At 71.0% G+C, this 57671-nt stretch carries 43 protein-coding genes and 3 pseudogenes (1 of these 46 only partly in view); 22 read left to right on the top strand and 24 right to left on the bottom strand.

The features are described 5' to 3' along the window. The 5 genes from CG747_RS13700 to CG747_RS13680 all read right to left on the bottom strand — a co-directional run. A protein-coding gene (locus CG747_RS13700) for a non-ribosomal peptide synthetase (RefSeq protein ID WP_100601992.1) crosses the window boundary here: on the bottom strand, positions 1-5431 show its 5' portion. Its footprint begins 2837 nt before the window's first position; 5431 of the gene's 8268 nt are visible here — the first part of the coding sequence; it begins with the start codon at positions 5429-5431; the stop codon falls past the left edge of the window. Positions 5432-5473: 42 nt separating this feature from the next. Then, positions 5474-6487 carry a phenylpyruvate C(3)-methyltransferase gene (gene mppJ, locus CG747_RS13695; protein WP_100601991.1) on the bottom strand — a complete coding sequence of 338 codons (1014 nt, stop codon included), beginning with the start codon at positions 6485-6487 and terminating at the stop codon, positions 5474-5476. 199 nt (positions 6488-6686) lie between these two features. Next, positions 6687-8225 (bottom strand): glycosyltransferase family 39 protein, encoded by a 1539-nt coding sequence (locus CG747_RS13690; protein WP_257980399.1) that lies wholly within the window; start codon positions 8223-8225, stop codon positions 6687-6689. A gap of 53 nt (positions 8226-8278) precedes the next feature. After that, positions 8279-9814: a glycosyltransferase family 39 protein gene (locus tag CG747_RS13685; RefSeq protein WP_100601989.1), complete on the bottom strand. Its 1536-nt coding sequence runs from the start codon at positions 9812-9814 to the stop codon at positions 8279-8281. Between the two features lie 169 nt (positions 9815-9983). Next, on the bottom strand, positions 9984-11159 hold the full coding sequence (locus CG747_RS13680; RefSeq protein ID WP_100601988.1) for a glycosyltransferase family 2 protein: 1176 nt from the start codon (positions 11157-11159) through the stop codon (positions 9984-9986). 538 nt (positions 11160-11697) lie between these two features. Here CG747_RS13680 and CG747_RS13675 point away from each other — a divergent pair. The 3 genes from CG747_RS13675 to xdhC are packed head-to-tail and all read left to right on the top strand — an operon-like array spanning position 11698 to position 16446. Continuing rightward, positions 11698-13197, top strand: coding sequence for a xanthine dehydrogenase small subunit (locus tag CG747_RS13675; RefSeq protein ID WP_100601987.1), 1500 nt, complete (start codon positions 11698-11700; stop codon positions 13195-13197). Further along, positions 13194-15635, top strand: a complete 2442-nt coding sequence (gene xdhB, locus CG747_RS13670) for a xanthine dehydrogenase molybdopterin binding subunit (protein ID WP_100601986.1) — start codon at positions 13194-13196, stop codon at positions 15633-15635. The genes CG747_RS13675 and xdhB overlap by 4 nt, the downstream gene beginning before the upstream one ends. Before the next feature lies 1 nt (position 15636). Beyond that, the gene (gene xdhC, locus CG747_RS13665; RefSeq protein ID WP_100601985.1) at positions 15637-16446 is read left to right on the top strand and encodes a xanthine dehydrogenase accessory protein XdhC; all 810 of its coding nucleotides are present in this window, start codon (positions 15637-15639) and stop codon (positions 16444-16446) included. Between the two features lie 167 nt (positions 16447-16613). Here the strand turns inward: xdhC and CG747_RS13660 are convergent, their stop codons facing one another. The 3 genes from CG747_RS13660 to CG747_RS13650 all read right to left on the bottom strand — a co-directional run bounded on the left by CG747_RS13660 (position 16614) and on the right by CG747_RS13650 (position 19659). Further along, positions 16614-17390, bottom strand: coding sequence for a MerR family transcriptional regulator (locus CG747_RS13660; protein WP_100601984.1), 777 nt, complete (start codon positions 17388-17390; stop codon positions 16614-16616). A 172-nt stretch (positions 17391-17562) separates the two neighbouring features. Further along, the gene (locus tag CG747_RS13655; protein ID WP_100601983.1) at positions 17563-18684 is read right to left on the bottom strand and encodes a serine hydrolase; all 1122 of its coding nucleotides are present in this window, start codon (positions 18682-18684) and stop codon (positions 17563-17565) included. Between the two features lie 153 nt (positions 18685-18837). Further along, positions 18838-19659, bottom strand: coding sequence for an SDR family NAD(P)-dependent oxidoreductase (locus tag CG747_RS13650; protein WP_100601982.1), 822 nt, complete (start codon positions 19657-19659; stop codon positions 18838-18840). A gap of 99 nt (positions 19660-19758) precedes the next feature. Between CG747_RS13650 and CG747_RS13645 the strand changes: the two genes are divergently transcribed. Beyond that, positions 19759-20178, top strand: a complete 420-nt coding sequence (locus tag CG747_RS13645) for a MarR family winged helix-turn-helix transcriptional regulator (RefSeq protein ID WP_100601981.1) — start codon at positions 19759-19761, stop codon at positions 20176-20178. A 231-nt stretch (positions 20179-20409) separates the two neighbouring features. Next, positions 20410-21090 (top strand): ATP-binding protein, encoded by a 681-nt coding sequence (locus CG747_RS13640; protein ID WP_257980398.1) that lies wholly within the window; start codon positions 20410-20412, stop codon positions 21088-21090. Positions 21091-21170: 80 nt separating this feature from the next. Here CG747_RS13640 and CG747_RS13635 read toward each other — a convergent pair whose 3' ends face one another. Beyond that, positions 21171-22391, bottom strand: a complete 1221-nt coding sequence (locus tag CG747_RS13635) for an FG-GAP-like repeat-containing protein (protein WP_100601979.1) — start codon at positions 22389-22391, stop codon at positions 21171-21173. Between the two features lie 278 nt (positions 22392-22669). After that, positions 22670-23428, bottom strand: coding sequence for a DeoR/GlpR family DNA-binding transcription regulator (locus tag CG747_RS13630; RefSeq protein ID WP_100601978.1), 759 nt, complete (start codon positions 23426-23428; stop codon positions 22670-22672). Between the two features lie 49 nt (positions 23429-23477). Here CG747_RS13630 and CG747_RS13625 point away from each other — a divergent pair, with 49 nt between their 5' ends. Next, complete coding sequence (locus CG747_RS13625; protein WP_180985520.1) at positions 23478-23861, top strand: DUF4406 domain-containing protein; 384 nt, start codon at positions 23478-23480, stop codon at positions 23859-23861. Beyond that, positions 23858-24535, top strand: a complete 678-nt coding sequence (locus CG747_RS13620) for an NUDIX domain-containing protein (RefSeq protein ID WP_100601977.1) — start codon at positions 23858-23860, stop codon at positions 24533-24535. The genes CG747_RS13625 and CG747_RS13620 overlap by 4 nt, the downstream gene beginning before the upstream one ends. Positions 24536-24862: 327 nt before the next feature. On the opposite strand, the gene CG747_RS13615 is transcribed toward CG747_RS13620, so the two are convergent. Further along, entirely contained in the window at positions 24863-26128 is a 1266-nt protein-coding gene (locus CG747_RS13615) for an MFS transporter (protein ID WP_180985519.1), read from the bottom strand. 101 nt (positions 26129-26229) lie between these two features. On the opposite strand from CG747_RS13615, the gene CG747_RS13610 reads away from it, so the two are divergent. Continuing rightward, positions 26230-26682 (top strand): helix-turn-helix domain-containing protein, encoded by a 453-nt coding sequence (locus tag CG747_RS13610; protein WP_100601976.1) that lies wholly within the window; start codon positions 26230-26232, stop codon positions 26680-26682. A gap of 4 nt (positions 26683-26686) precedes the next feature. Here CG747_RS13610 and CG747_RS47175 read toward each other — a convergent pair whose 3' ends face one another. Continuing rightward, positions 26687-27046, bottom strand: coding sequence for a hypothetical protein (locus CG747_RS47175; protein WP_146022080.1), 360 nt, complete (start codon positions 27044-27046; stop codon positions 26687-26689). On the opposite strand from CG747_RS47175, the pseudogene CG747_RS13605 reads away from it, so the two are divergent. Continuing rightward, positions 27033-27218, top strand: a pseudogene (locus tag CG747_RS13605) (aspartate-semialdehyde dehydrogenase); the annotation flags it as partial. The gene CG747_RS47175 and the pseudogene CG747_RS13605 sit on opposite strands and share 14 nt — an antisense overlap. A 42-nt stretch (positions 27219-27260) precedes the next feature. Here CG747_RS13605 and CG747_RS13600 read toward each other — a convergent pair. Together CG747_RS13600 and CG747_RS13595 are read right to left on the bottom strand one after the other, a co-directional pair. Further along, complete coding sequence (locus tag CG747_RS13600; protein WP_100601975.1) at positions 27261-28751, bottom strand: alpha/beta hydrolase; 1491 nt, start codon at positions 28749-28751, stop codon at positions 27261-27263. Between the two features lie 50 nt (positions 28752-28801). Then, on the bottom strand, positions 28802-29179 hold the full coding sequence (locus CG747_RS13595; protein WP_257980397.1) for a DUF4190 domain-containing protein: 378 nt from the start codon (positions 29177-29179) through the stop codon (positions 28802-28804). Positions 29180-29327: 148 nt separating this feature from the next. On the opposite strand from CG747_RS13595, the gene CG747_RS13590 reads away from it, so the two are divergent. Then, positions 29328-29990, top strand: coding sequence for a tetratricopeptide repeat protein (locus tag CG747_RS13590; protein ID WP_219621443.1), 663 nt, complete (start codon positions 29328-29330; stop codon positions 29988-29990). A gap of 353 nt (positions 29991-30343) precedes the next feature. On the opposite strand, the gene CG747_RS13585 is transcribed toward CG747_RS13590, so the two are convergent. Continuing rightward, a complete protein-coding gene (locus CG747_RS13585; protein ID WP_100601973.1) occupies positions 30344-31246 on the bottom strand; it encodes a serine hydrolase in 903 nt (300 codons plus the stop codon). Between the two features lie 352 nt (positions 31247-31598). Further along, positions 31599-31976, bottom strand: coding sequence for a hypothetical protein (locus CG747_RS48795; RefSeq protein ID WP_219621441.1), 378 nt, complete (start codon positions 31974-31976; stop codon positions 31599-31601). A gap of 223 nt (positions 31977-32199) precedes the next feature. Between CG747_RS48795 and CG747_RS13575 the strand changes: the two genes are divergently transcribed. After that, on the top strand, positions 32200-33000 hold the full coding sequence (locus CG747_RS13575; RefSeq protein ID WP_100601972.1) for an ABC transporter ATP-binding protein: 801 nt from the start codon (positions 32200-32202) through the stop codon (positions 32998-33000). Further along, positions 32997-35534, top strand: coding sequence for an FtsX-like permease family protein (locus CG747_RS13570; RefSeq protein ID WP_100601971.1), 2538 nt, complete (start codon positions 32997-32999; stop codon positions 35532-35534). The genes CG747_RS13575 and CG747_RS13570 overlap by 4 nt, the downstream gene beginning before the upstream one ends. A 183-nt stretch (positions 35535-35717) precedes the next feature. On the opposite strand, the gene CG747_RS13565 is transcribed toward CG747_RS13570, so the two are convergent. Next, a complete protein-coding gene (locus CG747_RS13565) occupies positions 35718-36404 on the bottom strand; it encodes an alpha/beta hydrolase (RefSeq protein ID WP_257980396.1) in 687 nt (228 codons plus the stop codon). 723 nt (positions 36405-37127) lie between these two features. Beyond that, positions 37128-38672: a rifampin monooxygenase gene (gene rox / locus CG747_RS13555; protein WP_100601968.1), complete on the bottom strand. Its 1545-nt coding sequence runs from the start codon at positions 38670-38672 to the stop codon at positions 37128-37130. A 472-nt stretch (positions 38673-39144) separates the two neighbouring features. On the opposite strand from rox, the gene CG747_RS13550 reads away from it, so the two are divergent. Next, positions 39145-39882: a helix-turn-helix domain-containing protein gene (locus CG747_RS13550; RefSeq protein WP_100601967.1), complete on the top strand. Its 738-nt coding sequence runs from the start codon at positions 39145-39147 to the stop codon at positions 39880-39882. A gap of 69 nt (positions 39883-39951) precedes the next feature. Continuing rightward, positions 39952-41397, top strand: coding sequence for a CoA transferase (locus CG747_RS13545; protein WP_100601966.1), 1446 nt, complete (start codon positions 39952-39954; stop codon positions 41395-41397). Positions 41398-41661: 264 nt separating this feature from the next. On the opposite strand, the pseudogene CG747_RS13540 reads toward CG747_RS13545, so the two are convergent. Continuing rightward, positions 41662-41913: pseudogene (locus CG747_RS13540) on the bottom strand (hypothetical protein); the annotation flags it as partial. Positions 41914-41921: 8 nt separating this feature from the next. On the opposite strand from CG747_RS13540, the gene CG747_RS13535 reads away from it, so the two are divergent. Both CG747_RS13535 and CG747_RS47955 read left to right on the top strand, forming a co-directional pair. Continuing rightward, complete coding sequence (locus tag CG747_RS13535) at positions 41922-42695, top strand: DUF899 family protein (protein ID WP_100601965.1); 774 nt, start codon at positions 41922-41924, stop codon at positions 42693-42695. Positions 42696-42987: 292 nt separating this feature from the next. After that, complete coding sequence (locus tag CG747_RS47955; RefSeq protein ID WP_180985518.1) at positions 42988-43314, top strand: hypothetical protein; 327 nt, start codon at positions 42988-42990, stop codon at positions 43312-43314. Positions 43315-43539: 225 nt separating this feature from the next. Here CG747_RS47955 and CG747_RS13525 read toward each other — a convergent pair whose 3' ends face one another. Continuing rightward, positions 43540-44040 (bottom strand): hypothetical protein, encoded by a 501-nt coding sequence (locus CG747_RS13525; protein ID WP_257980395.1) that lies wholly within the window; start codon positions 44038-44040, stop codon positions 43540-43542. A gap of 276 nt (positions 44041-44316) precedes the next feature. On the opposite strand from CG747_RS13525, the gene CG747_RS13520 reads away from it, so the two are divergent. After that, positions 44317-44637, top strand: a complete 321-nt coding sequence (locus CG747_RS13520) for a hypothetical protein (RefSeq protein WP_257980394.1) — start codon at positions 44317-44319, stop codon at positions 44635-44637. A 170-nt stretch (positions 44638-44807) separates the two neighbouring features. Here the strand turns inward: CG747_RS13520 and CG747_RS13515 are convergent. Then, positions 44808-45131, bottom strand: a pseudogene (locus CG747_RS13515) (FAD-dependent oxidoreductase); the annotation flags it as partial. 497 nt (positions 45132-45628) lie between these two features. Between CG747_RS13515 and CG747_RS13510 the strand changes: the two are divergent. Then, entirely contained in the window at positions 45629-45982 is a 354-nt protein-coding gene (locus CG747_RS13510; RefSeq protein ID WP_100601962.1) for a hypothetical protein, read from the top strand. A 147-nt stretch (positions 45983-46129) separates the two neighbouring features. Here CG747_RS13510 and CG747_RS13505 read toward each other — a convergent pair whose 3' ends face one another. After that, positions 46130-47227, bottom strand: coding sequence for a PleD family two-component system response regulator (locus tag CG747_RS13505; protein ID WP_100601961.1), 1098 nt, complete (start codon positions 47225-47227; stop codon positions 46130-46132). A gap of 499 nt (positions 47228-47726) precedes the next feature. Between CG747_RS13505 and CG747_RS13500 the strand changes: the two genes are divergently transcribed. Further along, positions 47727-48095 (top strand): DUF1330 domain-containing protein, encoded by a 369-nt coding sequence (locus CG747_RS13500; RefSeq protein ID WP_100602159.1) that lies wholly within the window; start codon positions 47727-47729, stop codon positions 48093-48095. A 229-nt stretch (positions 48096-48324) separates the two neighbouring features. Next, a complete protein-coding gene (locus tag CG747_RS13495) occupies positions 48325-52476 on the top strand; it encodes a trypsin-like peptidase domain-containing protein (RefSeq protein WP_180985517.1) in 4152 nt (1383 codons plus the stop codon). 33 nt (positions 52477-52509) lie between these two features. On the opposite strand, the gene CG747_RS13490 is transcribed toward CG747_RS13495, so the two are convergent. Next, the gene (locus CG747_RS13490; protein ID WP_100602158.1) at positions 52510-53703 is read right to left on the bottom strand and encodes a hypothetical protein; all 1194 of its coding nucleotides are present in this window, start codon (positions 53701-53703) and stop codon (positions 52510-52512) included. A gap of 749 nt (positions 53704-54452) precedes the next feature. Between CG747_RS13490 and CG747_RS13485 the strand changes: the two genes are divergently transcribed. Together CG747_RS13485 and CG747_RS13480 are read left to right on the top strand one after the other, a co-directional pair. Further along, positions 54453-55127 carry an HdeD family acid-resistance protein gene (locus CG747_RS13485; RefSeq protein ID WP_100601959.1) on the top strand — a complete coding sequence of 225 codons (675 nt, stop codon included), beginning with the start codon at positions 54453-54455 and terminating at the stop codon, positions 55125-55127. Between the two features lie 278 nt (positions 55128-55405). Then, entirely contained in the window at positions 55406-55948 is a 543-nt protein-coding gene (locus tag CG747_RS13480; RefSeq protein WP_100601958.1) for an adenine phosphoribosyltransferase, read from the top strand. Positions 55949-56023: 75 nt separating this feature from the next. Here CG747_RS13480 and CG747_RS13475 read toward each other — a convergent pair whose 3' ends face one another. Continuing rightward, the gene (locus CG747_RS13475) at positions 56024-57481 is read right to left on the bottom strand and encodes a hypothetical protein (RefSeq protein WP_100601957.1); all 1458 of its coding nucleotides are present in this window, start codon (positions 57479-57481) and stop codon (positions 56024-56026) included. Positions 57482-57671 lie beyond the last annotated feature (190 nt).

Here is a 57671-nt window from a genome sequence, read left to right as displayed (position 1 = left end):
GCGCCCGGTCCTCGGCCAGGTAGCGGGTGAGCGCCGCCCGCCGCCCGGTCTCGTCCAGCGCCGTCCAGTCCAGGTGCGCCACGGGTATCCGCGCGGCGGACCGGACGACCTGGAGGGGTTCGTCGAGCCCGGTCCAGAACAGGTCGGTGCGCAGCATCGGGGTGCGGTCCACCACCCGCTGCCAGGCGTCGGCGAGCAGCTCCGGCGCGCGGATGTCGTCCAGTACGAAGCGGAACTGCTCGACGTACAGGCCGCGTTCGGTGTCCATCAGGTTGTGGAAGAGCAGCCCGCTCTGCATGGGGGTGAGCGGATAGGCGTCCTCGGCCGGGGCTCCGGCGGCGCTCAGTCGCGCGATGCCCGCCGCGTCGAGGCCGCTCAGCGCGAAGGCCCGGCCGGTCGTCTGCCGGTCCGGTTCGGCGGGCTGCCGGTCGACCGTCACGACCGGGCTGAGCGCGGCGATGGTCTGTAGCCGGAACAGGTCCTTGGACGCCAGCCGCAGACCGGCCTTCCGGGCCCGGACCGCGGCCTGCAGTCCGGCGATCGAGTCGCCGCCCAGGGTGAAGAAGTTGTCGTGCACGCCGACCCGTTCGACGTCGAGGACCTCGGCCCAGACGGCGGCCAGGGTCTCCTCGACCGCGTTGCGGGGCGCGGCGTAGGCGCTGCCGCCCGCGGGCGGCTCCGGGTCGGGCAGCGCCCGCCGGTCGATCTTGCCGTTGGCGGTCAGCGGCAGCGCGTCGAGCGCCACGAAGCGGGACGGGACCATGTACTCCGGCAGCACGGCGGCGAGGTGCCCGGCCAGTTCGTCCGGGTCGGGTGCCGCGCCCCGGTCGGGCACCAGGTAGGCCACCAGCGCCCGGCGGCCCGGTGCGGGCTCCCGCACCGTGACGAAGACCTGGGCGATCCCGGGGCGGCGGGCCAGCACGCTCTCGATCTCGCCCAACTCGATCCGGTATCCGCGCAGTTTGACCTGGTTGTCGGCGCGGCCGAGGAAGTCCAGCGTGCCGTCCGGCAGCCAGCGGACGATGTCGCCCGTGCGGTACATCCGCGTTCCGGGCGGCCCGAACGGGCAGCCCACGAACCGCTCGGCGGTCAGGTCGGGGCGGTCGGCGTAGCCGCGGGCAAGCCCCGCGCCGGCCAGGTACAGCTCGCCGGGCACCCCGACGGGGACCGGGTGGAGCCGGTCGTCGAGGACGTAGGCGGCGGTGTTGTGCAGGGGTGCGCCGATGGACGGCAGGCCGGCGGGCGCGTCGGCGCCGAGCGGCTCGACCGCGGCCTGTGTCGCGGCCACCGTCGCCTCCGCCGGGCCATAGGCGTTGACCAGCGTGAACGGCAGGCCCGGCGGGGGCCTGCGGCGCAGCGTGTCGCCGATGACCAGGACGGTGCGCAGTCGGGTCCCGGTGATCGCCGGGACGTCCAGCAGCGACTCGATGCGCGGTGTCGGCAGGTAGGCGACGGTGGTGCCGCGCTCGGTGAACCACTCGACCAGCGCCGTCGGGTCGTCCAGCGTCTCCTGGTCGGGCTGGTCCACCCGGGCACCCGCGCACAGATACGGCCACACCTCGCCGACCGCGACGTCGAAGGCGAGCCCGACCACCGAGGAGGCGCGGTCGCGCGGGCGGATGTCCCACGCGTCGTTGTGCCAGGCGCAGTAGTCGGTCAGCGCGCCGTGCGGCACCGCCACGCCCTTGGGGCGGCCGGTGGAGCCGGAGGTGTGGACGATGTACGCGAGGTCGTCGGGGCCGGTCGCGACGCCGGGGTCGTCCGTGGGGCGGCCGGCGATCTCCGGCGCCGCCGCGTCGAGGTCGACGACGGCCGTCCGGGTGTCCGGGAGCCCCGCGGCCCGCTCGCCGGTGGTCAGCAGCACCGGCGTGCCGGTCTCCGTGAGGAGCCGGCCGAGCCGCGCCGCGGGGGTGTCCGGCGCGGTCGGTACGTAGGCGCCGCCGGCCTTGAGCACCGCGAGCATCGCCACGATCAGCTGTGGCCGGCGGTCCAGGTTCAGCACCACCGGGGTGCCCCGGCCCACCCCGAGGCCGATCAGGTGGTGCGCCAACTGGTTTGCGCGGGACTCCAGTTGGGCGTAGCTCAGGGACTCGGTGCGGTGCGTCACGGCTAGCGCGTCCGGGGTGCGGCGCGCCTGTGCGGCGAACTGCCGGTGCACGCCCAGCATCGTGGGCAGTGGGGTGGCGGTGTCGTTCCAGCCGTGCAGCAGGGTCCGGCGCTCCTCCGCGGTCAGCAGCGGAAGGTCGTGCAGGGGGGTCCGCGGGGCGGTGCGGACGGCGTCCAGCAGCACCCGCAGGTGGCCGGCCAGCCGCTCGGCGGTCGCCGCGTCGAACAGGTCGGTGTTGTACTCGACCGCGACCTCCAGCGCGCCGGCCCGCTCGGTGACGTCCACCGTGAGGTCGAAGATCGCGGCCGGTCTCGGCAGCGCGAGGGGCTCGGTGCGCAGCCCGGCGAACTCCTCCGCGGCGGCCGGGGCGTTCTGCAGCAGCAGCATCGCCTGCACCACCGGAGTGCGGCTCGGGTCGCGCTCGACCCCCAGCGCGTCCACGACCTGGTCGAACGGCACGTCCTGGTGGGCGAAGGCGCCGAGCACGGTCTGCCGCACCTCGCCGAGGAAGGTGTCGAACGGCAGCTCGCCGCGGACGTCGGAGCGCAGCACCACGGTGTTGATGAACGCGCCGACCAGGTGCTCGACCTGGGGGTGGTCACGGCCCGAGACGGCGGTGCCCAGGGCGATGTCCCGCTGCCCTGACCAGCGCGCGAGCAGGATCTGCAGCGCGGCGGTCAGCGTCATGAAGAGCGTGGCGCCGTGGGCGGCGCCGAGCTCCTTGAGTCCGGTGACCAGTCGGCGGTCGAGGGTGCAGCGGTACACGGCGCCGGCCGAGGTCCGCACCGCGGGCCGGGGCCGGTCGGTGGGCAGTTGCAGCGGCGTGATGTCCTTCAACTGGCCACGCCAGTAGTCGAGTTGAGGTTCCAGTCGGCCGTCGGCGGCGAGCGTGCGCTGCCAGGCCGCGTAGTCGCCGTAGCCGACCGGCAGCGCCGGCAGCTCAACGGGGGCGTCGTGGAGCGCGGCGTGGTAGCGGGTGCTCAGCTCGTCGGTGATCAGCCCCATCGACCAGCCGTCGGTGGCGAGGTGGTGCGCCCCGACCACCAGGACGTGATCGCGGTCGTCGCGGTTGATCAGCAGCACCCGCAGCACCGGCCCGGCGGTCAGGTCGAACGGCCGGGCCACCTCCTCGGCCAGCAGCCTCCGTTGCGCGGCGTCCCGTTCCTCGCCGGGGAGCGCGGTGAGGTCGTGGACGTACAGCGGCACCGGGCCGCGCTCGGCCGGGGCGATCACCGCGGCGGGTCGACCATCGCGGGACACCACGGTCGTCCGCAGCGGCTCGTGGCGGGCGATCAGCCCGGCCAGGGCGGTGCGCAGCGCCGCGGTGTCGAGGGGGCCGCGCAGCCGCAGGGCGGCGTGCACGTTGTACTCGACCTCGTCCGGGTCGAGTTCGTGGAACAGCCAGAACCGCTGCTGGGTGAAGGACAGCGGCAGCGCGCCGGTGCGGGGCGCGGCGGGTATCCGCGTCGCCTCCGGTGCGGCGGCCGCCGGGCGGCGCCGGGCCAGTGCGCGGACGGTGGGGGCGGCGAAGAACTCCGCGGCGGTCAGCCGCAGCCCGAGGGCGGTGCGCATCCGCGACAGCACCCGCACCACGGACAGCGAGTCGCCGCCCAGCTCGAAGAAGTCGTCCTCGGCGCCTACCTGTTCGGCGCCGAGCACCTCCCGCCAGATGCCGGCCAGCGCCTCCTCGGTGGCGCCCTCGGGTGCCGTGTACGCGGCGTCGACGCGGTCCTCGCGGGTCGGCGCGGGCAGCGCCCGGCGGTCCAGCTTGCCGTTGGCGGTCAGCGGGAAGGCCGCCATGGTGTGGAAGGCGGTGGGGATCATGTAGCCGGGCAGCCGGGTGGCCAGCGCGGCGCGCAGCCGGGACGGGGTGGGCCGTCCGTCGCCGGACGGCACCAGGTACGCCACCAGCCGGCGCTCCCCCGACTCGTCGTCGTGCACCACCACGGCGGCCTGATCGACCGAGGGGTGCTGGGTCAGCGCGTGGGAGATCTCGCCCAGCTCGATCCGGAAGCCGCGGATCTTGACCTGGTCGTCGCTGCGCCGCAGGTACGCCAGGCCGCCGTCGGGCAGTCTGCGCACCAGGTCGCCGGAGCGGTACATCCGGGCGCCGGGCGGGCCGAACGGGCAGGCCACGAAGCGCTCCGCGGTCAGCCCCGGCCGGCCCGCGTAGTTGCGGGCGAGACCGGGCCCGGCCACGTACAGCTCGCCCCCGGCCCCCACGGGCACCGGCCGCAGCTCCTCGTCCAGCACGTGGAAGGCCAGGTCGGGGAGGGCGACGCCGACGGCGCTGCCCTCGGCGCGGGCCGCCCGCTCGCGGTCCAGCGCCAGGAAGGACGCATGCACCGTGGTCTCGGTGATGCCGTACATGTTGACCAGCGTCGGACCGTCGGCGGTGCCGTCGTCGTGCCGCTCGTACCAGTCGGCGAGCTTGCCGAGGTCCAGCGCCTCGCCGGCGAAGACGACGTAGCGCAGGGCGAGCCGGGCGCCGAGTTCGGGGTTCTCCCGGTCGGCGGCCATCAGCTGGTAGAACGCCGACGGCGTCTGGTTGAGGACGGTGACCTGCTCCTCGACCAGCAGCCGCAGGAAGTCGGCGGGCGCGCGGGTGGTGGCGTGCGGGACGACCACCAGTTTGCCGCCGTGCAGCAGCGCGCCCCAGATCTCCCAGACGGACACGTCGAAGGCGAACGAGTGGAACAGCGGCCAGACGTCGCGCTCGTGGAAGCCGTACCAGTGGGCGGTGGACGACAGCAGCCGCGCCACGTTGCCGTGCGGGACGACCACGCCCTTGGGCCGGCCGGTCGAGCCCGAGGTGTAGATGACGTAGGCGGGGTTCTCAGGGGAGCGGGGGGCGGCCGGTGCGGGCGTCGTGGCCGCTCCGGTCCCGCGCCGGGCCGCCGCCTCGGCCGCCGCCCGCTCCCAGGCGTCCATGACCAGCCAGTCCGTCCCGGCCGCGGCCGGCTCATCGGCCAGGCCGGTCCGGACGGCGCCGGTCGTGACGGTCGTCACCGGGCGGGAGTCGCCGAGGATGTAGGCGATGCGGTCGGCCGGGTACTCCGGGTCGATCGGGATGTAGCCGGCGCCGGACTTCAGCACGGCCAGGATCGCCACGACCAGGTCGGCGGAGCGGGGCAGCAGCAGCGCGACGAACCGCTCCGGTCCCGCGCCGCGCTCGGCCAGCACGGCGGCCAACCGCTCCGCCCGGTCGTCGAGTTCCCGGTAACTCACCGCTCGGCCCTCGAAGGCCACCGCCGTGCGGTCCGGTGTCCTCGACACCTGCTCGGCGAACAATTCATCCAGGCGGCGTGCGCGCCCCTCACCCATGGAAACCCCCCTCAGCCGACATGGTCTACGGTGCCTGCGCGGTTATTCGAGTTCGAAGACCACGGAGACCGACAGCGAATCGATGGGGTGCTTCTTCACACACCGCCAGCCGCCCTCTTCGAATACTCCGTCCCATTCGTCGAGAGTGGGCAGGTAGACGCCCATCATGTCGTGTCCGAACTCGAATCCCAGGGTGAATATCGGGAGTTCACCGTCGGGAATGCCGACGGTTCGGGTCGCGTCGCCGAGCAGGAATCGGCGGACGTTCGGGAAGGACTTCCGCAGATTCTGCAGGACCGTGACGCAGTTCTCCCGGGGCCAGAAGTCGTGCCCCATCATGAAGCAGGTGAGCAGATCCACCTCGGCGAACTCCTCGGACGCCTGCACCTGGTCGATGGTGCGGGCGTCGCCGCGGACGAAGGAGATCCGGTCGCCGAATCCCTTGGCGGCCACCTCCTGCTGCGCCATGGCGATCGCGCCGTCGGCGATGTCGATGCCGAGCCCGCGGGCGCCGGGGAACCGCCGGGCGAGCTGGATGAGCCGCTCGCCGCTGCCGGACCCCAGGTCGGCGACGGTGGTGGGGGTGTACCCCAGGCCGTCGACGGCCGCCCAGAACGCCGGGTCGAAGTAGCGCTCGCTGATCTCGCGGCAGGCGTAGCTGATCGCCGACGCGTCCCGCTGGTAGAAGTCGCCGACGCGGTTCGCGTTCGGCAGCACCTGGGGTATGCGGCGGAAGAGTTCACCGCTTCCCTGATTGAGCCAGTGGAACAGCGAACGGTGCTGGTCGGCCTCGGTGAAGTACGGCCCGGGAACGACCGTTTCACCGTCCCGCCGCACAATTCCCACACTGGCCAGCGCGGTGAACATGCCGACCACCGCCGGCCGGTGCAGATCCCGCCGCACGGCGAAATCGGAAACGTCCAACTTGCCGTTCTCCCGCAGCTCGTCAAGAGCTCCGAGCTCCCACGCGGCGCCAATGGCCGACGAAGCCAGCGTCGAGTTGAAGATGTCTGCCACGGCGCGTTGCGCCTGCGACTCGGAAACCTCGGTACTCATATCACGCCTCCACCCCAAAGGGGCTCGTCCGCAATTCGATTGGGCGTACGCAATCCAGCGATTTCCAGTCTCGGGTCAACTGCCCGACTGATCCACGACTTTTCCCGTGCAGCGAAGCAGGTCGCCCCGCGGCCCGGTCCGGAAGCCAGGCTCCGCACCGGGCCGCGGGGCGGAAGCCGACCGCGGCGGGCGGGGCCCGCTACAGGTAGGCGTTGTAGTGCCGGTAGCCGGGCCACTGCGCGGACCAGGGCAGCTTCAGACCGCGGCAGACCGTGATCGGCACGCCCTGCTCGGGGTTGTCGATGCCCAGCCGGTTGTCGATGTGGTCGACGACCGTGCACGAGCGGAAACCCGCGTCGAGTCGGGCCCGGTCGATGCCGACCGCGACCACGACGTCGGCGCGCTCCGGCGGCGGCCCCCACTTGTGCAGCTCGTTGTGGCCGCTGTAGACCGGCGGCAGCCCGTGCCCGTACCGGTCCAACGCCCCCGCCTCACCGAAGTTCTCGGTCAGCACCACCGCGCGGGCGCGCTCCGCCTCGGGCAGCGCCCGGTAGGCGGCCTCGGTCTGCTCGACCACGCGGGGCCAGCCGACCGTCTCCAGCGGCATGCTCGCGACCTGGAAGTCGCGCAGCGCGCTCTTGGGGATCACCGGCAGCGACAGCAGCATCTGCGCGGCGGCGCTGAGCACCAGGCAGACCGCGAGCACCGACAGCCGCAGCTTGCGGGGGCCGGCCCACCGGTCGGCCGCCACGCATCCGGCGGCCAGCAGCACGATCAGCAGTCCGCCGGTGTAGTCCGGCCGGCCGCCCTCGATCAGGTACGACGCCGCGGTGGCGGCCAGATAGCCGACTCCCAGGGCCCGTACGGGCTTCCACTCCGGCACCCGGAACAGTTTCACCAGCCCGATCACGCAGAGCACGAACAGCGCGGGGCCGAAGAGCAGGACGAGGTTGGTGGCGAACATCGCGCGGTTGGCCTCGCCGTCGGTCCCCGCCAGCCCCTCCGCCATCTGCAGCTGCGGGAAGCCGTGGGTGGCCTGGTAGATCAGGTTCGGCGACCCGAGGGCCAGCGCCACCGCGACACCCGCGTACAGCCACCGCTCCCGGAACACCTTCCGCGGCCCCGCCAGCGCCAGCCCCAGCAACAGCGCCACCGCCAGCAGCAGCACGATGTACTTGGCGTACAGCCCCGCGCCGACCACCAGGCCGGCCCACAGCCACCACCTCCCCTCGCCCCGCCGCAGCGCCCGCACGGCGCACAGCAGCACCGCGGCCCAGGCCACGGTGTCGAAGCTGGTGGTGAGGATCCAGTGGCCGAAGCTCAGCACCATGGTCGAGGTGGCCACCCCGAACGCGGTCAGCGTCTGGGCCCGCCGGGAGCCGCCCAGCTCGGCGGCGATCATCGCGCCGAGCACGGTGACGACCGCGGCGCACAGCACCGCCGGGACCCGGATCGCCCACATGCTGTCGCCGAAGACCGCCATCGCCGCGCGCACCACCATCGGCAGCAGCGGCGGCTGGTCCACGTACCCCCAGGCGAAGCCGTGCTTCCCGAGCAGGCGGAAGTACAACTCGTCGGCGTGGTAGCCGTATTCACCCGCGAACGCGAACAGCAGCACCGCCAGTGCGGCCACCACCACCGCGATCGGGCCCCACGCCACCGGCGCCGGCCGCAACGCCGGTGCGCCGGCCGCCGTCGTCCTGGTGGTCTTGCTCTCCCTGTCGAGGGACGCCGTCATCACGCCTCATCTCCCGCCGAGTTGTCGCTTCTCCCCCGGTCCGGCCGGGCAGCTCAGCCACTCAAGTAGTGGTAGGCGGGCCACAGCCGGGCCCAAGGGCCCCTGCGCCCCTGGCAGACCGTGACCGGTCTGCCCTGCTCGGCGTTGTCCACGCCGACGCCGTTGTCCAGGTGGCCGACGACGGTGCAGCTGCGGAAGTCGGCGGCCAACCGGGGGCGTTCGACGCCCACCGCGACCACGACGTCGGCCCACTCCGGCGGCGGTCCCCACCTGTACAGCTCGTTGTGGCCGCTGTAGACCGCCGGCAGCCCGTGCCCGTAGCGGTCCAACGCGCCGCTCTCACCGAGGTTGCCGGCCAGCACCACGGCCCGCTTCCGCTGCTCGGGCGGCAGCGCCACGTATGCCGTGCGCACCTGCTCGGCCAGGCGGGGCCAGCCCACGCTCTCCAGGGAGATGTTGTTCAACGGCACGAACGGGGAGTTCTCCGGCAGCAGCGGCAGCGCCATCAGCAGCTGCAGCACCGCACCGGCCGCCAGTCCGACGCCCAACAGCACCTTCCGCAAACGGCGTTGGCCCAGCCACCGGTCGGTGGCCACCGCCCCCGCCGCGAACAGGCCGATCAGGAAACCGCCGACGTAGTCGGGCCGCCCCCCGCCGTAGATCGTCAGCACCACCACGACGCCGAACGCCGGCGCCAGCGCCCGCACCGGCCGCCACACCGGATCACGCACCAGCTTCACCAGCCCGGACACCCACACCACGGTCAGCACCGGCCCGAGCAGGATCACCAGGCTCGGCACGAAGATGAACCGGTTCAGCTGGCCGTCGGTGGCGCCCAGCGCCTGGGCCATCTGCAGCTGCGGGAAGTCGTGGGTGGCCTGGTAGATCAGATTCGGCGACCCGAGGGCCAGCGCCACCGCGACACCCGCGTACAGCCACCGCTCCCGGAACACCTTCCGCGGCCCCACCAGCGCCAGCCCGACCAGCAGTCCGACCGCCAGCAGCGCCACGATGTACTTCGCGTACAGCGCCAGGCCCAGCACTATCCCGGCCCACACCCACCACCGGCCCTCGCCACGCAGCAGTGCCCGCACGACGAACAGGAGCACCGCGGCCCAGGCGAGCAGGTCCACGGTGGTGGTCACCATGATGTGCCCGACGCTGAGCACCAGGAACGAGCTGCCCAGGCCCAGGGCGGCCAGGGTCTGCGCCCGGCGGCCGCCGCCCAGTTCGGCGGCGATCAGCGTCCCGAGCAGCACCACGGCACCGGCACACAGCGCCGCCGGCACCCGGATCGCCCACACCGAGTCGCCGAGCACCCGGGTCGCGGCGTGGACCAGTGCCGGCACCAGTGGCGGCTGGTCGGTGTATCCCCAGGCCCAGCCGCGCTCGCCCAGCAACCGGAAGTACAGCTCGTCCACGTTGTAGCCGTACCGGCCGGACAGGGCGAGCAGCAGGGCGACGACGGCGCTCGCCACACCGGCCGCCGTCCGCCAGGCAGGCCGCACGGCCGGCCCCGCATCCGGCCCGGCATCCGGCTCCGCACCGGGCTCCGCCCGCCCGTCCACCGCGACCGCCCCCACGTCCATCGCCCCATCCGTCGTCGTCGGCCACGCCGTCGTCCACGTCGCCGTCCGGTGCGGTCGGCGGGATCATCGCCTGGAGTCTCCTGTCGGGCCGGGGCGGACCGCCATGAGTTTGCGTTGTCAGCTAAGCAGCACGCGCGCCCCGCCCGGCACGGCCGCTCGCGCGGGCTCGTCAGACGGTGCGCCCGTTCCGTGCGGTGCGCACCGCCGCGGTCCCCTTGCGCTGCCTGCGCCGGTAGATCAGCGTGTCCACGAGCAGGAACCGCGCGGCGAACACCACCACCAGGCCCAGCAGAGTGGCGGGCGCCGGCGCCATCCCGGCCCACTCGACGAACAGCACCATCAGCGGGATCCGGGCCAGCAGGTCCAGGTTGCTGAGCGCCGCGAACCCGGCCAGCCGGCCGGACCAGTGCGCCCGCTTCCCGCTGCGGTAGACGAGGAAGTCCAGCAGGGCGAAGTTCCAGACCACCCCGAGCTGGTTGGCGAGCACCTCCGCTACCGCATAGTGCAGTGTGGTGAAGCCGGTCAGCGCCCACAGCGCCAGCAGGTTCGGGACGAACCCGGAGACCCCGATGAGTCCGAAGGCCACCATCCGTGCCCGCTTGTCGCTGCTGCGCAGCTCCGCGAGGTGGCGCAGGAACCGCAGCCCCTCCCGGACCGTCGACTTGGACTCCCCGGCGAACCGCTCCCCGAACTCGTACGGCACCTCCGTCACGCCGTGCGGGCGGCAGCGCACCGCCAGCTCCAGCAGGATCTTGTACCCCAGCGGCCGCAGCCCGCCCTCCTGCCGCCCCTCGCCCTCCCGTACGGCGCGTTCGACCGCCTCCCTCCGGATCGCGAAGAACCCGCTCATCGGGTCGGAGACGCCGCGCAGCAGCCGCGGGAACAGCGCCTTGGTCAGCGCCGTCGAGGCCCCCGACACCGCCGTCCGGTACCCGCCGGCCAGTCCGCTGCGGCTGCCGCCCGCCGCGTACCTGCTGGCGACCACCAGCTCGGCCGCGGCCTGCTCGCCGGCCCGGACCAGCTCCGGCATCAGATGGGGCGGATGCTGCAGATCCGCGTCCATCACCACGATCCACGGTTTGCCGGTCCGCGCGATCCCGGCCACCACCGCCCCGCCGAGACCGCCTTCGGGAGCCTCCCGGTGCAGCACCGCCACCGGTACCGGTGCCCGCCCGGCCGCCTTCTCGATGACCTCCGGCGTGTTGTCCGTCGAGTCGTCGACGAACAGCACTTCGACGTCCCACCCCGCCGGAATCGCCGCGCACACCACATCCAGCAACTCGTCGATGTTCCCCGCCTCGTTGAACGTCGGAACGATCAGCGACACACCCGGCGCAGCTGTCATGGCTCCTCCTGAAGGGTCGGCAACTGTCACCACGGCAGCCACAAGATCCCAGGAGGAACCGGAACTCATCGTGTTTGACGGAGAAGTCAAGCTGACCGACCCGCCGCACCCCGGGGGCGGTGATCACCAGTGGGGCGGAAGGCCGCGCACGTGCGGCCGGCGGCCGATGCCGTCGCGCACCCGAAAGACCGAGGTCAGCCTCTTGCTCTCGATGGCCCCAGCCACTACTTTGCGGTAGAAGCCGATCCATGACCACCGAAAGGAGGCGACCAGCGGATGTACACCAGCTCTGATCTTGGTCGCCTCGCCCAGTGCACGGCCTGGGTTCCGGGGCGGATCGCGCACGGCTGCTGAGCACGCCGTTCCGATGTGCCCGTCCGTGGCACATTCCGGGTTTCTCCTCACCGACTCCCGCACGTCGCTGACGCGTGCCGTTGTGCGCCCGTTCCTCTCATGTGGCGCGTCTGAACACAGAAAGCTGCCTGAAATTGGCGAACATGTTGAATCGACCGATCGCGTACCGAAATGAAGGTTTGTCATGGTAGAAGCGCGCATCACGGTCAATGGGAAAGAAACACCGATTTCACCGGCTTCGCCCCACACCACCGCGCTGGATTTCCTGCGCGAGCGTGGCCTCACCGGCACCAAGGAGGGCTGCGCCGAGGGTGAATGCGGCGCCTGTTCGGTCCTGGTCGCGCGTCCCGGAGTGAACAGGCCCACCGACTGGGTGGCGGTCAACGCCTGCCTGGTCCCGGCCGCGGCGCTCGACGGCCAGGAGATCGTCACCTCCGAGGGCCTGGCCACCGACGGCGGCCCCGGCAAGCCGCCCACCCTGCACCCGGTGCAGGAGGAGATGGCGGTCCGCGGCGGCTCCCAGTGCGGTTACTGCACGCCGGGATTCGTCTGCAGCATGGCCGCCGAGTACTACCGGCCCGACCGCTGCGCGCACGCGGAATCGGACTCGGCGTCGGGATCGGACTCGGCGTCGGGATCGGCCGACAGCACCGACTCCGAGCACGGTCCGAACGGCTTCGATCTGCACGCGCTGAGCGGAAACCTCTGCCGCTGCACCGGCTACCGCCCGATTCGCGATGCCGCCTTCGCCGTCGGTGCGCCCACCGCCGAGGACCCGCTGGCACAGCGCCGCGAGCAGTCCCCGCCCGCTCCGGTCGCCACGGAGTACACCCGGGACGGCAGCGTCTTCCTGCGGAAGAGCACCTTGGCCGAAACGCTGCAGGTGCTGCGCGAGCGGCCCGACGCGGTGGTGGTCGCCGGCTCCACCGACTGGGGCGTCGAGGTGAACATCCGTTCCCGCCGGGCGGATTGCGTGGTCGCCGTCGACCGGCTGTCCGAACTACGGGAGCTGTGCGTCGAATCCGACTCCGTCGAGATCGGGGCGGCGCTGACGCTCACCGAGATCGAACGCCGCCTCGACGGCGACGTCCCGCTGCTGGCCGAACTGTTCCCGCAGTTCGCGTCCCGGCTCATCCGCAACAGCGCGACCCTCGGCGGCAACCTGGGCACCGGCTCCCCCATCGGTGACAGTCCGCCGGCGCTCCTCGCGCTGGAGGCGTCGGTGGTGCTCGCCGACGCCGACGGTGAACGCGAAGTCCCGCTGGCGGAGTACTTCACCGGCTACCGGCAGAGTGTGCGCCGTCCCGGCGAGCTGATCCGCGCGGTACGCATTCCGCTGCCGCTGTCGCCGACCGTGGCCTTCCACAAGATCGCCAAGCGGCGCTTCGACGACATCTCCAGCGTGGCGGTCGCCTTCGCCCTCGACATCGAGGACGGGACCGTCCGCAGGGCACGCATCGGCCTGGGCGGTGTGGCCGCCACTCCGGTGCGCGCCCTGGCCACCGAGGCGGCCCTGGAGGGCGAGCCGTGGGTGACGGAGACCGTCGCGGCCGCGGCCGCGGTACTGCGCGCCGAGGGCACGCCGATGAACGATCACCGCGCCAGCGCCGACTACCGCTCCGCGATGCTCGGCCAGAGCCTGCTGAAGCTGTACGCGCAAACCACCGAGGCGGTGTCGTCATGAGTCATCTGTCCGAACGTCCCGAAAAGCCCGTCGTCGGCGTCTCGATGCCGCACGAGAGCGCCCATCTGCACGTCACCGGCACCGCGCTCTACACCGACGACCTGGTCCACCGCACCAAGGACGTGCTGCACGCCCACCCGGTGCAGGTGATGAAGGCCCACGGCAGGATCACCGCGCTGCACACCGAGCCCGCGCTCGCCGTGCCCGGTGTGGTCCGCGTGCTGACCGGTGCCGACGTCCCCGGGGTCAACGACGCCGGGATGAAGCACGACGAGCCGCTGTTCCCCGACGAGGTCATGTTCCACGGCCACGCGGTCGCCTGGGTGCTCGCCGAGACCCTGGAGGCGGCCCGGCTCGGTGCGGCGGCCGTCGAGGTGGAACTCGACGAACGGCCCTCCCTGGTCACGCTGCGGGACGCGATCGCGGCCGACAGTTTCCACGGCGCCCGGCCCGTGATGCTGACCGGCGACGTCGACGCGGGCTTCGCCGACTCCGCGCACGTGTTCACCGGCGAGTTCCAGTTCTCCGACCAGGAGCACTTCTACCTCGAAACGCACGCGGCGCTGGCCTATCTCGACGAGGCCGAGCAGGTCTTCGTCCAGAGCAGCACCCAGCACCCTTCGGAGACGCAGGAAATCGTCGCGCACGTGCTCGGTCTGCACAGCCACGAGGTGACCGTGCAGTGTCTGCGGATGGGTGGCGGCTTCGGCGGCAAGGAGATGCAGCCGCACGGGTTCGCGGCCGTCGCCGCGCTCGGCGCCAAGCTGACCGGTCGGCCGGTCCGGCTGCGGCTCAACCGGACCCAGGATCTGACCATGTCCGGTAAGCGGCACGGGTTCCACGCCGAGTGGAAGATCGGCTTCGACGCCGACGGCCGCATCCAGGCACTGGACGCCACCCTGACCGCGGACGGCGGCTGGAGCCTGGACCTCTCCGAGCCGGTGGTGGCCCGCGCGCTGTGCCACATCGACAACACCTACTGGATTCCGCACGCGCGCATCGCCGGTCGCATCGCCAAGACCAACAAGGTCTCCAACACCGCCTTCCGCGGCTTCGGCGGACCACAGGGCATGCTGGTGATCGAGGACATCATGGGCCGGTGCGCGCCGCTGCTCGGCCTGGATCCGGTGGAGTTGCGGGAGCGCAACTTCTACCGGCAGGGCCAGTCGACGCCGTACGGACAGCCGGTCGTTCGGCCCGAACGGATCTCCGCCGTCTGGCAGCAGGTCAAGGACAACGCCGGCATCGCCGATCGCAGCCGCGAGATCGCCGCCTTCAACGCCGCGCATCCGCACACCAAGCGGGCGGTTGCGATCACCGGCCTCAAGTTCGGAATCTCGTTCAACCTCACCGCCTTCAACCAGGGCGGCGCGCTGGTGCTGATCTACAAGGACGGCTCGGTCCTGATCAACCACGGCGGCACCGAGATGGGCCAGGGCCTGCACACCAAGATGCTGCAGGTGGCCGCGACCACCCTGGGCATCCCCCTGCACAAGGTGCGGCTGGCCCCGACACGGACCGACAAGGTCCCCAACACCAGCGCCACCGCCGCCAGTGCCGGGGCGGATCTCAACGGTGCCGCGGTGAAGAACGCCTGCGAGCAGTTGCGCGAACGGCTGCTGCAGGTGGCCGCCACCCAGTTGGGTTCGCATGCCTCGGATGTGCGCATCGTCGAGGGCGTCGCCCGTGCGCTGGGCAGCGACAAGGAGCTGGCCTGGGACGACCTGGTGCGGACCGCGTACTTCCAGCGGGTTCAGCTGTCGGCGGCCGGTTTCTACCGCACCGAGGGTCTGCACTGGGACGCCAAGGCGTTCCACGGCTCACCGTTCAAGTACTTCGCCCATGGCGCCGCCGCGACCGAGGTGGAGGTGGACGGTTTCACCGGCGCGTACCGCATCCGGCGGGTGGACATCGTGCACGATGTCGGCGACAGCCTGTCCCCGATGATCGACATCGGTCAGGTCGAGGGTGGCTTCGTGCAGGGCGCGGGCTGGCTGACGCTTGAGGATCTGCGCTGGGACGCCGGTGACGGGCCGAACCGCGGCCGGCTGCTGACCCAGGCCGCGAGCACCTACAAGCTGCCGAGCTTCTCGGAGATGCCCGAGGAGTTCAACGTCACGCTGCTGGAGAACGCCACCGAGGAGGGCGCGGTGTACGGGTCCAAGGCGGTGGGTGAACCTCCGCTGATGCTGGCGTTCTCGGTGCGCGAGGCGCTGCGGCAGGCCGCCGCGGCGTTCGGGCCGAGCGGGGTCAGCGTCGAGTTGGCCTCGCCCGCCACGCCGGAGGCGGTGTACTGGGCGGTCGAGGCGGCTCGCCGGGGCGACGGCCCGCGGAACGGTCACGCCCGCAACGGTTTCGCCACCGACGACCGCGCCGGAATCGGACACGCCGCAAACGGCACGGTCCGAACCGACGCGGAAGCCTTGAGCGGTGCCTGACATGACGTGGCTCACCGCGGTGGCACGGTTGCGGGCGCGCCGGGAGCCCGGCGTACTGGTGACCGTCGCGACCGTGCGCGGCCATGCCCCCCGCGACGCCGGTGCGAAACTCGTGGTGGGTCAGACCGAGACATGGGGTTCGATCGGTGGCGGCAATGTCGAGGCCGTCGCGATCGATCGGGCCCGGGAAATGATCACCGCGTCCAAGCCGGAGCCGGAGCTGATCGACTTCGCCCTCAACGACAAGGTGACCAACCAGCACGGCGTGCAGTGCTGCGGCGGCACCGTTTCGGTACTGCTCGAACCGCTGCCGGTACTACGGGCAGTGGCGATCTTCGGCGTCGGGCACATCGGGCTGGAACTGGCGCGCATCCTGGCACGTCAGGACCTCGACCTCCATCTGATCGACAGCCGCTCCGACATCCTCACCGAGAAGCGGCTCGGCGTGCTGGCGGACGCGGTGGCGCAGGTGCACGTGCATCACACGCCGCTGCTGCCGGAGGAGGTGCTGGCGGAGTTGCCGCGCGGCACCCACATCCTGATCATGACCCATGACCACGCCGAGGACGCCGCGCTGTGCGACGCCGCCCTGCGCACCACCCACCTCGGCTTCATCGGGCTGATCGGGTCGGCGGCCAAGTGGGTGCGGTTCCGCAAACGCCTCGCCACCGAGGGCGGTCACGACGAGGCCACCATCGATCGGATCAAGACCCCGATCGGGCTGTCCGACATCACCGGCAAGGAACCCGCGACCATTGCCGTGAGCGTCGCCGCCGATGTGCTGCGCAGCTTCGAAATCGGGGGGTACTGACGCGCCGACCGGATCGCCGGGCGCCCCGCACCCGTGCGAACGCACACATGCGGGGCGCCCAGGTCAGCAATGGCCTGCGCCCTTCGACGACCCGACTGATGCCTGGCACACGGGCCTCGGATACCCGCCGTCGGACGCAGGGCCGATGTGCCGCCGGACGGCTCTCCTCATCGGCGTGGGACGGGTACGCCTGCGGAGCGGAGCCTGGTCTCGGTGAGTGCGGTCAGCCGGGCTGAGATCGGTGCCTGGTCCCCGCGGTGGTTGTTGATCAGCCGGTACTGGGTGGAAGCCCTGCTCCATGCCTGGAGGCTGGTGGGATTTCCCAGCAGTGCGGGGTTGGCGAGGTAGTGGTCGGCCATGGCGGTGGCGAGTTCGTCGATCCTCGGGTCGTCCGGTTCCCAGGTCTCGGCCTCCCAGCCGCGCTTGGCCAGGTCGATGTACTCGGGGTCGTCCAGCCCGTGTTCGAGCTGGGTCAGGAAGCCGTCGAAGCCCTCCGGCACCAGCGCTTTGGCCAGCACCAGGGCCTCGCGTTGCGCGGCGACGTACTCGGGGCTGAAGCCGAGGCCGGGCATCCGGTCCAGGAGCGCGCAGGCGCGGTCGGGCAGCAGGGCCCGGTCACCGTCGGCGAGCCGGTACAGCGTGTCGCGGCGCGCGAGGAGGTCGGCGATCCGATCGGTCAGCCGCCGCTCGACGTCGGCGAGGGCGGCGGTGAACTGCTCGGCGTCGGCGTCGAGCAGGGACCCGGTCTCGGCCAGCGGCACCCCGGCGGCGGCCAGCGTCCGGACCTGCACCAGCCGCAGCAGGTCGGCCGATCCGTACCGCCGGTAGCCGGAGCCGTCGCGTTCCGGCTCCTCGACGAGGCCGAGCTTGTGGTAGTGCCGCAACGTCTTCACCGTGACGCCGACGAATGCCGCCGCCTGCCCGATCGTGACCCCGTTCGTCATCTGCTCGGCCTGCCTTGTGCTCGGGCTCGGCGGCTGCGCAACCACGGCCGAGCAGGTGGACGGGCCACGCCGAGCTCGCCCGGCTCGGCATGGCGCCGGTTCGCGTTCTCCCTGAGGCACATGATGCACGAGCGCAAGGGCTCGCCCCTCGGAGGCCACGGGACACGGGTGTTCAGTCCGTCGGCCGAGCCGGACCGTCCTGCCCGCCGCAGAACACCTCGTTGACGAGCCGCTGTTGGGCTATCTGGAATGCTGCCGCAATGGACAGGTCGGCGTCGTCCACATAGTTCAGTCCGGCGGTCAGGGTCGTGCCGCCGTCGGGTGTGCTGTACATCAGCGCCGCCGAGCCGATCGTGGCGCCGTTGTGGTGGAAGAGCGTGCCGCCGCCCGGGCCCGCGTCCTGTGCGAACACCCCCAGGCCGTAGCCGGCCTTCGCCTCCGGCGTGCGCATCTCGGCCAGCAGCTCGGCGGGCAGGAGCCTGCCGCCCATCAGTGCGGAGAAGTACGTGTGCAGGTCCTGAGTGGTCGAGATCATGTCGCCACCGGCCGCAACCCAGGAGGGGTTGTGCCGGGTGACATCGATCGTCTTCTCCTGCCCGGCGTCCTCATAGCGGTAGTAGCTGCGGTTGTGCGGCTCGGGGAGCTCCGACGAGGTGCCTGGCGCCACGGTGCCGGTCATCCCCAGCGGCCCCAGGACCAGCCGCCGCAGCTCCTCGGCGAACGGACGGCCGGTGACCTTCTCGATCACCAACCGGGCCAGCACGTAGTTGGTGTTGGCGTAGCTCCAGTCCGTCCCCGGCGCGAACCGCGGCGGCTTGGACAGCGACAGCCGCACCAGCTCTTCGGGCCGGTAGGTGCGGAATCGGTTGTCCACCCATTCCCTGCCCTGCCAGGGGATCCCCGGCGCGATCGTCCCGTCCTCGTAGAGCTCGCCGGTGTGGCTGAAGATCCCGCTGGTGTGCTGCAGCAGCATCCGTACCGTGATCCGCCGGTCCAGTCCGAACTCGGGCAGGTAGCCGTCGGCCGGGGCGTCCAGGTCGATCCGGCCCTCGGCCACCAGCATGAGCACCGAGGTGGCGACGAAGCTCTTGGTGCTGCTGCCGGTGCGGAAGTGCCCGTTGGTCAGCGGTGCGGCGCCGTGGCCCAGCTCGCGTGCCCCGGCGCTGCCGACCCACTCGCCCTGCTCGTCGTTCACCCGCAGCTGCACCCCGAGGAAACCGGCCTCGACGATCTCCTCGATCGCCTTCTGCAGCTCCGGACGGTCCTGCCGCGGGTCGGAAAGGGGGAGAGACATGTTGCTCCTTCGCATCCGTTGCGCCCGGTTCCGTGCCGGGCCGCTGCGACGAGCTTCCGCCCTGCCCCAAGGTCAACCTCAACCGTGTTCCAGCTCACAGTCGCCTTGGGGCGAACGGTTTCGGGAGCGGGCCGCGTGCCGGCCGGACCGCGGCTAGGCGACCCAGGCGTTGGTCAGCGTCTGCACGGCCGAGCCGTCGAGGTCCTTGAGTTTCGTCCCGGCGAAGGAGCGAGCGGCGTCCGAGGTGAGCACCCGGAAGGCAGGCCGCTCGGCCGCGAGCAGATCGACCAGCCGCGCCGCCACGTCCTGCGGTGTCTGTGCGTTGGCGAAGGCGCCGCGGGTGCGGTCCAGGTAGGCGGACAGGGCCGGCGCATACGGTCCGGCCTGCTCCAGTGCGTTGTCCGCGAGGCCCACGTTGCTGACGAACTCGCTGGCCACCGCGCCCGGTTCGACCACGCTGACGTGCACGCCGGCCGTGGCCGCGACCGGCGCGAGGGATTCCATGAAGCCCTCGACCGCGAACTTGGCGGCGCAGTACGCCTCGTTGAACGGCTGGCCGATCACTCCTCCGACGCTGGTCACGGTCACCACCCGGCCCTTGCTCGCCCGCAGCAGGGGCAGCGCGGCCTTCGTCACGTGCAGCACACCGAAGAAGTTGACCTCCATGACGGCACGCACGTCCGCGACGCTCTCCTGCTCCAAGGTGCCGACGTGGCCCGCGCCGGCGTTGTTGACCAGCGCGTCCAGTCGGTCCAGGCCGGCCAGGCATGCCTGGACCGAGGCCGGGTCGGTCACGTCCAGGGCGCGGACGTCGACGGCGACTCCGGCTTCCTCCGCCGCCGCCAGCAGCGCGCCTGCCTTGGCGGTGTCACGCATGGTGGCGATCACGTGCCAGCCGCTTCGTGCGGCGGCGACGGCGGTGGCCAGGCCGATACCGGAGGAGGTACCGGTGATCAGGGCGGTCTTGGTGCTCATTCTCAGCATCCCCAGCTTGGTTATGGATCATAATCAATATGAGCCATAACTATGTGCCGGGATATTTCATATGTCAAACAGCTCGGTACGCTGGGCGCCATGTCCAAGTCACCGGATGAGCCCACCCGAGAGATCGTCGGCCTCTTCGCGGCCATCAACCGCCGGTACACCCAGGAGTCCGAGGCCGCCGCGGCGACCCACGACCTGACCCCGCTCCAGGCCAAGGCACTGCTCGCCGCCGAAGGCCCGGTCCCGACCCGCCGCATCGCCGACCGGTTGCACGCCGAGCCGTCCAACGTGACCGTGATCATCGACCGGCTGGAGTCCCGCGGCCTGGTCGAGCGCAGCCCCGACCCGGGCGACCGCCGCGTCAAGCGCGTTGCCGCCACCACGGCCGGCCGCACCGTCGCCGCCGACCTCCGCGCCCGGATGCCCTTCGCCGCCGAACCCCTGGCCCGGCTCACCCCGCAGCAGCGCGAGACCTTGCGTGAACTGCTGCAACTGGTCCTGGAGGCATGACGGCAGCCGGCAGACCGCGCACCGGCCCACCACACAGCCGAGTTGGGCCACCCCGCGGGCTCACCGTTTCCACTCGGCGACCCGAACATGAAAATGTGGCCTCTACAGTGAATGCACGAGCGTCAGCCGCGGCTTGAACGAGAAGGCGTCCCCGCCGAGTTCGGGCAGGCGTTGTGGTGGCCGGTCGACGGCTGCGCCGTGGCGACGGCAAGTCAGGTCAGAGGGCGGGAAGTGGGCAATTCAGTCGGGCCGCGGGTGGCGGAGACGCCCGTTGCCGTACGCGAGGGGGCGGAACTCCGGCCGCGCGGGCTGGTGGATCTGCGGGACTCGGGCAACGTCCCAGCCGTGCTGTCGTATCCCGCGGATGCGGTGGTGATGGTGTCCGGCTTGCCTGGCAGCGGCAAGAGCACGCTGCTGCGGCGCTGGGCGGAAGCCGCGTTGGTCATCGATCCGCGAGTGGTCCATGTCGCCTGCGAGGCGGTGATGCCGACATGGCTGCCCTACGCCGTGTACCGGCCCCGGGCACGGTGGAGGTACTTCCGTTGGCTGCGCACCGCGGTACGCGGCGGTGAGCCGTTGCTGGTGCACGACTGCGGCGGCAGGCCGTGGATGCGCCGCTGGCTTGCCGGACATGCGGGGCCGCGAGGACGCGAACTGCACCTGGTCCTGCTGGACGTTGGAGTGGCCGAGGCGTTGGCGGGCCAGGCGGCCCGAGGCCGGTGGGCGCCGCGAAGCGCTTTCGCCAGGCATCGCAGGGGCCTCGACCGGCTGCTCCGAACGTTCTCCGGATCCGGGGAAGTGGCCCCGACCCGCGGTCCGGTGCGCGAGGTCGCGTCGGTGGTCCTGCTGGACCGCGGGTCGCGAGAGCGGGTGTCGACGGTGGAGTTCGGCAGCCGACCGGCCCGGCCGTGAACGCCGGGTCACCTGCTCATCGAACGGCTGCGCAGCGGCCCGGCCGATCATGCGGCGTCACGTGATCGGCCGGACGGTTCCTAGCAGAAGCCGTTCAGGCCCCACCACTCGCCGTTGGTCCGCTCACCGCGCGACAGCAGGCCGTTGCCCAGTCCTTGGTAGCTGATCAGCCAGCCGGGGTTGCCGGGGAAGCCGTCGATCGCGTACTTCTCGTTGGTCACGGTGATGAGGTCGGGACGGCCGTCTCCGGAGGAGTCACCGTTCGCGATGAGGTTCGCCATGGCGTTCCAGCCGCCCGAGCCGACCAGGACGCGCCCTCCGAGGGCGGCGGAGCGGCCGGGGTAGAGCCACAGCTTGCCGGTGGATGCCTCCCGGGCGTAGAGGTCGGGGCGGCCGTCGCCGTTCATGTCGCCGACGCCGACGAGGGCGTTCATGGTGTTCCAGCCACCACTGCCGATGAGCTTGCGCGAGCCGAGCGTGCCGGTGGAGGTGCCCGGATACAGCCACAGCTTGCCCGTGGACTTCTCGACGGCGATCAGGTCGGAACGGCCGTCGCCGGTCAGGTCGCCGAAGGCGGTGATGTTGCTCATGCCGTTCCAGCCGCCCGAGCCGATCAGCTTGCGGGTGCCGATGGAGCCGCTGCCCGTGCCGGGGTAGAGCCACAGTCGACCGGTGGACGCCTCGCGGCCGATGAGGTCCTCGCGGCCGTCACCGCTGAAGTCGCCGTGCCGGGTCAGGGCGTTGATGCCGTTCCAGCCGCCGGTGCCTATGAGGCGGCCCGTACCGTCGCCCGAACTGAACCAGAGCCGTCCTGCCATGTCGCGCACGACCACGTCGGCCTTGCGATCGCCGTTCATGTCACCGAATCCCGAGACGTGGGGGGAGGTCTCGGAGAACCAGAGGGGATACGCGGACTGGCTGCATTCGCGCTCGGTGGGGACGAACTTGATCGAGCTGGTCGTCGCGGTGGGATACGAGCTGTATCCGCCGGCACGGGCGGGGCGGTCGGGGAAGTAGCCGCCCGACACCGCGTAGTTCTTGTCCTCGTAGACACAGGCGATCGACGACGTGCGGTTGACGTACGAGCGGATCCTGTTGTCCCAACTGCCCAGATCCGCGACGCTCTTGTTCGTCTTGTACATCTGCCCGGTCGCGCTCTCACCGGACCAGCCGCAGAAGTAGCCCGCCGGGCAGGCATACGCGTCCGCGGCTGCGGAAGCGGCGTTCACGGTCGTCAGGCCGGTGCCGGCGAGCACCAGCCCGGCCAGCGTCGCCGCGCTCTGTCTGAGACGTCTTCCCATGCTGCTGTTCCCCTCTGGTTGACCTGCGCCGACCCTATCCGCAGACACCGACAGGGACTGCCGAGCACTCCCCCGCCCCACTCCGTACTCGTGGCGCGACCGCGATCCTTCTCGCCTTCCTCGGCACGCTCTTCGTCCGCGCCGCGACCGGCGGGCCCGACCCGAGCGGGCCGATCGAAGAACTCGTCTCCGTAGTGGAGTTCATCGCCGAGACCCGGGAGAGCGAGCAGCGATGACGTGCCGGCCGGTCGCAGATCACCGTGTTCGGGGCATGACTGTCAGTCGGCTGCCAAGATTTCCACGTCGAGCGCCTTGAGCTGCTCGACGACCTGGTCGTGGGGGTCGGCGTCGGTGATCAGTCCGCTGACCTTGGCCCAGGGCAGGACGCGGAATCGCGAAGCCGTGCCGATCTTCTCGGACGAGGCGAGGATGTAGGTGTCCGCGGCCCGCGCGGCGAGGGCGCGCTTCATCGCCGCCTCCTCGGCGTCTCCGGTGGTCAGTCCCGCCTCGGGGTGTACGCCGGTGACGCCGAGCAGGCAGAGGTCGGCGGAGATGTTCTGCGCCGCCTCGACCGCGGCGGCACCGCAGGCAACCGCCGAGTGCTTGAAGACGCGGCCCCCCAGCAGGAAGAGCTCCGCCCGCGGATGGTCGAGCAGGGCCGTGGCGATCGTCGGGCTGTGGGTGATCACGGTGCAGGCAAGGTCCTGCGGGAGTGCGCGGGCGACGGCGAGGGCGGTGGTTCCACCGTCGAGGATCAGCGTGCCGCCCGGCGGCACCAGCCTGGCGGCCACCGAAGCGACCTTCTGCTTGCCGTCCGGGGTCACGGTCTGCCGGGCGGCGTAGTCCACCACCGCCGGTGAGGCGGGCAGTGCGCCGCCGTAGACCCGCTGGCACAGTCCCTCGGCGGCGAGCTCGCGCAGATCGCGCCGCACGCTGTCCTCGGAAATCCCCAGTCCTGCGGCGACGTCCTTGGCAACGATCTTGCCCTCGGTCGCGAGCAGACCGAGCAGGTGATCGCGTCGTTCAGCAGCCAGCATCCGCATTCTCTCCTGTTCTTGCACGTTTCTGCGTGTATCGTAGCGCGCCATGACCGACAAGCCGATGCTCATCCTGATCGCCGGGCCCTACCGTTCCGGCACCAACGGCGACCCGGATGCCATGGCCGCCAATCTCGCCCGCCTCGAAGCCGCCGCCTGGCCCGTCTTCGCCGCCGGCCACCTCCCCGTGATCGGGGAATGGATCGCCCTGCCCGTCCTGCGCTCCGCCGGCGCCGGCCCCACCGACCCCCTTGCCGACCAGGTGCTCTACCCGGTCGCCGACCGCCTGCTCGCCCGTTGCGACGCCGTGCTGCGCCTGCCCGGCGACTCCGTAGGAGCCGACCAGGACGTTGCCATCGCCCACCGCCGCGGCCTGCCCGTCTACCACGACGTGACCGAGATCCCCCGCCGCACCCCGCAGGAGACTGTGTGAAACCCCGCCCCGGCATCGACACTCCCGACCACCGCGGCCGCACCGGCCTCAACCAGGCCGGACGCGACCTGGACCGCAACCCCGACATCCGTGTCCGCGACGTCGAACTCACCTCCCAGGGCTGGCACGTCCTGCGGCGCACCACCTTCGACTACCGCCGCCGCGACGGACGCTGGGAAACCCAGACGCGCGAGACCTACGACCGCGGCAACGGTGCCGTCGTCCTGCCCTACGACACCGCACGCGGCTGCGTCCTGCTCAGCCGCCAGTTCCGCTACCCGGCCTATGTCAACGACCATCCCGACGGCATGCTCATCGAAGCGGCCGCGGGGCTGCTCGACGCGGACGACCCGCCCACCGCCATCCGGCGCGAGAGCGCCGAAGAACTCGGCGTCACCCTCGGTCCGCTCACCCGCGTCCTCGACGCCTATATGAGCCCCGGCTCGGTCACCGAACGCCTGCACTTCTTCGCCGCCCCCTACACCCCGGCCGACCGGACCGGAACCGGCGGCGGGCTGGAGGAGGACGGCGAGGACATCGAGGTCCTTGAGCTGCCCTTCGCCGAGGCCCTCGCCATGACCCGCGACGGACGCATCGCCGACGGCAAGACCATCCTGCTGCTGCAATGGGCAGCCCTGGACGGACCGTTCGCCCCCGCAGCGGGCACCGGCTGACACCGTCGCCCCCCGGGCGGCCCTGCCCCGAGTGCACGGTCCTGCCAGGGACGCCATCGGGCGGCTGTGAGCTCGGGCCGTTCACCCAGGGCTCCGTCGCCGACCGCTAGGACAGGGGCGCGGATGCCCCGGCGGGCGTAGTCGCGCGGCAGGTCGGCCCAGGACGTGCCCGATTCGCGCCCTCGCGCACTCGCGGACGACCTCGTAGATCAAGGAGGATCCGCTGCCGGTAGCGCCGTCGTAGCCGATCCACAGGATCCGAGCATTGCTCCGCTCCGCCGGCGGACGCCGACGGGTGCGGGCAGGTGCCGACGGGCGCCCACTCCCTCAGGCTTCGCCGCGCGAGGTCACCTCGGCGGCGGGGTCCGGGGCGCCGTGTCGAGTGAACGCCCACAGTACGAGCCCGAGGCAGCTGAACGCGGCGCCCAGTGCGCATACGGCTCCCCAGCCGGCCGCCGTGTAGAGGGAGGTCGCGGCGATGGCGCCGGTGGCGCTGCCGATCGAGTAGAAGACCATGTATCCGCCGATCAGCCGGCTGCCCGCGTCCGGGTGCAGCGCGTAGATCAGGGTCTGGTTGGTGACGTGGACCGCCTGCACGGCGAGGTCGAGAAGGATCACCCCGGCGACCAGGGCCCAGAGCGAGCTGCGGGTGAAGGCCAGGGGCAGCCACGAGGCGGCGAGCAGCGCCAGGGCGATGCCGGTGGTCCGCCGGGAGAGTCCGCGGTCGTTCAGGCGGCCCGCCATGGTCGCGGCCAGGGCACCGGCGACACCGATCAGCCCCAGCGCCCCGATCGCACTGTGCGACAGGAAGTACGGGGCCTCGCTGAGCGGCAGCGCGACACTGCTCCACAGGGTGCTGAACGCGGCGAAGATCAGCAGACCGAACAGGGCCCGGAGCCGCAGCAGTCGTTCCCGTGCGAACAGGGTGATCGTGGAGCGCAGGAGCTGTCCGTAGCGCAGAGTTGTCGGCGGAGCGTCGCTGCGGCGCGGCAGCACTCGGTACAGGACCAGGGCGAGCAGAGCGGTGAGCGACGCCGAGGCGAGGTAGACGGAGCGCCAGCCCGCGAGGTCGGCCAGGAGGCCGGATGCGGTGCGGGCCAGCAGGATTCCGATCACCACGCCGCTGGTGACCAGACCGACGACCCGTCCGCGCCCGGCGGGAGCGGCCAGTGATGCCGCGAAGGCCACCAACGTCTGCGTGACGACCGCGAGAAGCCCCATCGCGGCCATGCCCACGAGCAGGATCGCCGCCGTGTGGGCGGCGGCCACCACGGCCAGCGCCACCACCAGGAGCAGCAACTGGGCCACGATGAGCCGTCTGCGGTCGGCCACGTCGCCCAGCGGCACGAGGAAGAAGAGTCCCAGTCCGTATCCGACATGCGTGAGGGTGACGACGCCGCCGACCAGTACCGGGCTCATGGCGAGGTCGTGACCGATGGTCACCAGGAGCGGCTGGGAGAAGTAGACGTTGGCCACCGCGGCCCCGCAGGCGACGGCGAACAGTATGACGACGCCACGGGACAGGACGAACGCGGAACCTTCCCCGCTTCGGGCCTCGGTCCGTCGCGTCGCAGTCTCACCATTGCCAGGCATCAGCGCTACCCCCCAGATCTGGTTTCATCTTGCTACCAGTGGCGACGGTAACGCCCTTTGGTAGCATGTTGCAACCAATGCGAGAGTGAGCGAGGGACGCCATGGTGACCAGGACGCGCTTCGACGACAGCGACTGCCCCGTCGCACGGTCGGTGGACGCGATCGGCGACTGGTGGTCCCTGCTGATCGTGCGGGACGCCTTCGACGGGAGCCGACGCTTCGGGGAGTTCCAACGCAGCCTCGGCGTGGCGAAGAACATCCTCACCGCGCGCCTGCGCACCCTCGTCGCCGGCGGCGTCCTCGAATCCGTCCCCGCCTCGGACGGCAGCGCCTACCGCGAGTACGTCCTGACCCCGAAGGGCAAGGCACTCTTCCCCGTCATCGTGGCGCTGCGGCAGTGGGGCGAGCAGAACTTCTTCGCCCCCGGCGAACCGCACTCACAGCTGGTCGACCGCCGACAGGGACATCCCCTCCGCGCACTGGAAGTACGGTCTGCGGACGGGCGACGACTGGACCCCGACGACACCACCGTCCACAAGGTCTCCCCCCAGTGACCTCTTACGACGTACGACGCATTCCGCGTGCCACGCCGCTCAGGCAACGGTCTTTGGCGTGACGGTTGCAGTACTGGCCGCCCGACTCCTCCCCCACCGCCTCACCACAACCGAAGAACCAACCGAACACGCCCGCCACCATCACAACCTTTCGCTGCGCCATGCCCGCGCCGAACTCCACCAACAGGCCCTCGAAGCCAGCCGCGCCACCGCGCGGATCCACCGTCGCCTCGCGCACATCGATCGCAACGCCTATGAGTCCGTCCTCGTGGAGTCGCTGAACAACCTGTCGACCCGGCTCGCGGCGGTAGGGCGGCCGGAGGACGGGTTGGTGCTGATCGAGCGTAGGTGCCAGCGGCGACATCCGGACCCCGCTCCAGGCGGCCGGCCAGGGCCCCTCGTACGTCGGCCGCATCCGGGCCGACGAGACGGTGCACAACGGCCTCGCCCTCTTCGTCTCCAACGACAGTCTCCGCAAGGGCGCGGCGCTCAATGCCGTCCAGCTGGCGGAACTGGTGGCGGCGGAACTCTCCGCCTGCCCCACGAGGGGCGGCCACGATCACGTGGCCGCCCCTGTTTCATCGGCTGTCGGCGGGCGCCTGGCAGGCGATGTCCTTCTCCGGCAGCCTGCCCGTGGTCAGGTAGACCGTGGCGGGCTCGTCCGCGCAGGATCCGGCGCCGTAGACGCCGTGCCCCTCTCCGCCGAGCACGGTGACCATCCGGGAACCGTGCAGGGACCGGTGCATCTGCCGGGCGGCCGTCAGGGGCGTCTGCGAGTCCCACTCGTTCTGCAGGATCAACGCGTCGACGTTGTTGTCCACCGTGGTCGGGGCCTCGGCGGCGGGCTTCCAGAAGGCGCACGGCTTGATGTTGGACGCGAAGTCGCCGTACAGCGGGTACCGGGCCTTGTCGCGGACGGCGTCGCGCCGGTACTGCTCGGGGACGCGCGGCCACGAAGCGGCGGTGTCGCCGCACAGGACCGCCCACAGCCCAACGACCTCGTTCTCCGGGGGGAGTTCAGGGTCGGGCGCCGGCGTGGTGGCCTTGGCGCCCTCGGCGGCCTTCTTCAGCCTGGCGACCCACTCGGCGGCCTGTCGCTCCCGGAAGAAGACGTCGCGCACGGAGCGGATGTCGTCGCCGGTGAGGCGCCCCTCGTCGGTGTCGAGGGGCTTGCGGTCGGCCTGGGCGACGATGTCCCAGAAGGTCGTGCGGACTTCGGCCGCCGTGGTGCCCAGGTGGTACGTGGCGTCCTGCCTGGCGGTCCACTCGCTCCACCTCGTGAAGGCGGGCTCGGTCGCCTCCGCCATCTCCTGGAAGGTGCCCCGCCCGTACCGCGTGGGGTCGACCGCACTGTCCAGCACGAACCGGTCGGCCTGCCGGGGGAACATCTGCATGTAGACGGCGCCGAGGTAGGTGCCGTACGAGCCCCCGTAGTAGGAGATCTTCCGCTCTCCCATGACGGCACGCAGGAGGTCCATGTCGCGTGCGGTGTCGCGGGTAGTGATGTGCCGCAGCGTGTCCCCTTCCGCGGCCGCGCACTTGCCGGCCACCGTGCGTGCCCAGCGCACGTCCTTCGCGAAGGTCCCGGCGTGGTACGGGCGGTCGAAGTTCAGCTCGTCGGGGGTCAGCCCACAGCTGAGGGGGGAGCTTCGGCCGATGCCCCGCGGGTCGAACCCGACGAGGTCGTACTGCCTCTTCACCTCCCGGGGGAGGTGCGACTCCATGGCGGCCGGGAGGCCGAGGCCCGGCGCGCCGGGGCCGCCGGGGTTGAACAGCAGCACGCCGCGGCGTTCCTTCGCGCTGCCCGCCGGTAGCCGGTTCACGGCGATGTCGAGCTTCTTGCCGCCCGGGTCGCCGTAGTCCAGGGGCACTTTGAGCGTCGCGCACTGGAAGGCGGCGGGTGTCTTCGCGTCGCAGTGCCCCCAGTCGAGCTTCTGCTGTGTGTACGGCCGCAGGGGGTCCGTGGCGGGGGCCCCGGTGGCGGCGAAGGCGGTCGCGGGGGTCAGCGTCGTGGCCAGGGCCGCCGCCGTGCTGGCGGCCAGAAGAGAGGCTATGCGTGTATTGCGCAAGATGAAGCGGGTCCTTGTCGGGTGATGGGGTGATCGCGTGGTCGAACCGGTCAGCTCTTGGTGAGGTGCCGGCTGACGCACTGCGCGTACTGCGCGTACTGCGCGTACTGCCGCAGGGTGTCGGGCTGGTAGCACGCCTGGGTCCGGTTCGCGTACCAGGCCAGGAAGAAGGCGGCCAGGACGGCGACCACGATGGCGAGGAGCGACGTCACCACGCCGGTGACGGCCTTGCCACGACCGGTGCCGGTCCGCCCGGCCGTCTTCAGGCCGACGGCGCCCAGGGCCACGCCAATGAGGCCGAGTGCTCCGCCGACGAGGACGACCGAGGTGCACAGGCCGGTGACGCCCAGCACCATGGCCGCGGTGGCCGTCCCGTCCTTGCCGACCGCAGGCCGTGTACTGAGGCTTACCGTTCCTTGCGTGTGCATCCGCCATCCTCCCGTGTCCACAACTGGGCAGGAAAGGATCATGAGTTGCGGGGGCACGGGCGCACATCGCGAGAAGGCGGGAGAAGTTCCTCCCCCGATCCAGGGAGGTCTCCCGCGCGCCGGGAAGCGATACTTGCCGTTGCCGACTATGACCAGGGGTCTTTCGCCGTTCCTGCGCGACTCCACCTATTCGGGCACGCTGTTCACCTCCCTCGGCGCGATGGCGAGCGCTCCGCTGCTGCCGCTCGCCGCGCTTCCAGCACTGGCGTGGCGCTCCGCCCCGTACGAAGTGCGGGCCGCGCTGGCCCTGCTGGTCTGGGCGGCCCCGGTCGCCGCGGCCGGTCTCGCCCGCGTCACCCGGCGCGTGCTGATCCCGTCCGCGCACACCCTGAGGCCCCGGTGCCACGCCCTGCGCGTGGGCACCGGGGCCTTCGTAGATGCAAGGCTGAGGGTGGCCGGCCCGGCGAAGGCGCCGCCAACCACCTGGTGCGGGCTCAGCGCCGCCGACGGAAGCCGGGGGCGCTCTTGCTCAGCCCTGGGTAGGTTGGGCCAGAGGCCCTTCAGTTCCGCCAGGCGTTCGCGACAGGGCCAGCCCGCCCGCGCCATCAGCCACCTCCAACGCGCGCTCGCTGACCGGGTGCGGGTGCTGGGCGAGGACCACCCCTCCACACTGGCCTCCCGCAACAACCTCGCCCATGCCTACCGGTCGGCGGGAGACCTGGGCCGAGCCATCCCTCTGTTCGAACAGAACCTCACCGACACCGAGCGGGTCCGTTGCTACCGGCCCCCTATGGAAGGGCAGCCGGACTAGCCGCTGTCTGCCGACGACGCGAGGTAGGTCTGCGCAACCTCGACACCTGCTGTGAATACATACTCTTCGTTCCGCTGGTCATTCGCGCCCGGCAATACAGCCTCCGGCCGCACCGGACACCCGGGCTGAGGCCTCCGCGACCGCGGCGCCCGAGAGGTGATTGCCCGTGGAGGCCCTTGGGCGGGATTCCGCCGAGGACTTGGCGCGCGAGGCGGCGTGGCACTGCGGTTCCTGGTTGGCGCCGGCAAGGGCGCCAACCAGGAGGTGTGGGACCGGGGCGTGCGGTTTCGCCGGCCGTTGGGGCTGGCGGGGCCGTCGCACCGCTCGGTCTCACGCGAGGCGCGGCAGGTGGGCTACCGGGCGTTCTCCGGGACGAGCGAGCCGTCCGAGGTGGTGGGCAGTGCCTGGCTGCGCAGCTTCTGGCTGGTGATCACCTGGGTCCCGTTGAGGTCCGCGTGGACCTTGCGGGCGACGTTCTCGATCACGTCCACGCCGGCTTGCATGCTCGCGTGGTCCGAGGTCAGGACCGCGATCCCGTAGTCGTGGCCCTGCCCCGTGAAGGCGCCCACGCTGTGCACCCGCCAGCCACCACCGGTGCGCTGCAGCCAGCCGTTCTTCACGTGGACCGTCGCCCCGCTCGGCGCGCCGGCCGGCACCCCCCAGCGCTGACTGGGGATGACCTGGTTCATCAGGTCCAGTGCGTAGGTCCGGGAGTCGTCGACCAGGACGGAGTTCGAGGCCGTGAAGAGCTTCATCAGGGTGAGCTGGTCGGTGGCGTTGATCTGGGTCAGGCCCCAGTGGCCGTCCGGGTCGGGGACGGTGCGCTGCATGTCTGCCAGGCGCAGGAACTCCCTGATCCGGTCGAGTCCGAGCTGCTTCCACAACGTGGTGGTGGAGTCGTTGTCGGACTCGGTGATCATTTTTGTTGCGAGGGTGCGCTCGGCATCCGTCAGTGCACGGTGCTCGTCCTGGGTCTGGCGCAGCAGTGTGCCCAGCACGATGACTTTGACGGCGCTGGCCGAGTCGTGCTGCCGGTCGGCGTCGTAGGTGCAACTGGTCTTGGTGGTCCGGTCGTACAGGGCGATCGAGGTGCTTCCCGTCACCCCTGGGGAAGTCACCACCGTCGTGATGTCTTGGGTGAGTCGGTCGGCGAGGCCGGGCTTGGCGGAGGTGCAGACGACCTGCGGGCCCGCCTGGTCGTTCGTCGAGACCGGTGCTGCGCTCGCCGGGGTAGCGGCCACCAGGGTCGACGTCATTGCCGCGGCGAGGGCTGTCACTGCCGACGCGCGCTGCAACCCGCGGGCGTGGGTCCGTATTCGGTTGAGCAAGAGTGTGGTTCCTTGTCGCTTCATGCCTGCGGAGTCCTGCCGGTCAAGGGTCAGGGCCCCGCGCAGTTCCGTAGTTCATGTGTTCACACGCCTGGCGGTGGAGCGCGGTTCCGCTGCTCGGAGGTCCGCATGCATCGCCACCCCTGGTTTCGTCGTCGCCCGGGGCGTGGTGGGTTCCGGAAGCGCGGTGGCTGGCTGAAGGTGCCTGGCGGGAACTGTTCAGGTCGACGTTGCACTGTGACGCGTCGGGCCGTGTCGGTTCAGTGGCGCAGGGAGGGAGTCAACTGATACCGAAAGGGGTGTAGTTGGCGTTCTGGATGTCCGTTGGCGGCCGTCCACCGGGGGTTGCACGGGAATGCCGTGCGGCCTCCCGCGCGGCAGCCGTCCTTCCGGCGCGGGCGACGGGCAGGCCGACTGCGGCCTTCGCCGGAGATGGCTGCCCGGCGAGGTCCAGCTCCTCGATGTTGATGCCCAGGATCTCCTCGGCGCGGGCGCAGATCTCGGAGAGCCTCCGCTGTAGCGGCGTGGCATCTACAGGGCGATGGCCGCGGTGATGTCGGGGGCTGAATACCGCGCCTCCTGTTGCGTCGGCACGGTGTGCAAGAAGGACGCGGCCCTCGCCATCGGCCAGACGTGCGACGTCATTGTCCACTTTCACCCAGGCCCGGGCGGCCGACCACCTCCGACCCGGCCGACGGCCGCGCTCAAAAGCGTCCCCCCGAGGAGTCGATCACCGTGTGACACGAAACGCCGCGGTGGGGGCCCGCGCCCACCGGGCCGGGGGATATCCCCACCAAGAAGAGCCTGGCTGGCTCCATCGTCGGTACATGGCTCCCCGATTACCGTCGACAAGGCAGTTGATCAGCAAAGAAAGGACCTTCATGGCCTGGCGCCGCGACTCCATGAACACCGAGCGGGATCGGAGCAGGCCCCCCGCGATCGAGCTGCGCGCCGTCACCCGCGCCTATGGGCGGGGCGCTTCGGCCATGCAGGCACTGCAGGGGGTGGACGTGGCGCTGGACCGGGGCAGCTTCACTGCCGTGATGGGTCCGTCGGGGTCGGGGAAGAGCACGTTCTTGCAGTGCGCCGCCGGTCTGGACCGACCGACCTCGGGGCAGGTGCTGCTCGGCGGGGAAGAGATCACCCACCTGAGCGAGGACCGGCTGACGAAGCTGCGGCGCACACGTGTCGGGTTCGTCTTTCAGTCCTTCAACCTCCTGCCTTCCCTGACCGTGCTGCAGAACGTGCTGCTGCCCCAGCGGCTTGCGGGTGAACGACAGGACCGGCGGCGGGCGCAGCAGCTCCTGGCCGAAGTCGGGCTCGCGGACCTCGGGAGCAGGCGGCCCGGCCAGTTGTCGGGCGGGCAGCAGCAGCGTGTGGCGATCGCCCGTGCGTTGATGACGGAGCCGGAGGTGGTGTTCGCGGATGAGCCGACCGGCGCCCTGGACACCCGGTCCGCCCGGGAGATCCTGCGGCTGTTGCGTGGCGCGGTCGACGCGATGGGTGCCACGATCGTCATGGTCACCCATGACCCGTTGGCCGCGTCCCATGCTGACCAGGTGCTCTTCCTGGCCGATGGGGCGCTGGTGGGGAATCTGTGGCGTCCCGACCCGCAGACGGTGGCCGACCGGATGGTGAGCCTGACCGCTGCGACCGACGGGTTTGCGGGGGTGGCCGCGTGACGAACGGTCTCGCACGGGCCTCCGTGCGCTTCAGACCCGCGTCCTTCGTGGGCAGCTTCGTCGCGCTGCTGCTGGGAGCAGTGATCATCACCGCCTGTGGCACGCTGCTGCAGACCGGCATCACCGCGCGCGTGCAGACGGTGCGCTACGCGGACTCCCCCGTAGTGGTCTCCGGTGATCCCTACGCCCGGATCAGTTACCAGGAGGGCGGGGAGAAGATACCGATGCAAAGCCCCCTGCCGGAGCGCAGCCGCGTCGACAAGGCGCTGTCGGCCGAGATCGCCACCCACCCCGGAGTCGCCGCGGCCGTTCCGGATCTGTCCTTCCCCGTACAGGTGGTGAAGAAGGCGGGCACGCCGACCGCGCTGACAGGACGGAACTTTTCGGCAACCGCCCTCACCTCTGCCGACGCCGTGCCGAAGGGAGGCGCACCTGGGGCCGGGCAGGTCCTGCTGGAGGAGAGCGCCGCCCGGGCCGCACACCTTGCGCCGGGAGACCGGCTCTCGCTGGCCGCCCCGGGGGGCAGCGGAAGTTACGTGATCTCCGGGCTGATCTCCACGAAGGCTGATGGCCCGAGTGTGTGGTTCGCGGACGGTGTGGCCGAGACCCTGTCGGGACACCCCGGGACGGTGGACGCCATCGCCGTGACCGCCCGTCAGGGCGTGACCGCCTCCGCCCTGGCCGGGCAGGTACGCCAGGCCGTGGACGGCCGCGCCCGGGTTGCCACCGGTGACGCGCGCGGGGCCGCGGAAGTGGCAGGTTTCGCTGGGAGCAAGGAAGTTCTGATCGGGCTGGGTGGCTCCTTCGGTGGCACCGCGGCGCTGACCGCCGTCTTCGTCGTCATGGGCACGATCGCTCTGGCCACGGGGCAGCGAGCCCGTGAGTTCGCCATGCTGCGTGCGATCGGCGCGACACCCCGGCAGATCCGCCGCACCATCGCCACCGAGGCAGTGATCCTGGCGCCCGTGGCGTCGGCCCTCGGGGTGCTGCCGGGCCTGATACTGGCCCGCTGGTGGTTCGGTGAACTCGTCGACCGCGGTGCCGTACCCGGGCAGGTGTCCCTGGACGTCGGCGTGCTGCCGATGCTGGCCGCGGTGACCGCCTGCGTGCTGGCCGCGCTGACGGCCGGCTGGGTGGCCGCGCGCCGACCCGCCGGGCTTCGCCCCAGTCAGGCGCTCGGGGAAGCCGCCGTGGAACGCGCCCGGCCCGGCGTGATCCGGATCGTCACGGGTCTGGTCGCCCTCGCGGGCGGCGGTGTACTCGCCGCCCAAGCCGCCCGGCTCGGCGGCAGCGACGCCGCCAACACCGCGCTCGGCGTGATCATGTGCTTCCTGCTCGCCGTGGCCCTGCTCGGTCCCCTGCTGGCGCGCCTGTGCGCGACCGTCCTCGGTCTGCCCCTGCGGGCCAAAGCCGCCGGAGCCGCCGGCTCCCTGGCCGCCGACAACACGCGCGCCCAGGCCCGCCGCCTGGCCTCCGCGATCACCCCGATCATCATGGTCATCGCCTTCTGCGGCACGCTGCTCTTCATCCAGAGCACGATCGGCCACGCCTCCGGCGAGAACGTCAAACGCGCGGTCGTCGCCGACCACGTCCTCGGCTCGACCGGTCCCGGTCTGCCCGCGGCCACCGCCGAACAGGCGGCCCGGGTGCCGGGCGTGGATTCCGCGACCGGAGTACTGCGCACCGGGGCCGTCTACCGGTCCGGCAACCTGCTGGTCCCCACGACGGTCCTGGGCGTCTCCGGTGACCCGGGCACCCTGCCCAAGGTGCTCGACCTCGGCGTGAAGAGCGGGTCGTTGCACGCACTCGGATCCGGGAACACGGTCGCGCTGGACACCACGATCGCCAAGGACCTGGACGTGAGGACCGGCGACCGGGTCTCCCTGTGGCTGGGCGACGGCACCAAGGTCCGGCCCACCGTGGTCGCCACCTACGAACGCGGCCTCGGACTGGGACAGGTCGTGATGCCCCGTACCGCGGTCGCCACGCATGTGACGGCCGACCTGGACAGCCAGGTGCTCGTCGCCGCCGCCCCCGGCGCCGACCGGCACGCCACGGCCCGGCAACTGAGCACACTCGCTCCAGGGACGACCGTCACCGACGCGGCCGGATACGGCGCGCAGGCCGACCGGAACCAGGAACTCAACTCCTGGGCCAACACCGTCATGGCCGCCGTGCTCGGCGGATTCGCCGCCGTCGCCGCCGCCAACACCCTCGTGATGACCGTTCTCGACCGCCGCCGCGAAATCGGCCTGCTCCGCCTCTCCGGCACCACCCGCCAGCAAGTGCGGGCCATGATGCGCTGGGAAGCACTCCTCGTCGCCGTATCCGGCCTCGTCCTCGGTGCCGCCATCGCCTGGATCACCCTCGTCCCCATCGCCCGCGGCCTCACCGGAGCCGCCCCCTACATCCCGGCCGCCACCGCATGGCAACTGGCCGCCGGAACCGTCCTCCTCACCCTCGCCGCCACCGGCCTGCCCACCCTCGCACTGCTGCGCACCCGGCCGATCGAAGCCGGCACCGCACGGCAATAGCGCCTGCCCACGGAGTACGCCAGGAGCGAATGATGCGACTGGCTACTGACAACCGCACCCGAAATGCGACGGTCCCAAGAAACCTGCGGGCGTCCGCTGCACTCCGCAGGTTGCCCTCGGACCGGCGCCGCTCATGGCGCGGGTCGCAAAACGGCCCCTCACCGGGTGGTGAGGGGCCGATCACTACGCCGAGGGGGCCAGCGCGCGAAGCCTGTCCGGAAACAGGCGCGCGTAACGCTCGCCGAGGAACGTGCCGTAGGAGTGGCCGATGAAGCTGATCTTGCTCTCGCCGAGCGCGGCGCGGATGGCGTCCATGTCGCGGGCCACACTCTCGCCGTCCATGTGAGCGGCGAGCGGACCTGTCCGCTTCAGGCAGCTTTCCGCCAGCTGGCCGTTCAGGGTGCGCAGTCGCTCGAACTCGGCCGCATTGTGGGGGCGGGTCGGGATCGAGGCGGCGATCGTTTCGTCGCAGTCGGCGCTCTGGCTGCGACCGATGCCGCGCGGGTCGAATCCGACCATGTCGAAGCGCTGGAGCATGGCCGGGTCGTAGCCCTCGACGGGATCGTCCGCGTACAACGCGTCATCGGCCCCGGACGCCCCGGGGCCGCCCGGGTTCGACATCAGGACGCCGATCCGCCGCGCGGGGTCGGTGGCCCGGTGGCGGGCGACGAAGATGCCGACCTTCGGGCCCTCCGGCTTCGACCAGTCCACCGGAACCTCGACCGTCGCGCACTCCGCCCTCGGGCTGGGGGCGGGGGCAGGCGGCTCGGCCTTGGGGCAGGCGCCCCAACTGATCGGCGCGGGAGCGCCCATGGCACCGGACGGCTCCTGGGCGGCCGCGGCGGGGACGACCACGGCGGAAGCCGACATGGCCAGGAGTACGGAGACAATCCGCCGTCTCGTGTTCGGTTTCGTGTTCACACGAATGCTCGTGTTCATGCCCGTCACTGTTCCGGCCCCGTATGACGGCGCCTCCATGGGCACATGGTGAGAACGTAAAAGGGGACCGCAGAATCTCCGGCTCCGTGCCGCGCAACCACCGCCGCCTGCGCGGCCTGGTCACCGCCGCATTCCCCCCACGCCGCTCGGCCGCACTGCGCCCCCGGATCGACGCCATCGCGAAAGAACGCTCCCGCGATGCCGGGCGGGCGAAGGGGGGTGGAAATTCTACGTGCTGCGGTCGGGCTGCCGGTGGCGGATGCTTCCGCGCGATCTGATGCCCTGGTACGCGGCCCACCGCTGGTTCACCAAGTGGCCCCGGGCGGCACCTGGGACCGCGTCCACGACGAGCTCCGCCGCCAGGTCCGGTGCGAGCGGAGCAGCGCCGTCCGTCGCCCGGTCGGCCGGGGCCTGGGCGGCGCGAAGGCCGCGCCTGCGCCAGGCCGCCGAGGACTTCGCCCGCGCCCGGTGCACGAGCTTGTACTCGGTACCTGACGCGGGCGATGCCAGCCGGTGCGCGTTCGTGGACCGCCTCCACGACCAGACCATGTACCTCGAGAAGGTCCCAACAAGGCGGACGAGGAGCTCACCGCCCGGCCAGTCGCTTCCGGCCGTTCGCTCCTCTCACGGGCCTTCTCGGCTGGTCAGGCGAAATCAGCCGGCGGGCTCGCCGAACCAGCGGGAGAGCTGGTCGTCCAGGTCCCGCTGGTCGTCACCGATCCAGGCGACGTGGCCGTCGGGACGTAGCAGGACGCACGGAACGTCCAGTGCCGCCGTGGGATCCGCGAGGTAGTCGACCCGGTCCGACCAGCCGTCGACGGTCAGGCGTTCGGTGCGGTCCAGCAGTAGGCCGCGGCCGCGGTGCAGCAGACCGTAGAGGTGGCCCTGTGCCACGTCGATGTCGCGCAGGCGGCGGCCGAGCAGGTTGGGGCCTTCGCCGACGTCGTAGCGGATGTCGATCGCGGTGATCTTCTCGATCAGGTAGCGGTTCACCTCATCGAAGTCCATCAGTTCGGTGAGCAGCCTGCGCACGGCCTGTGCGCCCGGTTCGGTGGACAGCAGTTCCATCTGGGCGCGGGTGTTGTCCAGCACGTCCCCGGCGACCGGATGGCGTTCGGCGTGGTAGGTGTCGAGCAGTGTTTCCGGTGCCCAGCCGCGGATCTGTGCGGCCAGCTTCCAGCCGAGGTTGAAGGCGTCCTGGACGCCCAGATTGAGGCCCTGGCCGCCAGTGGGCGGATGGATGTGTGCCGCGTCGCCGGCCAGCAGCACCCGCCCGACCCGATAACGTTCGGCCAGCCGGGTGGCGTCCCCGAAGCGGGACAACCAGCGCGGGGAGTGCACGCCGAAATCGGTTCCGGCGATGGCGCGCAGCTGTTGCTTGAAATCGTCGAGGGTGGGCGGTTCCGCACGATCGCTGACTCCCGCGACGGGGACCACGACGCGATAGACCCCTTCACGGAACGGCGCGAGGCTGAATCGCTTGTCGGTCTCGCGGATCTCGGTCACCTTGGCGGTGATCTCCTCCTGCGGGACACCCACTTCCAGCTCGCCCATCAGCGTCTCGTTCCGCGAGGGCTCGCCGGGGAAGCCGACGCCGAGCAGTTTGCGCACCGTACTGCGCCCACCGTCACAGCCGACGAGGTAGTGCGCACGCAGCCGTTCGCCGGCGGCCAGCTCGACAGTCACGCCCTCGTCGTCCTGCTCGAAACCGGCCACCGCGCAACCGCGCCGGACCTGCGCACCCAGCTTGACCGCATGGCCTTCGAGCAGCTGCTCGATGGTCGGCTGCGGGATGCCCAGCAGATAGGCGTGCGCGGAATCCAGGTCCTTGGGCGCGGACTTGGGGATGGCGGCGAAGAATCCGCCGGCCGGACGCCGCCTTCCGTGTTCGAGAATGCGGTCCAGCAGTCCGCGCATGGCCATCAGCTCGAGACTGCGGATGTGCAGACCGACCAGGCGGACGAACGACACGGGCTCGGTTTCCTTCTCCAGGACGAGTACCCGCACATCGTGCAGCCGCAGTTCGGCGGCCAGCATCGCACCGGTCGGCCCGCACCCGGCAACGATCACATCGAAGTCGAGGAGCGCATGATCGGCGCCGGAGGCCGACGGCTGGAGTCCGGGGACGTCGCCCCCGGTGAAGTCGTGCTCGACCGCGCCGTTCGATGACGGGTCGGCGGAGAAATGCGAAGAGTTCATGGGTGTTGCCTTTCAGGAGAGCCTTGTTGGCGAGGCGCTCCCGGCGACACCTACATCAATCGCCGGCCGTGACCGAAAGGGGGAGCACCCACGTCGAAACTGCGTTCATGGGTCTCACCTCCTCGGGCGGTGTCACGGTCGACCGCAAGCTATAAGCCCGAGCATCGTTTCGTCCAATCCTTTTCCCAGCCACGTGATCACCACCTGGGGGTGGCGGCCCGGCGCTCTCCGCCGAGCCCCTGGGGGCGACGATTACCGGGCTTGCGAGCAGTTCGAAGCACCGGACGGCAGTGACCTTGCCCGACGTGACTTACTGCTCCCTCGTCACCGTGTTGGCACCTTCTGCTGCCGGGCTGGTGACGTCTGCGGGGGGGGCAGGGACGACTTGCTCGTCGGGGTGGTGCGGGAAAGGATCGGCGGGCCGTGTCGGCGCGAGCGGCCGGCGACGCACAAGAAGGTCAAGGTGGGCGGGATGAGCGAGCACGGCCGACGGCGGCGCCACCGTACGGTGGACCGGGTCGCGTGGATCCTGGAGGCCTCCGCGCGGGCGCCGGGCGGGGTGACCGTGGCCGAGTTGGCGCGGGCGGTCGGGGCGCCGGCAAGTTCGGTGCAGGATCTGGTCAACGGCCTTGTGGCGACCGGGTTTCTGCTGGAACAGCACCGGCGCTTCAGGCTCGGGCCCGCCCCGCACGTCCTCAACCTCATCGCCGGCCGGGTCGTCCCGCGGATCAGTCAGGCCGAGCTCGGCGAACTGAGCCGCGTCGCGGGTACCCCGGTGCTGCTCACGGTGCGGGTCGGGCTCGACGCCGTGTACCTCGCGCGCGGCGGCGAGGACGAGATTCCCCGCCTTGTGCCGCTCGCTGACCGGCACGTCGCCCGGCCGCTGCTGCGTACCGCCGCGGGCCGTTTGCTGCTCGCCTTCACCGACGAGGCGGAGCGCGGTGGGCTGCTCGACGAGCTCGCCCGCCACGACCCCGAGGCGGTCGCCGAGTTCCACCGTGCTCTTCCGGCGATCCGCACATCGCGCATCAGCCGCAGCGAGGGTCTGGCCGATCCCGAGGTCAGCGCACTGGCGATCCCCGTCACCGAGGGTTCCGTCGTCACGGGGGCCCTCGCTCTGATGCACCGGCGTCGCGGTCGCTCGGAGCGGCTGTGCCTGGACCGGGCGGCGGCCCGGCTCCTCGCGCACATCCAGGAGAGGCGGACGTGACGTCCGCATCGGTTCACGGATATCCGTGAATCCGCGCGCTCATGCAGTACTGGGAACGAGCATCCCGGCATGACCTCGAACACACTGACCACGACCAAGCCGACGCCGACGACATCCACCGGCGAGATCGTCTCCCGGCTGCTGCACACTCTCGGCGACCCTGATCCGGCCCGGGGGGCCGAGGACATCACCGTCGTCGGGGCCGATCCCCTGGTGCCCTCGGTGCACCGCCTCGCCGATGCCATGTCTGCCGCGATCGGTGTCTTCGGGCGGCAGACGGCGAAGCTCGGCGAACAGCGCGGTCACCGGCACCAGAAGGTGGAGGTACCGGCCGGGGCCGCGATCGACCAGCTGATGGCGACGTATCACACGACGCTCTCGGGGCGCCCGCTCGATGCTCTCCTCGACGATCCGTCGCTGCTCGGCAGCAACGACTTCTACCGGGGGCGCGACGGCCGCTGGATCTTCATCATCACCACCTACCCGCATCTGCGGGACGCGGTCTGCTCCGTGCTGAGGTGCGGGCTCGACAAGGTGGGGATCGCACAGGCCGCGGCCGACTGGGACGCCTTCACGCTGGAGGAGGCCATCTGCGCCCGGGGCGGCGTCGCCTGCGTGGTACGTAGCCGGGACGAGTGGCTTGCGCACCCCGCGGGGCGGTATGTGGCGCAGCGCCCGGTCGTCGAGATCGAACGTGTCGGTGACGGGCCGGTCCGGCTTCTGGAGCCGATCGGTGAGGCCGATGAGGCGCTCACGGGCGTACGGGTGCTCGATCTCACCCATGTCATCGCGGGTCCCGTCGCGGCGCGACTCCTCGCCCAGTTCGGCGCCGACGTGCTGCACCTGTCGCGTCCCGACCGCCCCGACCCGATCCCGATGATCGCGATGACCGGCGGCGGCAAGCGCAACGCCTACTGCGACCTGCGCGACGGTCACGACCGTGCGGCCTTCCACGACGCGCTCCAGGACGCGGACGTCTTCGTGCACGCCTACCGGGGACTTGCCCGGCACGGGGCGTCGACCGAGGAACTCGTCCGGCGCCGCCCCGGACTCATCACCCTCGAATACCATGCCTGGGGCGCCGACGGCCCCTGGAGTGAACGCGGTGGGTTCGACCAACTCGCCTGCTCGGCAAGCGGATTCGCCACCGAGGAGTGGACCGACCGGCCGTCGCTGCCGCCGACGTACCTGCTCAACGACTACCTCGCCGCCTACCTCGGGGCCGCCGCCGTCGCAACGGTCCTGCGCCGACGTGCGACGGAGGGCGGCTCATGGCGGATCCGCGTGACCTTGGCCGGGGTGTGTCACTGGGTGCAGGAACTTGGGCTGCTGGCGCGGGAGGACGTCATCGACCTGCCCCGACCCGGGCGCGCGCCGCTCGCCGCGCTGTCGACCACCGGGACCGACTTCGGCCCCCTCACCGAACCGGCGACACCGTTCGCATACAGCGGGCGCACGGTCCCCCAGCCCGGCCGGCGTTCCCCACTCGGGTCCGCTGCGCTCCAGTGGCGCTAGGCCACGTCTTCGGCTCACATCGGGGTGAACCCCAGGTTTGATGGAGACATCGCCGATGGCGGTCCGCTGTGCTCAAGCCCGTGCCGATGTGCGGCACGGCAGCTGATTCCCGGTCAGGAATCCGCTTCCTCGACCAGCCTCACAGCGACGGCCCCACAGCGACAGCCCCACAGCAACGGCGTCGGGCAGCGACCTGCGCCACTGCGGCAGTCTGCCAGGCGCGGACGTGCTCCCCCCGTGGGCGCGGTGCCGGCGGCCGGAGGTTCACGGGCTGAGGTCGAGGACTCGGACGGGCTGCCCGTGCCACCGTGCGGGGTCGGTGGTGGCGACGATGGCGCCCTCGGGCCGGTCCGGTGTGGGCTGAGCCGCGTGCCGGCAGTGGGCTGCCGCCCATGACGGCTGCTGAGCCACCGCGAGTGCGGCCGGCAGGTCGAGGTCCAGGACGGTGATGCCGGGCAGCGCAGCCAGGTGCTCGGCAGTGCCGGGGCGGGCGCGGTCGGCTTCGACCAACGCGCAGGTCCGAACTGGACCGGCTGCGCGCACGGGAGAAGGCGCATACCCGGGAAGCGGACCAGATCGCCGCGGCCCGGCGGCGCCTGCCCATGGTCGAGGTGGACGCGAACCTTGAGCTGCTCGGACCGCACGGGCCGGTGACCTTGCTCGACGCGTTCGAAGGACGCCGACAGCTCATCGCCTACTACTTCATGTGGAACCCCCGGCGGCCCGCAGACGAGCAGTGCGAAGGCTGCACGTTCTACACCACCCAGGTCGCCGAGCTGTCCTACCTTCATTCCCGCGACATCACCTACGCGGTCTTCTGCCAGGGCCGCAACGGCGCCGTCGAGGGGGCCGAACCCCAGGCGTCCTACGAGCAGAGCCTGCGCTACCGCGCGTTCATGGACTGGCGCATGCCCTGGTACTCGGCGCAACCGTCCCTCGACGCGCTCCTGGTCGGGCGCACCGTCGGCTTGTTCCACCTGGTGTGCTACCTCCGCGACGGCAACCGCGTCTTCGAGACCTACTGGACGACCCGGCGCGGCGTCGAGGCGATGGACTACAGCTACGCGCTCATGGACCTCACCGCGTACGGACGCCAGGAGCCGTGGGAGGACTCACCCCCCAACTGGCCGCAATATTGCTCCAATACCAGGACCAATGGCGGCTCGCCCGAGTGGCGACCCGTACCGACGTGGCCGGGCGGACGCCCTGCCGCCCAGTGGCCGCGACTCCACGCAGGACGCTCCGACGACCTCGGCACCCCAGAGCCACCAGCGGACCCGCCCCACCGTTGCCACTGACGGACACCGAAGAGCAGCATCCGGCAGGGCGCTGCGCCCGCGCGGCGCGCCTTCATCCGTACGACCGGTCCGCATCCACTCCGCACACACCCACCGAAGGAGCCGTCATCGAAGACGCGACGCGCTACTTTCCTGAAACAGGTGCCGGCGGTACCGCCACTTGAGGCGTTTGTCGGTGCGCGCGGGGTCGGTGGGCCGCATCAGCGCGAGGAAGAACAGCGCCTTGACCAGCTGCTGGGTCGGTGATGGCGGTACGCCGGCGGATGATGGTCCGGCGGCTGGGTGGGGGGATTTGGCCGAGCGGGAGCGTGCTCTTGGGTTGCGCGACCGGCAGCCGATTCTCGTCTCGCCGGATGGGCGGGTGGATCCGCGGCTGAGCGAGGTCATTCGGCGGTCGGCCTTCTCGGCGAAGGCCGAGGGTACTCAGGTCACCTATGCGCCGGTCTACCGGTTGTCTTTCAACTTCGAATGGCACGAGGCTGGGGATGACCTGCTGCTTTGTCGCGAAAGCCCTGCGGAACAGGGAAAACTACGCTCGGCGGTTCTCACTGGTTCACAGGGCTTTTCGGTGTGTTGTGCCCTGGGTGTGCCCGCTCGACAGCGCACACCCGGCGAATGACGGGCTCCGGGGGATCACCGCCGTCACCATCCTGGCCGCGGCTCCTCGCCAGTCCCCAAGCGGGCCCGAGGCACGGCCTCCCGGTAGCCGTCCTTGGCCGGCGGGGACTTGAGGAGATGACGGCAGGGCGCGCGCAATGCCCGAGACCATCACCAATGCTCAGGTCACTAGGTCAAGTCCCCCACTCTTGTTGAGAGTTCCAAGCCGCACGGGTCCTCTTCTCGATCACACTCGATGGGCCAGGCGGAGCACCGCATCCAGTCCGCGACACGAACCGGGAGTGGCTCGACCGGGCAGCACATACGAGCGCAGTCCCGCCGCGGCCGCCCCGCCGTCCTCGCTGACGACCCCCAGCGCCACCCCGCTCCGAGTCAGTCGGACCAGTGTGGACCCGGTGTCCGCGTAGGGCACCCAGTACTCGGGGGCCTGCAGTTGCCCATAGAGCACGTCGGCGACCGGCGCCAACTCGGGAACCGAGGCGTACCAGGCGGTGAAGGCATGGCGATGTGCGCTTGAGGACACGTCGCGGCCACGCTGGGCCTCGATCACGTCGGGGTCCGACAGGCCGGCTTCGAGCCCGCTCAGCATGACGTCCATCGCCGCGTCGTCCACGGGTTGCGCCATCGCCGCTCGGATCCGGTCTGCATACGTACCGATCTGGAACAGGGTGCCGGAGAAGTCGAAGAGGACAGCCCGCACGGCCGGCGGCGCCCACGAGGTGGTCATGGCACGGATGGGCCCTTCCGGCCCGCAGGCAGGGATACGAGTCATCTGAGTTTCCTACCGCAGCTCGGACGACAATGACCAGCTCCATCGCGGCCCAAGTCGTCCGGGCGGCAACGGATTTCCATCCCGGCGCGGCACCCCGGGCACACACCCACACCCATAGCCACCGCACCGCACCGGGATGTTCTCCGTACGCCTTCGTGACACACAGAAGGGTTGCAGAGTTGCGCAGCTGGGAAAGTGTCCAGACGTTGGTTCATGTCAAGGAGGTCTTAGGTGGCGCGGGGCGAAATGTCGTCGATGGCCAGCACCAATCTGCACGTCGGAGCGGCCGTGGCGGAGATCGAGGGCTTGTACACCGCGCTGCGCGGTGCGCGCAACGAGCGGCACCGGGAACGCATTCTGGCCGACCTCGCCCAGGCCGGTCGGCGCCTTACCGCTCTCACGCACCCGTCACAGGGCACCCGGGGAAGCCTCCGGCCGCGTTCGCGCTGGGAGCGAAGGCGCCTCCTGGCAGCTCGCGGTGCCGACCTGGTGGCGGCGTTCGCCACGGGCGACGGCTGGAGGCGCTCGCCCCGACTCAGGGACCGGGCGTAGCGACGAGGCACTCCCATACGACCTGAACGGCCGGCGGAACTGCGGCCTGCGACGTCGCGTATTCCACCCGGCAGGGCCTCGGTTGGCCACGGTGGGCGGAGGCGTTGCGCAGCAGGGCCGGCCGCTCAGGCGGAGGTGGGCGGGCAGTCGTGGAACGCGGACGAAACGGCCTTTGACCACGCGCCGTCCGCGCCGACCAGCAGGTTGGTGACGACGGTGCCGCCGTCGGTGAACGTCACCTCGTGGCGGCCCTCGCCGAGCGTGCGGGTGCTGCCGGCCTTCCGCTCCCAACGGACGGCGCCGGCCGGGAGTGCGCCGAGCAGGATCTGCCGCAGTTCGCCGCGCTGCACCTCGGGGCGTCCGCCCGTGCCCTCGTCGGGCTTGTCCAGCAGCACGCGCCCGTCCCGGTCGAGGCCCCGGATTGCCTGGCGGCCTTCCAGGACGATGGCATGGAACTCGTCCATCAGACCGGCCGCCTTGAGGGCGAGCCGCCCAAGGTGCCAGGCACCGCCGACGAGCCACCGACAGCCGACCGACAGCCCTCGACAGGTGACCGACTGGCGTGGTGCTGGTGCCTTTGGTGTGCGGCCGATTCCTATGAGGAGTTGAGGCTCGATCGATATCGAGTTGCGGTGGCAGTCACGCTATTTGGAAATTCGGTCCTGGTGAATCGGCCCGTACGCCGGCTCATCGAATTTCGGCCGGAATCTCGCATGAACATCTCGCGGTGCCGACAGTCGAGCTCAGCGAGTCCTGGAATTCGATACTCCTGGCGGGCGGCCGGTCTCTCGCCTCGTTGCAGGTACTGCCGCCGACAGCCCGGAGACCGGCAAGGGTACGGGTTATCCGATAAGCGGGGCGGATCCGGGTTGCGGAAGTCGCGAAATTCAGCGTGTCACTGAGGAGTTGGGGCGTATTCCGCATTAGTTTTCATAGCCGTACGAAGTCGATCGCCTACTGATCGCTTCCGTTCGACCTATCCGGAGATGAAATGCGCAAGCTTCGTAAGGCCGCCGTTGTGATCGCCGTACTGGGCAGCGTTGGCTTCCTCGGCGCCGGCACCGCAGTCGCCCACGGCGGGAGCAAGGGCGGGACGAACTCCTTCTCCAGCGAAGAGGAGGACGGCGGAATGAGGGGTGGCATGAGAGGTGGCAAGGATGCGCTCTTCGGCATCACCCAGACCACCCAGTGCCGGTCGCACGACCTGAACATCGACATCCTCGGTGCGGTCGGTGCCCTCGACGGCGCGCTGGGGAACGCACTCAACGGCGAGGGCTCCGCTGGTGCGCAGCAGACCAAGCTGGGCTCCGACATGGGTTGCAACAACGGCGCCTTCCAGAAGTAGGGACAGGCAGCCCCGGTGCCGAGCCTCTGGCTGGGCACCGGGGCTCGTTGCTGCCCGGCGGCGGCTCGTCGAGGCCGCTGCCCGGGTACCCCGGCGGCGAGGGCGTGCGGGTGTCGGTGAGGTTTTCCCGCGGTGCGCGGTTGGCCGCTACTGGTCCCCGGCCAGGCGCCGTTGTTCGAGGTAGATGCCGGTGAAGACGGCGACTTTGGCCCGCAGGACCCAGGGGTCGAAGGGCTTGCCGATGTAGTCGACCGCACCGGCGGCATAGCCGCGGGCGGAGTGTTCGGGGTCGGTGCCCATGGCGGTGAGGAAGATGATGGGCACGTCGTGGGTGCGGGGGCGTCGTTTGATGTGGGCGGCGGTTTCGTAGCCGTCCATGTCCGGCATCTGGACGTCCATGATGATCACGGCGAAGTCGTCGTGGTCGAGAAGGGCCTTGAGGGCTTCGCGGCCGGAGGAGACCGCGACCAGTTCCTGGTCGAGGGTGGACAGGACGGCGGTCATGGCCAGCAGGTTGTCCGGCTGATCGTCCACGATGAGGACCTTGGGCATGGCCCGGGGCACCACGGGGGGCACGGCGACGGCGGTCTTCTGCACCTGCTCGACCGCCTCCAACTGCCGTTCCAACAGGTCGCAGCGTTGTTCGGCCTCCTCGCGCCGCTTCTGCACCTCGTGCAACCGGGCCGACAGGCGGGTCACTTCGTGCCGCAGCTGATCGCGTTCGTGCAGCAGCTCGGTGACGTCGGAGCTGGCCGCGGCCAGGCGCTCGGCCCGTTCCCGTTCCGCGTTCCATTCGGCTTCCAACTGGTTCAGCCGAACTTCCAGGTCGGCGATGCGGTGCTTGCGGTCCAGCAGGGCGTCACCCAGTGCGTCACCGTGGGCGGTTGAGCGGCGTGAGACGCGGTCGGCTTCGGCGAGTTGCTGTTCGAGGACTTCGACCGCGTGGCGGGGTGAGGTGCTGGTTTCGACCGCTTCCCGGTGCAGGCGCCGCACCAGTTCGATGGCGTCCGGGGTGGCGGCCAAACCGCGGTGCTCGGCGACGTCGGTGAAGAGATCCATCACTACCTCCCACGGCGGTACGCGGGTGCCGCTGAGGTAGCGGGAGAAGGTGCCGGCGTCCCGCACCCGCCGGGCCGCGTAGCGGCGTACCGAGACTTCCATGCCCTCGAAGACCTCCCGCAGCGCCATCGCCAACGCACGGGACTCCGGTGTCAGGCTCTGCCCGAGGGGGCGCAGCTCACCCACGGATGCTTCCGCCCTTCACCCACACCGACACAAGCGAACGATCCATCGCACCTGCCCTCCTTCACCCGCCACAGAGCGGTCGGAACGGCGCGCCCCGGATGGACCCGCCTTGCCATGCGCCACACAATGGCGCCAGGTGAACCCGTTGCGCCAGGCAACCGGCAAACCGGCAACACCCGGTACCCGTTGCGGCGTCGCCCGGCATCCCGCAACACTCCGAACGCGCAGCTCAGGGCCGCACTGCCGGTGGAGGTGTTGCGGCAACACCCGCGTGACCGCGGGCGTGGTGTTGACGCTTGAATCGCGGACCGGTGACGGAGGGCGGGGCGCTGCGGCGCTTCGTGTCGATGGGCCGCGGACTTACGAGCGCCGCTGCCGGCACATCACACCCGCGGCTGTGGCGATTACCTCGCAGGGAATCGCCTGCGCGGACGCTCACCTCTACGTTCGGTTCGTCGTCCCATACGGGGACTCGGACGAGCCGGTGGAGGAACCCAACATGTCTGCTTATGGCTTCGCGCATCTGTACAACCATCGCCATCACCCCGATGTCCTGGAGTACTTGGAGCGTATCCAGGCCACCCTCGACCCCTTCCACGGGCGCTTCGTCATCCACGGCCCGCCGGCCGAGGTGGTGGAGGGAGCCTGGCCGGGCAGCATGGTGCTGATCGAGTTCCCCGACCTGGCCGAGGCCCGTGCCTGGTATGACTCCCCCGCGTACCAGCAGATACTGCGGCTGCGGACCGACCACACCGAGGGGGACGCAGTACTGATCGAGGGCGTTGGACCGGAGTATGACCCGAGTGCGCGGGTGGAGAAGCTCCGGGCAGAGGCGGAGGCACAGGCAGAGGCAGAGGCAGAGGAGTAGCCGGAGTTGGAGTTGGAGTGGACGTCCACGCGTCGGGGAAACCGACGGTCGGTCATGAAACATCGAGGCTAAAATGACCACACGTGCAGATTCGATCAACTTATCTGCAGTTGCACTGACTTGACGGTTGATCAAGGAGGGCATCGCGCGTGTACCTACGTGTGCCGTTCGAGAACGGTGAGTCGTTCGTCGTGGGACTGCCCGAGTGGAATCGCCACGAGGGCGACGAGTGAGTCGGCCGGCGGGCAGGCCGAGCAGCCTGGCCTGGGAGCGCGGGACCGCACGCGTACTTGACGGGGAGCGTCCGGTCGGGGTCGCCTTCCTGATCTCCGGTCGGTCCCTGCTCACCTGCTCGCATGTCGTCTCCACCCTCGCGGGCCTCCCGGACGACCAGCCGCTGCCCGCCGGCTTCCCCGTGACTGTCGACTTCCCGCTGCTGCCCGGCCGTCCCGTGGCGACGGCCACGGTGCACTTCAGCGTGCCGGTCGCCGCCGACAACAGCGGTGACGTCGCCGTGCTGCGGTTGGGCGATCAGCCGCCGGCGGACGCGGTTCCGTTGCGGATCGTGGAATCGGACGACCTTGCCGGGCACCGCTGGCGGGCGTTCGGCTTCCCGAGGTATCCGGGGCCGGGCGGCAGCAAGGACGCCGGGATCTGGACCCGCGGCACCATCGAGGGCCGCGAGGGAACCGGCTGGTGGCAGCTGACCTGCGACGAACGGGCGGGTTTCCCGCTGGCCGGCGGCTTCAGCGGGGCACCCGTGTGGGACGAGCAGTACGAGGGTGTGGTCGGTGTCGTCGTCGCCGTCGAAGGGGACCAGCGGCGCCGGACCGGCTACGCGCTGACCGTGGAGTCGCTCGCTCGTGAATGGCCGCAGTTGCGCTCGCGGCTGCTCGCCGACAGTCCCTTTCGCGAGCTGTGGCCGTTCACCGAGCACGACAGTGCGGTGTTCCACGGGCGTGCCCACGAAACACGCCGGCTGCTCGAACTCCTCGCGGAGCAACACGTCCCGGTACTCCCGGTGTTGGGCGCCTCGGGTGTCGGCAAGTCCTCGCTGACCGGCGCCGGCCTGCTGGCACATGTCGACCACGGCACCTACCTGATCGCTCGTCTGCCCCACGGGCTGCGACTGACCGCGCAGGAGCTGCTCGCCTGGGCGCTGGCATCCGCGGGCGACGGCGACACGCGGAAGGCCGACTGGCACGACCGCTGGTCCGCCCTGGCCCGCCGGCTGGGGGACGAACACGGGTTGCGCACCGCGCTTGAGCAGACCTTGGCCCGGCACGAAGGGCGTTCCAGGCTCCTGCTCGTGGTCGACCAGTTCGAGACCCTGCTTGCGGACGCGCCGGAGACCGCCCGCAGGCTGGACACCATGCTGGGCGCCCTGACGATGCGCCGAACCGACGGCAGCCGGCCGGCCCAGGCGGTGGTGGTCGCCCGGATCGACTTCCTGCCGCAGATCGAGCGGCTCCCGGTCCTGCGCGCTGCCTGGGAGGCGACCCACGTCGTGGTGCCGCCGATGACCCGGGATCAGCTGCGCGAGGCCATCACCCGCCCGCTGGAGGGGCACGTGGGCGTCCGCTTCGCCGACGGTCTGGTCGAGCGACTGCTGCAGGACACCCCGCACGGTGCGGCCGCACTGCCCATGTTGGAGTACGCCCTGAGCCAGCTGTGGGCGCGGCAGGACCGCGGCGTGCTCACCGCCACCGCCTACCAGGAGCTCGGCGGGGTCGAGGGAGCGCTGGTCGGCAACGCGGAACGCACCCTGTGGGAGTGGGCGGACGACTCCGAGCACGCGGCGCTGGAGCGGATCTTCATCCAGCTGGTCCGGCCCGCCGAGCGCCTGGACGCCGGGGAACGCGGCCCCGACACGCGCCGTGTTGCCGACCGTACGCAGTTCTCCGAGCACGACTGGTCGTTGATCCACCGGCTGGCCAGCACCCGGTTGGTCGTCGTGACCCACCGCCCGACGGGACTGGACACGGCCGAACTCGCGCACCAGGCACTGGTGGAGAGCTGGCCGCGGCTCCAGGACTGGGTCGAGCGCAACCGCGAATTCCGCAGCTGGCAGGAGGCGCTCCGGCACACCCTGCGGGCCTGGCAGGAACAGGGCCGACCAGCCGAACTCACCCTCGACCGGCGCCGGATCGACGACGCGGAGCGATGGCTCGGCGAGCGGGCGGCCGAGATCTCCGCCGAGGAAGCCGAATTCGTCGACGCCAGCGTCCAGGCCCAACACCGCCGCACCCGCCGACGCCGCCTCGTCCTGGCCGGCTTCGCCCTCCTGACCACCCTCGTCGTCATCGTGTCCGTCCTCGCCTCGCTCAACGCCCGCACCGGAAATCAGCAGCGCGAGCTGGCCGCCGCCCAGCAACTGACCGCCCGAAGCCAACTCCAGGCCACCACCGACCCCGCCCAGGCCGCCCGCCTCGCCCTGGCCGCACAACGCATCCACCCGACCGCCGACACCCGCGTCCGACTCCTGGCCACCCTCGCGTCACCCCTGCGCGCCACCCTCACCGGCCACAGCCGCTCGGTGCAGTCCGTGGCGTTCAGCCCGGAGGGAAACACCCTGGCCAGCGGCAGTGAGGACAGCACAGCGCGGCTGTGGGACGTCCGGGCCCGCCGCTCACTGGCCACCTTCACCGGCAGCAGCCCGTCGGTGCGATCGGTGGCCTTCAGCCCGGACGGCGCGACCCTGGCCGGCAGCAGCGGTGACCGCGGCGCGGTGCGCCTGTGGGACATTCGGACCCACCGGCCCCTGGCCACCCTCACCGGTTCGTCGAGCCCCGTGGTCTTCAGCCCGGACGGCAACACCGTTGCCACCGGCGGCAGTTCGGGGACGGTCCGACTGTGGGACATGCGAACCCACCGTCTGCTGGCCACCCTCACCGGCCACACCGCATCCTCGGCGCTGTCGGTGGCCTTCAGTCCGGACGGAAGGACGCTCGCCACCGCCGGCAGCACGGACCGGACGGTGCGGTTGTGGGACGTGCGGACCCACCGGCAGTCGGCCACGCTCACCGGCCACACCGCCCCCGTCGACTCGGTGGCCTTCAGCCCGGACGGAAGCACCCTCGCCACCGGCGCGAGCGACCTTACGGCGCGGCTGTGGGACGTCCGGAGCCACCGTGCGCTGGCCACCCTCACCGGACACACCGGCTCGGTGTGGTCGGTGGCCTTCAGCCCGGACGGGCAGACCCTGGCCACCGGCAGCGACGATCGGACGGTGTGGCTGTGGGACGTGCGGACCCACCGTGCGCTGGTCATGCTCACCGGCCACACCGACTCGGTGCTGTCGGTGGCCTTCAGTCCGGACGGCACGACCCTCGCCACCGGCAGTGCGGACACCACGGTGCGGCTGTGGGACATGCGGGCCAGCCGTCCGCTGGCCACCCTCACCGGCCACAGCCGCTCGGTGCAGTCCGTGGCGTTCAGCCCGGACGGAAAGACGCTCGCCACCGGCAGCGACGACCGGACGGTGCGCCTGTGGGACGTGCGGACGCACCGCCTGCTGGCCACCCTCACCGGCCACACCGACGCGGTCAGCGCGGTCTCCTTCAGCCCTGATGGGAAGACCCTGGCGACCAGTGGTTGGGACGCCACGGTACGGCTGTGGGACGTCCGCACCCACCGTCCGCTGGCCACCCTCACCGGCCACAGCCGCTCGGTGCAGTCCGTGGCGTTCAGTCCGGACGGCGCGACCCTGGCCAGCGGCAGTTACGTCGATCGGACGGTGCGACTGTGGGACGTGCGGACCCACCGTCCGCTGGCCACCCTCAGCAGCTCGCTGGGACGCGCCGACTTCAGCCCGGACGGAAGCATCGTGGCCACCGCCGGCGACAGCTCCGACCGGACGGTGCAGCTGTGGGACGTGCGGACCCACCGTCGGCTGGCCACCCTCACCGGCCACACCGGCATGGTGAGCTCGATGGTCTTCAGTCCGGACGGGAAGACCCTGGCCACCGGGAGTTGGGACGCCACGGTGCGGCTGTGGGACGTCCGCACCCATCATCCGCTGGCCACTCTCACCGGTCACAGCGGTTCGGTGCAGTCGGTGGCCTTCAGCCCGGACGGGCAGACCCTCGCGAGCAGCGGCAGAGACTCTACGGCGCGGCTGTGGGACGTCCGGACCCACCGCGCGCTGGCCACCCTCACCGGCCACACCGGCATCGTGTGGTCGGTGGTCTTCAGCCCGGACGGGCAGACCCTGGCCACCACCGGTGACGACGCCACGGTGCGGCTGTGGGACACCGCCGCGTTCCACGACCCCCGCACCCTCGTCGACCGAGTCTGCGCGATCGCCGGCCGGTCCATGACCCAGCGCGAATGGGAACAGCAGGTACCCGCCGGAGTGCGGTACCGCCGGATCTGCCCGTGACCGGGTGGAGCGGTGCGGACAGCCCCGGGTCCGTCAGCCGCGTCCGGTGAACTGCTGACCCACCCCGAGTCGGCGCAGACCTGCGAGGACCTGCGGGTCCTGGGCGTCCAGCCAGTCGCAGAGCTGCCGGAAGGAGACCAGTCGGACGTCCTTGCGCTTGTCGTCGGCGATGTGCTTGAAGGCCTCTTCGACGGCGTCCATGTAAATGCCGCCGTTCCACTGCTCGAAGTGGTTGCCGATGAAGAACGGCGCGCGGTTGGTCTCGTAGGCCCGGCGGAAGCCGGAGATGTACGCCTCCGCGGCCTGCTTGCGCCAGCCCGGGTAGTTGGCCGGCGGCGCCTTGGTGGAGTTCTTCGACTGGTTGGCCAGGATGTTGTAGTCCATCGAGAGCACCTCGAAGGAGTGGCCGGGGAACGGCATCTGCTGGAGCGGGAAGTTCCACACGCCGTGCTTCTTGTCGGGCCAGATCTGGAGGCCGCCGGGCGAGCTGGCGTCGTACCGCCAGCCGCGCTTGCGTGCCGTGGGCAGCAGGTTGTCCTGGCCGAGCAGGCACGGCGTGCGGCCGCCGACCAGTTCCTTGCTGTAGTCGAAGGGCAGCGGGTCGAGGTCGGTGAAGCCGGTGTTGGTCCGCCACTTGGTGACGAAGGACATCGCCTGCTCGATCTCGTCGTCCCACTGGGCCGGGGTCCAGTGCGCGACCGAGCCATGACCGGTGCCGCAGAAGTGGCCGTTGAAGTGGCTGCCGATCTCGTGGCCCTCCAGCCACGCCGCGCGCACGTTCTTCAGCGTCGCCCTGATGTGGTCGTCGCTGAGGTAGCCGATGTCGGAGGCGCCCACGCGGTTGTTCGGCGGGCGGTACATGCGCTTCTTCGATTCGGGCAGCAGGTACAGCCCGGAGAGGAAGAACGTCATCGAGGCGTTGTGGTCCTCGGCGAGCTTGCGGAACCGCGGGAAGAGGCCGTTGCCCACCTCGCCCGCGCCGTCCCAGGAGAAGACGACGAACTGCGGCGGCTTCTGGCCCGGCTCCAGCTTCTCCGGCGCGGGCGGCTGGTGGGGCTGCTTCCCGGTGAACTCGGTCGAGCCGTCTCCGATCGGCTTGCCCCTTCCGACCTGGGTTCCGACCGTGTCGGAGGCCCCCGCCCCGGACAACGAGCAGCCGGTCACGGAGAGCGCGGCAGCCGCTCCCAGGCCCAGCCCGACTATGTGCCGGCGGCTGATTTCACGCATGACGGTCCCCATCGCATTCGTTCGTAGTTCTGGTGTGAGGGGCGCCCCGGGAAGTGGGAAGCTCCGAAAGATGGGGAGGCGGACACTTGATGTTCCGCTTCGGCCCCGGGAAGGGAATTCGCAACGGAGGGTCGACGGAGGGTTACGCTCCGAATCTCCTTGGAATGCCCGTGCGTGACGTCGAAGTCCGAGTCGGAGTCGGAGTCCGAGTCGACGTCACCGTTGCAGTCGCCGTCGCCGTCGACTACGGCATGCGTCCGCCAAGTCGTGGGGCGTCACGCCGTCCCCCGCCCCGCGGGCGGCGGGCGCGGAGGCGACAAGCGGGCTTGCGCCGCGTGCGCTCCTGCCGTGGTCCGCTACCGGCGACCGGCACTTCCTCGGTGCCGGCCGCCGACGATCTCGCCTCTTCGTCCTTCGCGGTCTTCCCGGCGCAACCGTCGAGGTCCGTCTTCCGCATGTCGTGCTCCCCCGATCGATGGGCGGACAGGAAACCGAGGGCCGCAGCGGCCCTCGACCAACGCCCTTGGACACCCATGACTCTGCTGGAGATCACTAGCGCACCGATAACGCCTCACTAACAGCGGTTGGCGTGCGAGGCCGTGCCCGACGGTTCGCGCGTTTCCGTGGCAGCGGTGGCCGGGCAGCGGTCACCGTAAGGCCGTGCCCTTCCCCGAGCGAAACGGAGCCGAATGGGTGACGATGAAGGTGTCCTCACTTGATCGTGTTGTTCCATGAGAAAGGTGGGCGGCATGTCATCCCCCTCCGATTCCTCGGGCAACGGCCCGGCACACTCCCAGGAGACCGCTCCGGGAGGCGAAGTCCTCGGCGCCATGGCGAACCTCGGCTGGCAGGCCCTGATCACCCTCGGCCTGGCATCGATCGCACTGGGCGTGGTCGTCCTGGCGTGGCCGGGCAAGACGCTCCACGTCGTCGGGGTGGTCTTCGCCATCTACCTGGTGGTCAGCGGTGTCTTCCAGCTAGCCGCGGCCTTCGGCACGCAGGTTCCCGGACATCTGCGGGCACTGCACTTCATCGCGGGTGCGGTCTTCGTGCTGCTCGGGCTCGTCTGCTTCCGGGGCCCCCTGCAGTCGACCCTGCTGCTCGCCCTCTGGATCGGCTTCGGCTGGTTGATGCGGGGCATCATGATCACGGCGGCCGCGGGTTCGTCGCCGGGCATGCCCACACGTGGTTGGCAGCTGTTCCTGGGAATCATCACCCTGCTCGCCGGCATCGTGCTGATCGTCTCGCCGTTCGGCTCGATCGCGGCACTCACGCTGGTAGCGGGCATCATGGCCATCATCCTGGGTGCCGTGGAGGTGTTCCACGCGATCCAGCTGCGCATCCAGGTCGGTCGGCTCACCCAGGGCACCGCCCCCAAGCAGCGGCGGTCCCTGTTCCATGCACACCCCCACCCGCAGCACTGACCCTCCGCACCAACTGTCTGTACCGACAACTCGTGGCGGGAAACCCCGGGTTACGCCCTGAGCGGCCTGCTGGACGGCGACGTCCGGCAGGCCGCTCGGCCGTACCCGACGAGTTGGTGGAACCCTCGATCCGCGCCTGACCGGCACGGTCCTGCCGGTCGACGGCGGACATCTGGCACAGTGACCTCACCACTACGCACAAGCACCTCGAAGCGGACCCCACCCGGCTCCCTGGCGCACCCGCACAGCAGGTCGCCGCACTCAGCAGAGGACACCACATGCCGCAGCCCTTAACGCTCGCCGACGACCTCCGCAACGCCATCCGGATCTTCCCCGACTTCCCCCAACCAGGCATTCAGTTCAAGGACTTCACACCCGTCTTCGCACAGCCCCGGCTGGTGCGCCGGATAGCCGAGCACATCGGCGCGGCCTTCGACGGCGAGTTCGACCGGGTACTCGCCGTCGAAGCCCGCGGGTTCATCCTCGGCACCACCCTGGCGGCCGTCGCGGACCGCCCCCTGGCACTCGCCAGGAAGAAGGGCAAGCTGCCCGGTCCCGTTTTCCGCACCGAGTACCGCCTGGCATACGGCACCGCCACCCTCGAACTCCAGCAGGACACCCTGACGCCGGGTGAACGGGTCCTAGTGGTCGACGACGTTCTCGCCAGCGGCGGCACCCTCGCCGCGGCGGCCGCGCTCATCGCCGAGAGCCGGGCCGAGATCGCCGGGTACGGCGTCGTCACGACCATCGACGGGCTCGGGGGCACGGACCGCCTCGCCCCCGCGCGGGTGTTCTCCGTCATCCCCGAACAGCAAGGCTGAACGAGCTCGAACTCCGTCGGTCGGCTGCCCCGCGCACTCCGCGGGGCAGCCGGCCGTCACCGCCGCCCGACGTCGTCAGGGCACTGCCTGGCGCACCGCCACCAGCTCGGCCCAGGCCGTCCGCACTTCGTCGATGGCCTGAAGGTGCCCGCCGTCCTTCGCACAGCGCCCGGCCCGTTCCAGCAGCCGTGCGGTCTCCTTCGGCGCCACCGCGACCCGTACGCGGGCCAGCGCGGTCAGTGCGAACGCCAGCGCCGTTCCGCCGAACGGCTCGGCCAGTTCGACCGAGGCCAGCGCCAGCCGCTCGGCGTCCGCCTGTTCACCGCGCAGCAGATGGAGTTCCGCCAGGTTGGCGCGCTCGAAGGCGGTGGCCGTGGGACGGCCCGCCTGTTCGGCCAGGGCCAGCGCGCGACGCCCGTACGCCAGCGCGTCCCCGTGCCGCCCCGCGCGGCGCTCGGTCTCGCGCAGGACGGACAGTACGGTGGCCAGCAGTGCCCGGTCTCCGGACTCCTCGGCCGGTGCCAGTGCCGATTCGGCGGGGCCCGCCGCCTCGTCGGCGAGGCCGGACAGGCCCAGGCAGACGGTCTGCTGCGCGAGCGAACGGGCCAGCAGCACCGGATGGTCGGCCCCCCGCGCGGCCTCCGCGCAGTGTTCCGCCGCCCGCGCGGCCGCCAGGCCCTCCTCGTAGCGGCCGCGGTAGGACAGGACCGCCGAGCGGGCCATGTGATGTGCGGCCCGGATGTCGTCGGAGGCGCCGGCGCCGGGCGGATGGGCGTCCAGGACCGCCAGCGCCTCGCCGCCGCCGCGGCCGCGCCCGAGCACCTCCGCCAGTCGGGCGGCGGCGAGGGTACAGGCATCGCGCAACCCTTGGCGTTCGTAGGAGTGCAGTGCCTCGCGCACCACGGTGACGGCTTCTTCGTACCGTCCCGACCGGTCCAGATGCAGCGCCCAGTCCAGCCGTACCCGCGCCGCGTCCGCCTCGGGCCGCAGCGTCGGGCCGCCGTGGGGCCGGGGGTTCGCGGCCAGTGCGCGCCGTAGGTCGGCTCGTCGGCGTGCCAGCCGTTCGCGGGCCGGTTCGGCCCAGGGGGCGTAGCGGTCCTCGGGGAGGAGTTCGCCGGTCAACGCCTCCAGGGCATGGGCCAGTTCGCGGCGGCCGCCGGTGTGCAGGGCGCGCCGGGCGAGGGCTTCGGCCTCGTCGGTGTCCACGCGTACCGTGTCGGGTACCAGTCGCAGCAGGTCGCCGTCGGCGGTCAGGTACGCGGAGGAGCCGCGCGGCGGCAGTTCGGGCTCCAGCGTGTGCCGGGCGGTGTGCAGTGCCACGCGGAGACTGCCCAGGGCGGCGCGGAGTTCGGCGTGCGGCCAGCACACGGCCATGATCTGCTCGCGGTGCAGCGCATGATCCGGGGTGAGGGCCAGCAGCTTGACCAGCGTTCGGGCGCCGGGCCGGGACCAGCGCGCCGCGAGCGGGGCCCCGGCCTCGCGGACCAGCCCGAAGCCGCCGAGCAGGCGAATGCGCAGCAGTGGGGGATTCATGAGCCGGACACTCTAACCGCTTCCGAACCTGGCCGGCAGGGACGGGAGTTACACCGGCGTTACTGGCCGGATCTGATCGGTGGCCTGGGCACGTCGCCCAGGGTGCGCCTGCGGGAACGCGTCAACATCGGCCGACCCGCCGAGAGGTCGGGTGGCGTGCGTTGACGGGGTGACGAGGGGTTGCTGAGGA

Origin of the sequence: Streptomyces sp. CB02959, from assembly GCF_002803155.1 — a bacterium.
Classification (GTDB): Bacteria; Actinomycetota; Actinomycetes; order Streptomycetales; family Streptomycetaceae; genus Streptomyces.
Note: the sequence above shows the minus strand (reverse complement) of the source record. Positions and strands in the feature narration are given on the sequence as shown.

What these genes read in the sequence shown, in the direction of transcription:
- mppJ (WP_100601991.1), bottom strand. Translation starts at nt 6,487, where the DNA reads ATGAGTACCGAGGTTTCCGAGTCGCAGGCGCAACGCGCCGTGGCAGAC.
- CG747_RS13690 (WP_257980399.1), bottom strand. Translation starts at nt 8,225, where the DNA reads ATGACGGCGTCCCTCGACAGGGAGAGCAAGACCACCAGGACGACGGCG.
- CG747_RS13685 (WP_100601989.1), bottom strand. Translation starts at nt 9,814, where the DNA reads ATGGACGTGGGGGCGGTCGCGGTGGACGGGCGGGCGGAGCCCGGTGCG.
- CG747_RS13680 (WP_100601988.1), bottom strand. Translation starts at nt 11,159, where the DNA reads ATGACAGCTGCGCCGGGTGTGTCGCTGATCGTTCCGACGTTCAACGAG.
- CG747_RS13675 (WP_100601987.1), top strand. Translation starts at nt 11,698, where the DNA reads ATGGTAGAAGCGCGCATCACGGTCAATGGGAAAGAAACACCGATTTCA.
- xdhB (WP_100601986.1), top strand. Translation starts at nt 13,194, where the DNA reads ATGAGTCATCTGTCCGAACGTCCCGAAAAGCCCGTCGTCGGCGTCTCG.
- xdhC (WP_100601985.1), top strand. Translation starts at nt 15,637, where the DNA reads ATGACGTGGCTCACCGCGGTGGCACGGTTGCGGGCGCGCCGGGAGCCC.
- CG747_RS13660 (WP_100601984.1), bottom strand. Translation starts at nt 17,390, where the DNA reads ATGACGAACGGGGTCACGATCGGGCAGGCGGCGGCATTCGTCGGCGTC.
- CG747_RS13655 (WP_100601983.1), bottom strand. Translation starts at nt 18,684, where the DNA reads ATGTCTCTCCCCCTTTCCGACCCGCGGCAGGACCGTCCGGAGCTGCAG.
- CG747_RS13650 (WP_100601982.1), bottom strand. Translation starts at nt 19,659, where the DNA reads ATGAGCACCAAGACCGCCCTGATCACCGGTACCTCCTCCGGTATCGGC.
- CG747_RS13645 (WP_100601981.1), top strand. Translation starts at nt 19,759, where the DNA reads ATGTCCAAGTCACCGGATGAGCCCACCCGAGAGATCGTCGGCCTCTTC.
- CG747_RS13635 (WP_100601979.1), bottom strand. Translation starts at nt 22,391, where the DNA reads ATGGGAAGACGTCTCAGACAGAGCGCGGCGACGCTGGCCGGGCTGGTG.
- CG747_RS13630 (WP_100601978.1), bottom strand. Translation starts at nt 23,428, where the DNA reads ATGCTGGCTGCTGAACGACGCGATCACCTGCTCGGTCTGCTCGCGACC.
- CG747_RS13625 (WP_180985520.1), top strand. Translation starts at nt 23,478, where the DNA reads ATGACCGACAAGCCGATGCTCATCCTGATCGCCGGGCCCTACCGTTCC.
- CG747_RS13615 (WP_180985519.1), bottom strand. Translation starts at nt 26,128, where the DNA reads ATGCCTGGCAATGGTGAGACTGCGACGCGACGGACCGAGGCCCGAAGC.
- CG747_RS13610 (WP_100601976.1), top strand. Translation starts at nt 26,230, where the DNA reads ATGGTGACCAGGACGCGCTTCGACGACAGCGACTGCCCCGTCGCACGG.
- CG747_RS47175 (WP_146022080.1), bottom strand. Translation starts at nt 27,046, where the DNA reads ATGTCGCCGCTGGCACCTACGCTCGATCAGCACCAACCCGTCCTCCGG.
- CG747_RS13595 (WP_257980397.1), bottom strand. Translation starts at nt 29,179, where the DNA reads ATGCACACGCAAGGAACGGTAAGCCTCAGTACACGGCCTGCGGTCGGC.
- CG747_RS13590 (WP_219621443.1), top strand. Translation starts at nt 29,328, where the DNA reads ATGACCAGGGGTCTTTCGCCGTTCCTGCGCGACTCCACCTATTCGGGC.
- CG747_RS13585 (WP_100601973.1), bottom strand. Translation starts at nt 31,246, where the DNA reads ATGACGTCGACCCTGGTGGCCGCTACCCCGGCGAGCGCAGCACCGGTC.
- CG747_RS13575 (WP_100601972.1), top strand. Translation starts at nt 32,200, where the DNA reads ATGGCCTGGCGCCGCGACTCCATGAACACCGAGCGGGATCGGAGCAGG.
- CG747_RS13565 (WP_257980396.1), bottom strand. Translation starts at nt 36,404, where the DNA reads ATGTCGGCTTCCGCCGTGGTCGTCCCCGCCGCGGCCGCCCAGGAGCCG.
- rox (WP_100601968.1), bottom strand. Translation starts at nt 38,672, where the DNA reads ATGAACTCTTCGCATTTCTCCGCCGACCCGTCATCGAACGGCGCGGTC.
- CG747_RS13550 (WP_100601967.1), top strand. Translation starts at nt 39,145, where the DNA reads ATGAGCGAGCACGGCCGACGGCGGCGCCACCGTACGGTGGACCGGGTC.
- CG747_RS13545 (WP_100601966.1), top strand. Translation starts at nt 39,952, where the DNA reads ATGACCTCGAACACACTGACCACGACCAAGCCGACGCCGACGACATCC.
- CG747_RS13525 (WP_257980395.1), bottom strand. Translation starts at nt 44,040, where the DNA reads ATGACCACCTCGTGGGCGCCGCCGGCCGTGCGGGCTGTCCTCTTCGAC.
- CG747_RS13510 (WP_100601962.1), top strand. Translation starts at nt 45,629, where the DNA reads ATGCGCAAGCTTCGTAAGGCCGCCGTTGTGATCGCCGTACTGGGCAGC.
- CG747_RS13500 (WP_100602159.1), top strand. Translation starts at nt 47,727, where the DNA reads ATGTCTGCTTATGGCTTCGCGCATCTGTACAACCATCGCCATCACCCC.
- CG747_RS13490 (WP_100602158.1), bottom strand. Translation starts at nt 53,703, where the DNA reads ATGCGTGAAATCAGCCGCCGGCACATAGTCGGGCTGGGCCTGGGAGCG.
- CG747_RS13485 (WP_100601959.1), top strand. Translation starts at nt 54,453, where the DNA reads ATGTCATCCCCCTCCGATTCCTCGGGCAACGGCCCGGCACACTCCCAG.
- CG747_RS13480 (WP_100601958.1), top strand. Translation starts at nt 55,406, where the DNA reads ATGCCGCAGCCCTTAACGCTCGCCGACGACCTCCGCAACGCCATCCGG.
- CG747_RS13475 (WP_100601957.1), bottom strand. Translation starts at nt 57,481, where the DNA reads ATGAATCCCCCACTGCTGCGCATTCGCCTGCTCGGCGGCTTCGGGCTG.